The organism is Streptomyces sioyaensis (genome assembly GCF_004122735.1).
Taxonomy (GTDB): domain Bacteria; phylum Actinomycetota; class Actinomycetes; order Streptomycetales; family Streptomycetaceae; genus Streptomyces; species Streptomyces sioyaensis.
Window position 1 is genome coordinate 1 of the sequence record NZ_SDIF01000018.1, and the last position, 57,671, is coordinate 57,671.

General features: G+C 72.5%; 8 protein-coding genes (1 of these 8 running past the window's edge). 2 read left to right on the forward strand and 6 right to left on the reverse strand.

What is annotated here, in order from left to right; genetic code table 11:
• The 4 genes from EST54_RS35285 to EST54_RS34995 all read right to left on the reverse strand — a co-directional run.
• Positions 1-11,216: type I polyketide synthase (locus EST54_RS35285; protein ID WP_129246881.1), on the reverse strand; the 11,216-nt coding region annotated here is incomplete at its 3' end.
• Between the two features lie 58 nt (positions 11,217-11,274).
• Positions 11,275-23,211, reverse strand: coding sequence for a type I polyketide synthase (locus tag EST54_RS34990; protein WP_129246883.1), 11,937 nt, complete (start codon positions 23,209-23,211; stop codon positions 11,275-11,277).
• Between the two features lie 362 nt (positions 23,212-23,573).
• Positions 23,574-38,459: a type I polyketide synthase gene (locus EST54_RS09135; RefSeq protein ID WP_129246886.1), complete on the reverse strand. Its 14,886-nt coding sequence runs from the start codon at positions 38,457-38,459 to the stop codon at positions 23,574-23,576.
• A 46-nt stretch (positions 38,460-38,505) separates the two neighbouring features.
• On the reverse strand, positions 38,506-51,315 hold the full coding sequence (locus tag EST54_RS34995; RefSeq protein ID WP_129246888.1) for a type I polyketide synthase: 12,810 nt from the start codon (positions 51,313-51,315) through the stop codon (positions 38,506-38,508).
• Positions 51,316-51,733: 418 nt separating this feature from the next.
• Here EST54_RS34995 and EST54_RS09145 point away from each other — a divergent pair, with 418 nt between their 5' ends.
• The gene (locus tag EST54_RS09145; protein ID WP_129246890.1) at positions 51,734-53,146 is read left to right on the forward strand and encodes an NDP-hexose 2,3-dehydratase family protein; all 1,413 of its coding nucleotides are present in this window, start codon (positions 51,734-51,736) and stop codon (positions 53,144-53,146) included.
• A gap of 132 nt (positions 53,147-53,278) precedes the next feature.
• On the opposite strand, the gene EST54_RS09150 is transcribed toward EST54_RS09145, so the two are convergent.
• Together EST54_RS09150 and EST54_RS09155 are read right to left on the reverse strand one after the other, a co-directional pair.
• Complete coding sequence (locus tag EST54_RS09150; RefSeq protein ID WP_244942480.1) at positions 53,279-53,905, reverse strand: TetR/AcrR family transcriptional regulator; 627 nt, start codon at positions 53,903-53,905, stop codon at positions 53,279-53,281.
• A gap of 105 nt (positions 53,906-54,010) precedes the next feature.
• Positions 54,011-54,799, reverse strand: a complete 789-nt coding sequence (locus EST54_RS09155) for a FadR/GntR family transcriptional regulator (protein WP_129246894.1) — start codon at positions 54,797-54,799, stop codon at positions 54,011-54,013.
• Between the two features lie 1,040 nt (positions 54,800-55,839).
• On the opposite strand from EST54_RS09155, the gene EST54_RS09160 reads away from it, so the two are divergent.
• On the forward strand, positions 55,840-57,671 hold the 5' portion of the coding sequence (locus EST54_RS09160; protein WP_129246896.1) for an ATP-binding protein. Its footprint extends 988 nt past the window's final position; 1,832 of the gene's 2,820 nt are visible here — the first part of the coding sequence; the start codon lies at positions 55,840-55,842; its stop codon lies beyond the right edge, outside the window.

The window sequence follows — 57,671 nt, forward strand, 5'->3', positions numbered from 1 at the left end:
AACAACCCCCACAACTCCTCCGGCGACCCCACCCCACCAGGGAACCGACAACTCATCGCCACAATCGCCACCGGCTCATCCGGCGATATCGTCACTGCCGGAGCTACGGCTCCCGCATCGGCCGTGTCGTTGCCATCGGACAACTCGCCTTCCAGGTAGCGAGCCACCACCAGCGGAGACGGGTAGTCGAAGACCAGAGTGGCGGGCAGCGGCAGCCCCGTGGCTGCCTGCAGATGGTTGCGCAACTCCACGGCGGTGAGGGAGTCGACACCAAGGCCCCGGAAGTCGCGTGTGGGCTCGATCGCCTCGGGGCCGGGGTGTCCGAGGACCAGTGCCGCCTGGGTGCGTACGAGTTCCAGCAGCTCGGCTCGCCGCTCGTCCTGGGACAGCGGGGCAAGCCGGGACCGCAGAGCGTCGGCCGGTGTCAGCTCCACCGCCGAGGAGACCGCGGTACGACGCGCACTTCTCCCCAGCAGCCCGCGCATGAGCGGCGGAAGAACGCCCGCGGCATGCTGCTCTCGCAACATCGTGTGATTCAGCTGCACCGGGACAACCACGGGTACGGCGGTGTGTCGAGCGGCGTCGAACGCCTCCACACCGCGCTCCTCGGTGAAGGGCGTGATGCCGCCGCGTGCCATGCGCTGGAGGTCGGCTTCGCTCAGTTCGCCGGTCATTCCCGCGCCGGGCGCCCACGCACCCCACGCCAACGACCGTGCCGGCAGCCCCGACCCGCTACGCCGGCACACCAGGGCATCCACAAACGCGTTCGCCGCCGCATAGTTGGCCTGGCCCGCGCTGCCGAAGGTTCCCGCCACCGACGAGAACACCACGAACTCCGCCAGGTCCGCACCACGCGTCAGCTCGTCCAGATGCACCAGCGCATCCACCTTCGGCGCCAGCACCGCGTCCATGCGTGCGGGCGTCAGTGAGGACAGCATGCCGTCGTCGAGTACGCCGGCGGTGTGGACGACGGCGGTGAGGGGGTGATGCTTCGGTACGGAGTCCAGCAAACCGCTCAACGCCTCACGGTCGGCGATGTCGCAGGCAGCGACCTCGACCTCCGCGCCGAGAACACGCAGTTCATCACGCAACTCGTCCACACCAGGAGCCGCCGGGCCCCGACGGCTGGCCAACAGCAGGTGCCGAACCCCGTGCTCGGCCACCAGATGCCGGGCCACCAACGCACCCAGACCACCCGTACCCCCCGTGACCAGGACCGTCCCCTCCACATCCAGCGGAACCGGCATACTCAGCACGACCTTGCCCACATGCCGCGCCTGACTCAGATACCGGAAAGCCTCAGGCGCCCGCCGCACATCCCACGCCGTCACCGGCAACGGCTCCAGCACACCCCCCTCGAACAACTCCCGGACCTGCGCAAACATCTCCCCGATCCGGTCCTCGCCCGCCTCCATCAGATCGAACGCCTGATAGCGCACACCATCGTGCTCCGCCGCCACCCGCTCCGGCTCACGGATATCGGTCTTGCCCATCTCCAGGAAACGACCACCCCGCGGCAACAGCCGCAGCGAAGCATCCACGAACTCCCGCGCCAGCGAATCCAGCACCACATCCACACCCCGGCCGCCGGTCTCCGCCAGGAACGACCGCTCGAAGTCCAGATCACGCGACGAGGCAATATGCGCCTCGTCCAGACCCAGCCCCCGCAAGGTGTCCCACTTGCCGGGGCTCGCCGTCGCGAACACCTCCGCGCCCAGATGACGCGCCAACTGCACCGCAGCCATGCCCACACCACCGGCACCGGCATGCACCAGCACCGACTCACCCGCCCGCAACCCACCCAGCTCCACCAGCGCGTAATACGCCGTCAAAAACACCACCGGAACCGAGGCCGCCTGCGCGAAGGACCAGCCCTCGGGAACACGGATCACCATCCGCTCATCCGCCACCGCCACCGGACCGAAGGCGTACGGGAACAACCCCATCACCCGGTCACCCGGCATCAGGCCCACGACACCGGGGCCCGTCTCGGTCACGACGCCGGCGCCCTCCAGACCCAGCGCGCCCGCGTCACCGGGGTACGTGCCGAGGACGTTGAGCACATCGCGGAAGTTCACACCGGCAGACCGCACCGCGATGCGCACCTGTCCCGGCTCCAGCTCGTCCCGGACCTCGGGGCGCCGCACCAGGCGCAGGCTCTCCAGCGTGCCCTCGTCGGCGTTTTCGAGGCGCCATCCGTCCTGCGGCAGGCACGGCATCGACAGCTCGTCCCGCCGGATGTTCGTGCTCAGCCTCGGCAGGTAGGCCGTGCCTCCCCTCAGGGCGAGTTCGGGTTCACCCGAGGCCAGGGCGGTCGGCAGCGCTGCCAGCGAGGCGTCCGTGCCGTCGACATCCACGAGCACGAAGCGGTCGGGGTGCTCGACGCGTGCGGCACGGACGAGGCCCCAGACCGCGGCCTGAGCGGGGTCGGGCTGTTGCAGTTCCGCCGGAACGGCGTTCCGTGTCACCACCACAAGTCGGGTGGTGGAGCGGCGCTCGGCTTCCGTCCATTCCTGTAGGCAGGCCAGCGCCCGACTCGTGGCGGCCCGTGCGGCCGCGGGAGTTCCGTCAGGTTTTCCGATGAGGGCGTCGAGGCGCAGCGCGACGAACGGAGGCATCGCATCATCGTCCGGTGCGGAGCCGCGGTCATGGAGATCGCCGCGATCCCCGAGATCACCGAGATCCCGGAGATCCGCGAGATCGACGAGGTCGACCGGCTCCGCGGCGGTCTCGGGCACGCGAGTCCAGTCGACCCGGTACAGGGCATCGGAGTGGGTGCTGCCCTGCCAGGCGCGGCTGAACGTCTCAGCCGTCATCGGCTGCCGTGTGAGGGAAGCGATCTCCGCCACCGGCTGTCCTACGGCATCCGCCAGCTGGAGCGACAGCCCGCCGTCCGCACTCGCCGAGATACGTGCCCGCAGCACGGTGGCTCCCGAGGCGTACAGCTTCACGTCCTGCCAGGAGACCGGCAGTTGTCCGAGTACGGCAGTCTCGTCCGCTTCGAGTGCCAGGGCATGGAGGACGGTGTCCAGCAATGCGGGGTGCAGCCCGAATGACGAGGGCTCCGATGATTCGGGGAGCTCCACCGTGGCGAAGACGTCGGCGTCCCGCCGCCAGACGGCACGCAGCCCGCGGAAGGCGGGGCCGTAGGCGATCCCGGCGTCGGCGAAGGCCTCGTAGAGACCGTCCGTCGGGACGGACTGCGCTCCTTCCGGGGGCCAGACGGCGAAATCGAAGGTCTCGCGGTGAGCGGCCGCTCCGAGCAGGCCGGTGGCGTGCCGGACCCATGGTTCCTCCGCGACGCCGGTGCTCCCGACGCGGCAGGAGTGGAGGGTCAGTGCGCGGGTGCCGTGCAGGTCCGGCTCCTCGATGCGCATTTGCAGCTGGACGGATTCGTGGGCCGGGAGCACCAGGGGGGCTTCGATGGTCAGCGACTCGACGTGGTCGCAACCGGCCTGGTCGGCGGCGCGGAGCGCGAGTTCCAGGAAGGCCGTACCGGGAACGAGGAGGGAGCCGTCGACGACGTGGTCCGCGAGCCACGGGTGGTCCTGCGCGGAGAGCCGACCGGTGAAGACGACGGAGTGCGAGTCGGCGAGGGTCATGGTGGCCCCGAGCAAGGGGTGCTCGGCCGCCTGCAATCCCGCCGAACCGAGATTGGTGGCGTTGGTGTGGGCGAGCCCGAGCCAGTAACGCTGGTGCTGGAAGGCGTAGGTGGGCAGTTCGACCTGGCGCGCGCCGGTGCCGGCGAAGAGCGTGGCCCAGTCGACGGGGACGCCGCGGGCATAGGCGTGGCCGAGTGCGGTGAGCAGCCCGGTGGCCTCCGGACGGTCCTTGCGGAGGGCGGGGACGAGGAGCTGGTCCGCGCCTGCGTCACTGTCGAGGCACCCCTGCGCCATGGCGGTCAGGGTGCCGTCCGGCCCGATCTCCAGGAACCGGGTGACCTCGTGCTCCGCCAGCCACCGGATGCCATTGGCGAAGCGGACGGCTTCGCGGACGTGCCGCACCCAGTAATCGGGAGACGTCAGCTGATGCGACAGGGCGAGCTCGCCGGTCACGTTCGAGACCACCGGGATACGCGGTTCCTCGTACGCCACGCTTTCCGCGACGGCACGGAACTCGTCGAGCATCGGCTCCATCAGCGGCGAGTGGAAAGCGTGACTCACCGGGAGCCGCTTCACCTTCCGACCCTCGGACTCGAAACGCCCGGCGATGTCCGCCACCGCGGATTCCTCGCCGGAGATCACGACCGACTTCGGGCCGTTCACCGCGGCGACACTCACCCGCTGCTCCAGGCCCTCCAGCAGCGGCAGCACCTCGTCCTCGGCGGCCTGGAGAGCGACCATCGCCCCACCCGCCGGCAACGCCTGCATCAGCCGTCCGCGTGCCGCCACCAGCCGACACGCGTCCTCCAGCGACAGCACGCCCGCCACATGTGCAGCCGCCAACTCCCCGATGGAATGCCCCACCAGGAAATCCGGCCGGACGCCGAAGGACTCGACGAGCCGGAACAGCGCCACCTCCACCGCGAACAACGACGGCTGAGTGAAACCGGTCCGATTCAGCGCCTCGGCATCGTCGCCGAACACCACACCCCGCAGTGGCGTCGCCAACTCGCCGTCGAAGTGTGCGCACACCGCGTCAAACGCATCCGCGAAGACCGGGAAGGACTCGTACAACTCCCGGCCCATTCCGGGTCGTTGTGCCCCTTGGCCGGTGAACAGGAAGGCAAGGCTGCCTTCGGAGGTGGCCATGCCTTCGGCGATGTTGCCCTGCGGCTCGCCGCGGCCGAGGGCGTGCACGCTGGCGAGCAGCGTTTCCCGGTCCTCGCCGAGTACGACGGCTCGGTGTTCGAACGGCGATCGGGTGGTGGCGAGCGAGAGTCCGACATCCCGCAGGTCGAGGGCGGGGTGGGCGGTCAGATGCGCCGCCAGGCGCTCTGCCTGCGCCCTGAGCGCCGCCTCGGTGCGTCCGGACAGGACCCAGGGGACGAGGGCCGGTGCGGGCGTCCGGGTGGCTGCGCCCTGGGGCTCGTACTCGGGCTCGTCCTGGGATGCGTCCTGGGGTTCGTCCGTGGGGGGCTGTTCGAGGATGACGTGGGCGTTGGTGCCGCTCACGCCGAAGGACGAGACACCGGCCCGGCGGGGCCGGTCTCCTTCCGGCCATGGCATGTCTTCAGCCAGCAGCCGTACCTGCCCGGTCGACCAGTCCACGTGCGAGGACGGGTGCTCCGCGTACCGCGTCCGCGGCAGGACGCCGTGCCGGAGGGCCTCCACCATCTTGATGACACCGGCCACACCGGCTGCCACCTGCGTGTGGCCGATGTTCGACTTCACCGAACCCAGCCACAACGGCCGGTCCTCGTCGCGGTCCTGGCCGTAGGTGGCCAGCAGTGCCTGGGCCTCGATCGGATCGCCCAGGGTGGTGCCCGTGCCATGGCCCTCGACCGCATCGACGTCCGATGTCGTCAGGCCCGCGCCGGCCAGTGCCTGCCGGATGACCCGCTGCTGGGAGGGGCCGTTCGGGGCGGTGAGGCCGTTCGACGCACCGTCCTGGTTGACGGCGGAGCCGCGGACGACCGCGAGCACCTGATGGCCGTTGCGCCGGGCGTCCGAGAGGCGCTCCACGAGCACGACGCCGGCGCCCTCACCCCAGATGGTGCCGTCCGCGGCGTCGGCGAACGGCTTGCAGCGGGCGTCCGCGGCAAGGCCCCGCTGCCTGCTGAACTCGATGAACGCACCGGGCGTGGACATCACGGTGACGCCGCCGGCGAGGGCGAGGTCGCAGTCGCCCGAGCGCAGGGACTGTACCGCCAGGTGCAAGGCGACCAGCGACGACGAGCATGCCGTGTCCACGGTCACCGCGGGCCCCTCCAGGCCCAGGGCATACGCCACGCGGCCGGACACCACGGCGCCGGAGCTTCCGGTGAGCAGATGGCCCAGGAGGTCGTCGGGCATATCGACCGAACCCGACCCGTAGCCCTGGTAGCCGCAGCCCACGAAGAGTCCGCTGCGGCTGCCCCGCAGCGAGAGCGGGGCGATGCCGGCCCGTTCGACGGCTTCCCAGGAGATCTCCAGCAGCATCCTCTGCTGGGGGTCCATCGCCAGGGCCTCGCGGGGTGAGATCCCGAAGAAGCCGGGGTCGAAGTCGCCGGCGCTGCGGACGAATCCGCCCTCGCGCACGTAACTGGTGCCCGGGCAACCGGAGTCGGGGTCGTAGACGGCGTCGATGTTCCAGCCGCGGTCGTCGGGGAAGGGCGTGATGGCGTCGCCGCCGTCGGCGATCAGCTTCCAGAGGTCCTCCGGTGACCGTACGTCCCCCGGATAGCGGCAGGCCATGCCTACGATGGCGATCGGTTCCCCGTCATCCTGGACGGGCTGCGCGAGGGCTGCGGTGTGCTGCTCGCCGAGATCCCCCAGGAGTTCGGCGCGCAGATGACGTGCCAGTGCCGTCGGCGTCGGATAGTCGAAGACCAGCGTCGGGGACAGGGGCAGCGCGACGGCCGTGGAGAGGGTGTTGCGCAGTTCGACGGCGGTGAGGGAATCGGTGCCGAGTTCCTGGAAGGTGCGGGTGGTCTCGACGGCGTCGGGGCCCGGGTATCCCAGTACGGTGGCGGTGGTCCGGCGTACCAGGCGGAGCAGGTGTTGTTCCTGTTCGGCGGGGGTGCGCAGGGCGGCGAGGAGGGTGCGGACGTCGTCGGTTCCGGTGTCCTGGGCGGGGTTCTGGGCGGCGGCTTCGGGCAGTTTGCGGAAGAGCGCGTTGCGGCCCGCGGGGAACAGGTCCCAGTCGATGTCGGCGATGACGAGGTGTGTCTCGCCGTGGTCGAGTGCCTGGTGCAGCGCGACCAGGGCGGTCTCCGGCTCCATGGGCGGCAGGCCCGCGCGGCTGAGCTTGGCGCGCAGGGTGGGGTCGGCCGCCATGCCGTCGTGTGCCCACGGGCCCCAGGCGACGCTGGTCGCGGGCAGGCCCTGGGCCCGCCGGTGCTGGGCGAGGGCGTCCAGGCCGGCGTTGGCCGCCGCGTAGTTGGCCTGGCCGGCCGCGCCGAGGGTGCCCGCGATGGAGGAGAAGAGGACGAACGCGGTCAGGTCGTGGGCGCGGGTCAGTTCGTGGAGGTTGGCGGCGGCTTCGGTCTTGGGGCGCAGGACGGTGGCGAACCGCTGCGCGTCCATGGTGGCGAGGGTACCGTCGTCTAGTACGCCAGCGGTGTGGAAGACGCTGGTCAGGGGCTGGTCTTCGGGGAGGGAGGCGAGGAGTTGGGCCAGTGCGTCGCGGTCCGCGGGGTCGCAGGCGGCGAGGGTGGTACGGGTGCCGTGTGCCGCGAGTTCGTCGACGAGGTCCTGGGCGCCCGGGGCGTCGGGGCCCCGCCTGCTGATGAGCAGCAGGTGCGCGGCGCCTTCGCGGGCCAGTTGGCGGGCGAGGGCGGAGCCGATGGTGCCGGTGCCTCCGGTGATCAGCGTGGTGCCGGCCGGCGTCCAGGCGGACGAGCCGCGGGGCCGTTCCGGGCGGGGGGCCCGGACCAGTCGGCGGGCGAAGAGGCCGGAGGCGCGGAGCGCGAACTCGTTGCCGTTCTCGGTGTCGTGGCCGGGGGTGTGGAGCACCGCACAGAGTCGGTCCAGGGCGCGTTCGTCGAGCTGTTCGGGCAGGTCGACGAGGCCGGTCCAGTGGTCGGGGTGTTCGATGGCGGCGCTGCGGCCGAGGCCCCAGAGGGTGGCCTGCCCGGGGGCGCTGAGCGGGTCGGAGCGGCCGATGCTGACGGCGCCCCGGGTGGCGGTCCACAGCCGGACGGGGGCGTCGGTGCGGAGCAGTGCCTGGACGAGCGCGCCGGTCAGGGTGAGGGCGGCAGGGGTGTCGGGGTGGTGGGGGTGGCGGGCGCTGCCGAGGCCGAGGAGGGAGAGGACGTGCAGCTCGTCCGGGACATGAAGTTCGTCCGGGTCGCGGTCCCGGTCGGGGGTCTCCTCGATGCGTTGCGCGAGGTGGTCGGCTTCGGCGCGGATCTCCTCGATGCGTTGCGCGAGGTGGTCGGCGTCGGCGTCCGGCGGCAGGCTCAGGGTGGTGACGGTCGCGCCGTGCCCGGTCAGTGCGGTGGTGAGGGCGGCCGCGACGGGCCGGTGGTGTTCGCCGTCCGTGTCGGGGACGAGGAGCAGCCAGTGGGCCGGGGCGGTCGGGGCGGGCTGGGCGTCGACGGGCTCCCAGTGCTCCGCGTACCGCCAGGTCCCGGCGGTGGAGTGCTGTTGCCGGTCGCGGTGGAAGGCCGCGAGGGCGGGGACGACCGGTTCGAGGAGGGAGCGGTCGAGGCTGAGGCTGTCGGCGAGTTCGGGCACGTTCTGCTGCTCGACGGCGGTCCAGAACGCGGAGTCGGCCGGCCGGCTGCCGGGCGTGTCGTCGGCGGGTGCGGAGTGCAGCCAGTAGCGGGTGCGCTGGAAGGCGTACGTGGGGAGGTCGACGCGGCGCGCGCCGGGCAGCAGGGCGGCCCAGTCCAGGGGGACGCCGGAGACGTGGAGCCTGCTGAGCGCGGTGAGCAGGGCGACGGCCTCGGGGGTGTCCTTGCGGAGGAGCGGGGTCAGCAGTCTGTCGCCGTCGGGCAGGCAGGCCGCGGCCAGCGCGGTGAGGGTGCCGTCGGGACCGAGTTCGACGAGCCGGGTGACGTTGCGGTCGGCGAGGGCGCGGACGCCGTCGGCGAAGCGTACGGCCTGGCGGGCGTGGCGTACCCAGTAGTCGGGGCTGCACAGGTCGTCGGCGGTGGCGAGGCGGCCGGTGACATTGGAGATGACGGGTATCTGCGGCCGCTGGTAGGTGAGTTCGCCGGCGATGGCGCGGAGCTCGTCCAGCATCGGGTCCATGAGCGGCGAGTGGAAGGCGTGGCTGACCCGCAGTCGGGAGACCTTGCGTCCCAGGTCCCGGAAGTGGCCGACGAGGGTGTCGACGGTGGCTTCGTCGCCGGTGATGACGGTGGCGTCGGGGCCGTTGACCGCGGCGATGCTCACGCGGTCCGCGGTGTCCGCCAGCAGCGGCCGCACCTCGGATTCGGTCGCCTGGAGGGAGGCCATGGCGCCGCCGGGCGGGAGCGCCTGCATCAGCCGTCCGCGGGCCGCCACCAGGCGGCAGGCGTCCGGGAGGGACAGCACGCCGGCGGTGTGCGCGGCGGCGAGTTCGCCGATCGAGTGGCCCATGACGACGTCGGGCTTGATGCCCCAGGAGCTGAGCAGCCGGAAGAGGGCCACTTCGAAGGCGAAGAGCGCGGGCTGGGTGTGTCCGGTGCGGTCCAGCAGTGCCGCGTCGTCGCCGAAGACGGTGGATCGCAGCGGCTGTCCGAGCTCCGGGTCGAGGTGGGCGCAGGCGGCGTCGAAGGCGTCGGCGAAGACGGGGAACGTCTCGTACAGCTCGCGGCCCATGCCGAGACGCTGGGCGCCCTGGCCGGTGAACAGGAAGGCGGTCTTGCCGCGGAGCGGGGAGCCGCTGACGGCGCCCGCGGCGTCCGGGCCCTCCTCGGCGAGTGCGGTCAGCTTGCCGTGCAGATCGGCCGGGTCGGTGCCGAGCAGCACCGCACGGTGTTCGAAGGCCGACCGGGAGGTGGCGAGCGAGTAGGCCAGATCGTGCGGGTCCGCGTCGGGGTGGCGCTCCAGGTGTGCGCGCAGACGGCCGGCTTGTGCCCGCAGGGCGTCCACACTGCGGGCGGAGAGCACCCACGGGAGGTGCGGAAGTCGGGCCGGGGTGTGGTGCGGGGCGGCTTCGTCGGCCGTTTCCCCGGACAGGGCGGCGGTTTGCCCGGCCACCGCGGCCGTTTCCCCGTCCACCGCGGCCTGTTCCCCCGCGGCCGGGGGCTGTTCCGGGGCGTCCGGGGACGGGGTCCGGTCCTCCGGGGCCTGTTCCAGGATGGTGTGGGCGTTGGTGCCGCTGATGCTGAAGGAGGAGACCGCGGCGCGGCGCGGCCGGTCACCGTCCGGCCAGGTCACGGGCTCGGTCAGCAGCCGGACGCGGCCCGCCGACCAGTCCACGTGGGTGGAGGGCCGGGTGGTGTGCAAGCTCTGCGGCAGGATGCCGTGCCGCAGGGCGAGGACCATCTTGATCACGCCGGCCACACCGGCGGCCGCCTGGGTGTGCCCGAGGTTGGACTTCACCGAGCCCAGCCACAACGGCCGGTCGGCCGGGCGGTCCTGGCCATAGGTGGCGAGCAGTGCCTGCGCCTCGATCGGGTCGCCCAGCGTCGTACCGGTGCCATGGGCCTCGACGGCGTCCACGTCGGCGGCGGTCAGCCCGGCGCCGGTGAGCGCGGAGCGGATCACCCGTTGCTGTGCCGGGCCGTTGGGGGCGGTGAGGCCGTTGGAGGCGCCGTCCTGGTTGAGGGCGCTGCCGCGGAGCAGGGCGAGCACGGGGTGGCCGTTGCGGCGGGCGTCGGAGAGCCGTTCGACGAGGAGCATCCCGGCGCCCTCGCCCCAGCCGGTGCCGTCGGCGTCGTCGGAGAACGGCTTGCACCGGCCGTCGCGGGCGAGTCCGCCCTGCCGGTCGAACTCGACGAAGGCGGCAGGGGTGGACATGATCGCCACGCCGCCCGCGAGGGCGAGGTCGCATTCGCCCGCCCGCAGGGACTGTGCGGCGAGGTGCAGGGTGACCAGCGAGGAGGAGCAGGCGGTGTCGACGGTGACGGCGGGGCCTTCGAGGCCGAGAGCGTAGGCGACCCGGCCCGAGACGACGCTTCCCGTGGTACCGGTGAGGATGTGTCCCTCGACGCCCTCGGGGACGTTGCCGCGCAGCCCGGAGCCGTACTCCTGATTGCTGCAGCCCGCGAAGACGGCGGTCCGGCTGCCGCGCAGCGTCATCGGGTCGATGCCCGCCCGCTCCAGTGCCTCCCAGGACACTTCCAGGAGCAGGCGCTGCTGCGGGTCGGTGGCCAGCGCCTCGCGCGGGCTCATCCCGAAGAACTGCGGATCGAACTCGTCGGCGGTGTGCACGAAGCCGCCGCGGGTGGTCGTCACGTCGAGGGCGCCCAGGTCCCAGCCCCGGTCGGCGGGGAATTCGGACAGCGCGTCGACGCCCTCCGCGAGCAGCTGCCAGTAGTCCTCGGGGGTCTGCACTCCACCGGGGAAGCGGCAGCTCATGGCGACGATGGCGAGGGGTTCACCGGCGGCGTCGACCAGCTGCTGGTGCTGTTTGCGCAGCCGGTCGTTCTCCCGCAGCGAGGCCCGGAGGGCTTCGACGATCTGATCCGCGGACGTGGCCATTGGTCAGCTCTCCATCATTCCGGCTTCGTCGGGTGTGGCTTCGTCGGGACGGCGGTGCTCAACCGTCCGATGCGCCGAACGCGAGGCGCACAAGGTCGTCGACTTCCATGCTCTCGATGGCATCGGAGTCGGGGGCGGGATCGGCCTCGGGCTCCTGGTCCGGGCCGGGTGTCACCGGCCGCGCCAGCGCCAGCAGGTCGTCGAGCAGCCCGGCCGCCCGCAGGCGGGCGAGGGGAATGGCGGCCAGGGCGTCGCGTACCGCTGCTTCGTCCTCCGGCGCGGCGGCCGGCTCCGCGGGCTGCTCGGGGACGAGCTCCGCGCACAGGTGGTCGGTGAGGGCCAGCGGGGTGGGGTAGTCGAAGACGAGCGTGGCGGGCAGCAGGGCTCCGGTCGCGGTGCCGAGCCGGTTGCGCAGCTCCACCGCGGTCAGCGAGTCGAAGCCGAGGTCCTTGAACGACTGCTGGTCGCCGACCTCTGCCGCGGAGGCGTGGCCGAGTACGGCGGCGACCTGGGTGCACACCACGTCGAGCAGGGCATGGTGGGCCTCGTCGCGGGTCAGGGTGGCGAGCGTACGGGCCAGGGTCTCGGCGGAGCCCGGTCCGGCCGGTGCCGCCGGGCCCGCCGCCGTCCGGCGTGCCGCGGTCGGCAGCAGGCCGCTCAGCAGCGGCGGTACGGGCCCGCCCGAGCCCAGGGCGCGGGGGTCGACCAGCATCGGCAGCAGGGCTGCCTCGGGCCGGCCGAGCGCCGCGTCGTAGAGGGCGAGTCCGCGGTCGGCGGGCAGGGCGGGCAGACCCGCGCGTGCCATGCGCCGCAGATCGGCTTCGGTGAGCCCGCTGGTCATGCCCGTCGTGCGGGACCACGGCCCCCAGGCCAGCGAGGTGGCGGGCAGTCCGGCGGCCCGGCGCTCGGCGGCGAAGGTGTCGCAGAAGGCGTTGGCGGCGGCGTAGTTGGCCTGGCCGGGAGCGCCGAACACCCCGGCGGTCGAGGAGAAGACGACGAACGCCGCCAGGTCCTCGTCACGGGTGAGTTCGTGCAGGTGGGCCGTCGCATCGGCCTTGGGGCGCAGGACCGCGCCGAGCCGCTGCGGGGTGAGCGAGGTGACGACGGTGTCGTCGAGTACGCCGGCGGTGTGGACGACGGCGGTGAGCGGATGGTGCTTCGGTACGGAGTCCAGCAAACCGCTCAACGCCTCACGATCGGCGATGTCGCAGGCAGCGACCTCGACCTCCGCGCCGAGAACACGCAGTTCATCACGCAACTCGTCCACACCAGGAGCCGCCGGGCCCCGACGGCTGGCCAACAGCAGGTGCCGAACCCCGTGCTCGGCCACCAGATGCCGGGCCACCAACGCACCCAGACCACCCGTACCCCCCGTGACCAGGACCGTCCCCTCCACATCCAGCGGAACCGGCATACTCAGCACGACCTTGCCCACATGCCGCGCCTGACTCAGATACCGGAAAGCCTCAGGCGCCCGCCGCACATCCCACGCCGTCACCGGCAACGGCTCCAGCACACCCCCCTCGAACAACTCCCGGACCCGCGCAAACATCTCCCCGATCCGATCCTCGCCCGCCTCCATCAGATCGAACGCCTGATACCGCACACCCGCATGCTCCGCAGCCACCCGCTCCGGCTCACGGATATCGGTCTTGCCCATCTCCAGGAAACGACCACCCCGCGGCAACAGCCGCAGCGAAGCATCCACGAACTCCCGCGCCAGCGAATCCAGCACCACATCCACACCCCGGCCGCCGGTCTCCGCCAGGAACGACCGCTCGAAGTCCAGATCACGCGACGACGCAATATGCGCCTCGTCCAGACCCAACCCCCGCAACGTGCCCCACTTGCCGGGGCTCGCCGTCGCGAACACCTCCGCGCCCAGATGCCGCGCCAACTGCACCGCAGCCATCCCCACACCACCGGCACCCGCATGCACCAGCACCGACTCACCCGCCCGCAACCCACCCAGCTCCACCAGCGCGTAATACGCCGTCAAAAACACCACCGGAACCGAAGCCGCCTGCGCGAAGGACCAGCCCTCCGGAACACGGATCACCATCCGCTCGTCCGCCACCGCCACCGGACCGAAGGCGTACGGGAACAACCCCATCACCCGGTCACCCGGGGTGAATCCGATGACGTCGGGGCCGGTCTCCGTGATCACGCCCGCGCCTTCGAGGCCGAAGGCTCCGGCGTCGCCGGGGTACATGCCGAGGACGTTGAGCACATCGCGGAAGTTCACGCCGGCGGACCGCACCGCGATGCGGACTTCGCCCCGTGCCAGGGGGCGTGTGGCGTCGTCGTGGGGCATGAGGGTGAGGTGGTCGAGGGTGCCCTTGCCGGTCATGCCGAGGCGCCAGGAGGTGCCGTCGGTGGGTTCGGGCAGCGCGGTGCCGGCGTGGACGGGGGCGACCTTCGGCAGGTGCACGGTGCCGCCGCGGACCGCGAATTGGGGCTCGTCGGTGGCCAGTGCGGCGGGCAGCGCGGCGTACGAGGTGTCCTGGCCGTCGAGGTCGGCGAGGACGAACCGGCCGGGGTGTTCGGACTGTGCCGAGCGCACCAGGCCCCAGATCGGGGCGGCCGCAGAATCGTGGTGGGTGGTGCCGGGGGCGTCGACGGCTCCCCGGGTGACGAAGACTAGCCGGGCCGCGGCGGGTGGGTCCGCCAGCCAGCGCTGGACCAGTTCCAGGGCGCCGGTCGCGGCCTCGTGCGGGTCGGCGGCGGGGAGGGCCACGAGGACGGTGCCGGTGGTGTCGTGGAGGTCGGCCGGGTCGGTCAGGCGGGTCACGGGCAGGCCGGCGCCGTCCAGGTCGGCGGCGAGGTCCGCGCTGTGCAGGACGAGGAGGTGGGCCGGCTCCTCGGGGGGCGTCGTGGGGAGGGGTGCCACGGGCCAGTCGAGGTGGTAGAGGGGGCCGGCGGACCGGGCGGAGAGCGCGATCCGGTCGGCGGAGATCTCCCGCAGCGTCAACGCCTCGATGTCGGCGACGGGCCGGCCGTCGGCGTCGGCGAGGGCGAGCGCGACGGTGTCGGGTGCGGACAGGTCGAGGCGGACGCGCAGGTGCGTCGCCCCGGTGGCGTGGATCTGCACGCCGCGCCAGGAGAAGGGCAGGCGTCCGCTCCCGGTGTCCTCCGTCGGCAGGAAGGCGGTCGCGTGCAACGCCGCGTCGAGCAGCGCCGGGTGGAGCGCGAAGCGGTCCGCGTCCTGGTGTGCCGGCTGGGGCAGGGAGACCTCGGCGTGCACCTGGTCGCCGTGGCGCCAGGCGGCACGCAGGCCTTGGAAGAGCGGCCCGTAGTCGAACCCGCCCGCGCTCAGCTGCTCATAGATGTCCTCGACGGGGAGGGGCTCGGAGCCGGCGGGCGGCCATGCCGAGGGGGCGGGGGCCGTGGGCTCCGGAGGGGCGGCGGTGAGGGTGCCGGTGGCGTGCAGCGTCCAGGGCTCGCCGGCAGCCGGGTCGACGGGGCGGGCGTGGACGGTGAACGGCCGGTGGCCCTGCCCGTCGTCGGAGCCGAGGACCGCTTGCAGGTCCATCGCGTCCTGCTCGGGCATGACGAGCGGGCTGACCAGGGTCAGGTCCGCCACCCGGGGGCAGCCCGCCCGGTCGCCTGCCAGGACGGCGAGTTCGAGGAAGGCCGTACCGGGGACCACGACGGTGCCCGCCAGGGCGTGCTCGGCGAGCCACGGCTGGTCGGCTGTCGAGAGCCGGCCGGTGAACAGGTGGCTGCCGTCGGCGAGTTCGACGGCCGCGCTCAGCAGCGGATGGCCGGCCGGGCTGATTCCCGCGGTGGCGAGGGCGCGGGGAGTGGGCCAGTAGCGCTGCCGCTGGAAGGGGTAGGTGGGCAGGTCGGCGACGGTGGTGTGTCCCGGGTGGGCGTCGGCGACGGCGGTACGTGCCGGGTGGGCGTTGGCGACGGCGGACCAGTCGAGGTCCGCGCCGTGGACGTGGGCGCGGGCGAGGCCGTCGAGCAGCGAGCGGGACTCGGACGTCCGGTCGCGGAGCAGCGGGATGACGGCGGTGTCGGCAGCGTCGGGGGGCAGGCAACCGGCCGCCATGGCGGAGAGGGTGCCGTCGGGGCCGATTTCGACAAAGCGCTGGACGCCCTGTTCGGCGAGCCCGCGGAGGCCGTCGTGGAACCGGACGGCTCCCCGCACCTGACGCACCCAGTAGTCGGGGAGGTGCAGTTCGGTGGCGGCCTCTCCGGTCAGGTTGGACACGACGGGGAGGCGCGGCTCGTGGTAGGTGAGGGCCTCGGCGACCGTGCGGAAATCGTCGAGCATCGGGTCCATGTGCGGTGAGTGGAACGCATGGCTGACCCGGAGCTGCTTGGTCCGGCGGCCGTCGGCGGCCAGTTGGTCGGCGATCCGGGTCACGACGGCACGGTCGCCGGAGAGCACGACGGAGTCGGGGCCGTTGACGGCGGCGAGGGAGACCTGCTGGTCGAGCCCGTCGAGCAGCGGCCGCACCTCGGCCTCCGTCGCCTGGAGGGCGACCATGGCGCCGGACTCCGGGAGCGCCTGCATGAGTCGGCCGCGGGCGGCGACCAGGGCGCAGGCGTCGGCCAGGGAGAACACCCCGGCGAGGTGCGCGGCGGTCACCTCGCCGATGGAGTGGCCCAGCAGGTGGTCGGCGCGCAGGCCGGTGCTCTCGACGAGGCGGTGGAGGGCGGTCTCCATGGCGAACAGGGCGGGCTGGGTGTATTCCGTCCGGTGCAGCAGTCCGTCGGTGTCGTGGAACATGACGTCGCGCAGCGGCCGGTCGAGGTGGTCGGCGAAGTGTCCGCAGATCTCGTCGAGGGCGTGGGCGAACACCGGGAAGGTGCGGTGGAGTTCACGGCCCATGCCGGGGTGCTGGGCGCCCTGTCCGGTGAACAGGAAGGCGGTGCGTGCGCCGGGACGGGCCACGTCGAGGGCGGCTCCGGTGGCCGGCTTCTCGCCGGCGGCCAGCCCGCCCAGGGCGGACAGCAGGCCGGCCCGGTCGGTGCCGTGGGCGACCGCGCGGTGCTCGAAGGACGCCCGGGTGGTGGCCAGGGCGTGGCCGACGGCCGCGGCGGGCAGGTCGGGGTGGTCAGCGGCGTGCGTGTGCAGGGCCGTGGCCAGGGCGCGGAGTGCTTCGGGGCTGCGGGCGGACAGCGGCCAGACGAGCGGCAGCGGGACGGTGTCGGTGGGCTCTTGTGCGTCCGGTGCCGGTTGTGCGTCCGGTGCCGGCTGCGTGCCGTCCGCGGGTGCGGCGGGCGCGGCCGGTTCCGGGGTGGGCTGTTCGAGGATGAGGTGGGCGTTGGTGCCGCTGAAGCCGAAGGAGGAGACGGCGGCTCGGCGGGGGCGCCCGTGCTCGGGCCAGGTGGTGGGGGCGGCCAGCAGCTCCACGGCGCCCTCGGTCCAGTCCACATGGGACGAGGGGGCGTCGAGGTGCAGCGTCTGCGGCAGCAGGCCGTGGCGCAGGGCCTGCACCATCTTGATCACTCCGGCCACGCCGGCCGCGGCCTGGGTGTGCCCGATGTTCGACTTCACGGACCCGAGCCACAGGGGCTGGTCCCCGGTGCGCTCCTGGCCGTAGGTGGCGAGCAGTGCCTGGGCCTCGATCGGGTCGCCGAGTGTCGTGCCGGTGCCGTGGGCCTCGACGGCGTCGACGTCACCGGCGGTGAGGCGGGCGTCGGCGAGCGCGGCCCTGATCACCCGTTGCTGGGAGGGGCCGTTGGGTGCCGTGAGGCCGTTGCTCGCGCCGTCGGAGTTGATGGCGCTGCCGCGGACGACGGCCAGCACCGGGTGCCCGTTGCGCCGGGCGTCGGACAGCCGCTCGACCAGCAGCATGCCGGCGCCCTCGCCCCAGCCGGTGCCGTCGGCGCCGTCGGCGAAGGCCTTGCAGCGGCCGTCGGCGGACAGTCCGCGCTGGCGGCTGAACTCCAGGAACGCGGCGGGCGTGGACATCACGGTAACGCCGCCCGCCAGGGCGAGCGAGCACTCCCCCGACTGGAGGGCGCGGACCGCCCAGTGCAGGGCGACGAGGGAGGAGGAGCATGCCGTGTCGACGGTGACGGCCGGGCCTTCGAGGCCGAAGGAGTAGGCGATCCGTCCGGAGACCACGCTCGCCGCGTTGCCCGTTCCCAGGTATCCGCCGACGGACTCGGCGGCGTTGCCCAGGACGGTGGTGTAGTCCTGCCCGTTGGTGCCGGCGAAGACGCCGGTGCGGCTGCCGCGCAGGGACAGCGGGTCGATACCGGCCCGCTCGAACGCCTCCCAGCAGATCTCCAGCAGGATCCGCTGCTGCGGGTCCATGGCCAGGGCCTCGCGGGGCGATACGCCGAAGAATCCGGCGTCGAAGCGGTCGGCCTCGGTGAGGAAGCCGCCCTGGCGGGTGTACGTCGTGCCCTCGTGTTCCGGGTCGGGGTCGTACAGCGCCTCGGTGTCCCAGCCCCGGTCGTCGGGGAACTCGCCGATGGCGTCGCCGCCGGCGGCCAGGAACTCCCAGAAGGCGTCCGGGGTCCGGATGCCGCCGGGGAAGCGGCAGCTCATCGCGACGATGGCGACGGGCTCACCGGCGGTCGTGGCGTCGGCCCCGGAAGCCGTCAACTCCTGCCCGGTGCCGAGCAGTTCCGTCAGCAGGTAGCCGGCGACGGCCGAGGGTGTGGGGTGGTCGAAGACCAGCGTGGCCGGCAGCGGCAGTCCGGTGCGGCGGCCGAGCGCGTTGCGCAGTTCGAGGGAGGTCAGGGAGTCCAGGCCGAGGTCCCCGAAGGCCCGGTCGGCGTCGACCCGGCCCGCCGAGGTGTGGCCGAGGACGGCGGCGATCTCGGTGCGTACCAGGTCGAGGATCCGGGCGTGGCGCTCTTCCGGTGCCAGGGCAGTCAGGGCGTCGGCCGGGGCGGGCCCGGTGCCCGGTGCGGCCGCCGGGGCCGCGGTCCGCTTGGCGGGCCGGCCGGCGAGCCCCCGGAGCAGCGGGGCAACCGCCGGGCCGCTTCTGCGGATCGCGGCGACATCGAGCGGTACCGGGACCGGTACGGCCCGGTCCTGGGCCAGACAGCGGTCGAACAGGGCGAGCGCGGCCTCGGTGGGCAGCGCGCCGACGCCGCCGCGGTCCATTCGCCGCCGGTCCGCCTCGTCCAGGCGGGCGCTCATCTCGCTGCGCTCCGCCCACATTCCCCAGCCGAGCGCCATGGCCGGGCGGCCCTCGGCGCGGCGCCGGTGGGCGAGCGCTTCCAGGAAGGCGTTGCCGGCGGCGTAGTTGCCCTGGCCGGGGCCGCCGAAGGTGGCGGCGGCCGAGGAGAAGAGGACGAAGGCCGACAGGTCGAGGTCCCGGGTGAGCCGGTCGAGGTTGACCGCGGCGTCGGCCTTGGGCCGCAGGACGGTGGCGATCCGCTCGGGGGTGAGGGAGGAGATCACCCCGTCGTCGAGGACACCGGCGGCGTGCACGACGGCGCCCAGGGGGTGTGCCTCCGGGAGGGTGCTCAGCAGGTCGGCCAGGGCGGTGCGGTCGGCGACGTCGCAGGCGGCGATGGTCACCCGGGCGCCCAGCTCGCGCAGCTCCGCGGCCAGTTGTACGGCGCCGGGCGCGGTCGCACCGCGGCGGCCGACGAGCAGCAGATGCCGTACGCCGTGTCCGGTGACCAGGTGTCTGGTGACGGCGGCGCCCACGGTTCCGGTGGCTCCGGTCACCAGCACCGTGCGGAACGAATCGAAGCGCGCCCCGGCCTCGGGGTGGGTACCCCGGGAGTGCTGGGGCAGCCGGGTCAGGCGAGGAGCCAGGATGCGCCCGGCGCGGAGGGCGAGCTGGGTTTCCCCGGCTCCCGTGGCCGCGCCGACCGCCGCGGTGGACAGGGCGTCGGCGCCGCCCTCGTCGTCGGCATCGGCGTCCACGAGCAGGAAGCGGTCCGGGTTCTCCGACTGCGCCGAGCGCACCAGGCCCCACACCGCGGCGGCGGGCAGGTCGGTGACGGTCTCGTCCGGGCCGGTGGCGACGGCACCCCGGGTGAGGAGGACCAGTCGCGCGGGGGCGAGGGCCGGCCGGGCGAGCCAGTCCTGGAGCAGCGTCAGGGCGTGCCCCGCCGAGGTGTGGGCGGTCTCGGCCGGTTCGCCGGTGCCGCCGGTCCGCCAGGGCACGACGACAAGGTCGGGGACGTCGGCGCCCTGCTCCACTTCCGTGGCGAGCGCGTCCAGTGCGCGGTGGAACGCGGGCGCTTCCGGGTCGGTCCCGGGGTTTTCCGCGTCGGTCCCAGAGTTTGCCGCGTCGGTCCCGGGGCCTTCCGCGCCCAGGACGGCGATCCGGCAGGGCGGCTGCTGCGGGGTGGGCGGTGCCAGTGCGGTCCACTCGACGGTGAAGAGATCGTCGCGGCCGGAGGACGGCTGCGGCGGTGCGGCCTCGGTGGCGGGTGCGGGCACGGGGGTGACGGAGCCGAACGAGGCGACGGGCTCGCCGAGTTCGTCGGTGAGATGGATCTCCAGGCTGCCGTCGTCCGCGGGTGCGAGGCGGGCGCGCACCGATTCCGCGGCCACCGCGTGCAGCACGCACTCGCGCCACGACGCGGCGACGGCGCCGGGGTGTCCCGCCGCCGGGAGCGCCCCGAGCACCGCGTCGAGCAGCGCCGGGTGCAGGGCGAACCGGGCCGCGTCGCCGCGGTACGCCTCGGGCAGCGCGGCCTCGGCGAACACCGTGTCGCCCTGTCGCCATACGCCCACCAGCCCGTCGGGCGGGGGCTCCTCGCCTTCCTGCGGCGCGGGCAAGGCGTCCACGTCCACCGGCCGGGCGTCGGCGGGGGGCCAGCTCCGCAGGTCGTGGCCGGTGCCTGGGGGCGGCTGCGGGGTGAGGACGCCGTGGGCGTGCCGGGTCCACGGCGTCTCGTCGTCCTGCCGGTCGGCGGCGCGGGAGTGCACCGTGAGGGCCCGCGCTCCGTCCGGTTCCGCGGCGGCGCCGAGCACCACCTGGAACTCGACGGCGGACCGCTCGGACAGCACGAGGGGGGCGTCCACGCCGAGTTCGGCGACGTGCTCGCAGCCGGCCACCGCCCCGAGGTGCAGGGCGAGGTCGAGGTAGGCGCTCGTGGGGAGCTGGACGCGGCCGTCGACCGCCCGGTCGGCGAGCCAGGGGTGGGCGGACGGGGTGAGGCGTCCGGTGGAGACGACGGCGCTGCGGTCCGCCAGCGTGATGGCCGTGGGGAGCAGCGGGTGTTCGCCGGTGCGGTGCGCGCCGGCCGCCTCGGGGGCCAGCCAGTAGCGCTCGCGCTGGAAGGCGTAGGTGGGCAGGTCGACGCGGTCGGCGCCGGGGAAGAGGCGGTCCCAGTCGGGACTCGCGCCGCGGGTGTGCAGGGCGCTCAGCGCGGTGAGGACGCTGTGGGTCTCGGCCCGGTCCTTGCGCAGGGCGGGGACGAAGAGGTGGCCGGGGTGGCCGGGGTCCGCGTCGAGGCAGCCCTGGGCCAGGGCGGTGAGCGTGGCGTCGGGCCCGATTTCGAGGAAGCGGGTGACCCCGCGCTGGTCCAGTGCGCGGATGCCGTCCGCGAACCGTACGGCCTCCCGTACGTGCCGCACCCAGTATTCGGCGGTTCCCAGGTCGGTGGCCGGCTCCCCGGTCACATTGGAGATGACCGGGATACTTGGCTGATGGAACGTCAAATCCTCGGCGAGGGCGCGGAATTCGTCGAGCATGGGGGCCATCAGCGGGGAGTGGAAGGCATGGCTCACCCGGAGTCGCCTGGCCTTGCCGCCCTGCTGCTCGAAGCGGCGGACGAGCGGGGCGAGCACCTCCTCGTCGCCGGCCACGACGGTCGTCCCGGGCCCGTTGACGGCGGCGATGCTCAGCCGTTCGCCGGCGTCGGCCAGCAGCGGCAGCACCTCGGCCTCGGCGGCCCGGAAGGAGAACATCGCGCCCCCGGCCGGCAGCGCCTGCATCAGACGGCCGCGGGCGGCCACGAGCCGGCAGGCGTCCGGCAGCGAGAGCACGCCGGCGATGTGCGCGGCGGCCAGCTCCCCGATGGAGTGACCGAGCAGGAAGTCCGGCGTGAGACCCCAGGATTCGACGAGCCGGAAGAGCGCCACCTCGAAGGCGAACAGGGCAGGCTGGGTGAAGCCGGTCCGGTCCAGCGCCGCCGCGTCCTGGCCGAAGACGACGTCCGCGAGCGGCTGTGGCAGCTCCGGGTCGAGGTGGGCGCAGATCCCGTCGAAGGCCTCCGCGAAGGCGGGGAACGCCGCGTGGAGGTCGCGGCCCATCCCGAGTCGCTGAGCGCCCTGGCCGGCGAAGAGGAACGCGGTCTTGCCGCGGCCGGCCGTGCCCCGGACGGCCGCGCCGTCGTCGCCCCGCGCGAACCGGGCGAGGTGCTGGAGCAGCTCCGCACGGTCCTCGCCCAGCACCACCGCGCGTTCCTCGAAGGCGGTACGGGTGGTGGCCAACGAGGCACCGAGATCCACGGCACGGACGTCCGCGGGCAACTCGCCTGCGTGGGCGAGGAGTTGGGCCGCCTGGGCCCGGAGGGCCGGTTCGCTGCGGGCGGAGAGCACCCAGGGCACCACCGGGAGCGGCGCGGCGGGTCGCGGCGCTCGGGCGGAGTGCTCGGCGGACGGTGCGGGCTCCGCCTCGTCGGAGCCGGCGGCAGGTGCTTCAGTGCCGACTGCCGGGGCTTCGGTCCCGGCGGGCGGGGCCTGTTCGAGCACGGCGTGGGCGTTCGTCCCGCTCACCCCGAAGGCCGAGATCCCGGCGCGCCGCGGCCGGTCGGTGTCCGGCCAGTCCACGGCGTCTGTGAGCAGCCGGACCTCGCCCTCGCTCCAGTCGACGTGGGTGGAGGGCCGCTCGGCGTGCAGGGTGCGGGGCAGCACACCGTGCTGCATCGCCTGCACCATCTTGATGACTCCGGCGACACCGGCCGCGGCCTGGGTGTGCCCGATATTGGACTTGACCGTGCCGAGCCACAGCGGGCGGCCGGCGTCCCGTTCCTGGCCGTAGGTGGCGAGCAGCGCCTGGGCCTCGATGGGGTCACCGAGGGTGGTGCCGGTGCCGTGCGCCTCCACGGCGTCCACGTCGGACGCGGTGAGACCCGCGGCGGTGAGTGCCGCGCGGATGACCCGCTGCTGGGACGGCCCGTTGGGGGCGGTCAGCCCGCTGCTCGCCCCGTCCTGGTTGACGGCGGTGCCCCGGACGAGGCCGAGGACGCGATGGCCGTTGCGGCGGGCGTCGGAGAGCCGTTCGAGCAGCAGCATGCCGACGCCTTCGCCCCAGCCGGTGCCGTCGGAGTCGTCGGAGAACGCCTTGCAGCGGCCGTCGGCGGACAGCCCGCGCTGGCGGCTGAACTCCAGGAAGGTGACGGGGGTGGACATCACCGTCACCCCGCCGGCGAGGGCGAGCGAGCACTCCCCCTGGCGCAGCGCGTTGCAGGCCAGATGCAGGGAGACCAGGGACGAGGAGCAGGCGGTGTCGACGGTCACCGCCGGGCCTTCGAGGCCGAAGGTGTAGGCGACCCGGCCGGAGGCGATGCTGGCGGCGCTGCCGTTGCCCAGGTGTCCTTCGAGGCCGGCGGGCGGCTCGGTGAACCGCGAGCCGTAGTCGTTGTACATGACACCGACGAAGACGCCGGTGGGGCTGCCCTTGAGGGACTGCCGGCGCAGCCCGGCCCGTTCGAAGGCCTCCCAGGACGTTTCGAGGAGGAGGCGCTGCTGCGGGTCGGTCGCCAGCGCTTCGCGGGGCGACATGGCGAAGAAGTCCGGGTCGAAGTCGGCGGCGTCGTGGAGGAAGCCGCCTTCCCGGGTGTAGCAGGTGCCGGGGTGGGCCGGGTCCGGGTGGTAGAGGGAATCCACGTTCCAGCCGCGGTCCTCCGGGAAGGGCGTGATGCCGTCGGTGCCGTCGGCGACCAGCTGCCAGAGGTCCTCGGGCGAGCGCACATTGCCGGGGTAGCGGCAGCTCATGGCCACGATCGCGATGGGCTCGCGTTCGCGGGCCTCCATCTCGCGCAGCCGCTTGCCGGTGCGGTGGAGATCCGCCGTCACCCTCTTCAGATAGTCGCGGAGCTTTCCCTCGCTCACAGTTCAGCTCCCTTCCCCGGACCGCTCGGCGGACCGGCGGCCTGCCTCACAGCGGCGACCACGACGCTGGATTCCTCTACTCGCTGATCACATTCTGTGGGCGCCGGTCGGCCGAATTGAGCGCTGGCCGGGGACTCTAAGAGAACCCCTAGGAGCTTCCCGGCCCGCCTCGACGGGCTCTGTCGGGTGTCCGCCGCCGTCGGCCGGCGGTGCGCTACGGGGACGCGGCCCGCTGTCTGCGGTCCGCATGCGCGTGCTCCCGGACGGCACCGGCTCCGGCCGCCCGTCAGGAGGGCAGCCGGAGCCGGTGCAGGGGCGCTCAGCGGCGTACGGGCACTCAGCGTGTACGGCCGCTCAGCGCGTCATGATCCGCCGAGTTCGTTCTCGATGAAGTCGAACAGCTCGTCGTCCGACGCCTGGTCCAGCCGGTTCTCCAGTTCGGCGTCCGGGTCCCCGGGGAGGCTGTCGAGCCGGTCCATGAGGCCCTGGAGCCGGCTGCGCAGCGCTGCCCTGGCGGCGGTGTCGTCCATGAGCCGCTCGGCCTGTGCCTCCCACGCGTCGAGCGGACCGGACACGGCGCCGCCGTCGGCCGACTGCTGTTCCACCGCGGCTGCCAGCCTGCCGAGCAGGTGGTCGGCCAGTCCGCCCGGTTCCGGGTAGTCGAACAGCAGGGTCGCGGGCAGCCTGGTCCCGGTCACAGTGGTGAGGCGGTTGCGCAGCTCGACGGCGGTCAGCGAGTCGAAGCCCAACTCCAGGAAGCCGCGTTCGGGATCGATCGCGTCGGCCGAGGTGTGGCCCAGGACCAGCGCGGCCTGCCCCAGGACGGCATCGAGCACCGCCTGGCGCCGGTCCCGCTCCGGCAGCCCGGCGAGGCGGGTGCCGAGCTGTCCGGCTTCGGCGACGGCCGCGGGGGCCGGCCGGCCCGCCGGAGGCCGCGGCGCGGTCAGCGACCGCAGCAGCGGGGGCACCTCACCGGCCGCGCTCTGCAGCGCCGCCAGATCGAGCTTGGCGGGGACGAGGAACGCCTCCTTGGTGGCGAGCGCGGCATCGAACAGCGCGAGCGCCTGCTCCGACGGCATGGGGCGCACCCCGCCCCGGGCCATCCGGTGCAGGTCGGTCTCGTCCAGCTTGGTGGTCATCCCGCTGCGTTCGGCCCACAGTCCCCAGGCGAGGGAGACGGCCGGCCGGCCCGCTGCCCGGCGGGCGTGCGCGAACGCGTCGAGGAACGCGTTGGCCGCCGCGTAGTTGCCCTGCCCGACCCCGCCGAAGGTCCCGGCGAGCGAGGAGAACAGGACGAACGCCGTCAGGTCGAGGTCACGGGTCAGCTCGTCGAGGTGGAGTACGGCGTCCGCCTTGGCCCGCAGCACGGTGTCCATGCGGTCGGGCGTCAGGGAGCCGATCACCCCGTCGTCGAGGACGCCCGCGGTATGGACCACCGCGGTGAGCGGACGTTCGGCGGATACCGACGCCAGCAGCCGGGCGGTGTCGTCCCGGTCGGCGAGGTCGCAGGCGGCGATCTCGACCTCCGCGCCCAGTTCGCGCAGCTCCTTCTCCAGTTCGGGCATCCCGTCCGCGGTCCGCCCACGACGGCTGGCGAGCAGCAGGCCGCGCACGCCGTGGGCCGTCACCAGATGACGGGCGACGAGCCGGCCGAGCATGCCGCCGGCCCCGGTGATCAGCACCGTGCCGTCGGTGCCGAGGCCCCGGAAGGGCTCGGCGGCGCGGGCCCGTACCAGGCGCGGCACCCGGGCGGCGCCGTCGCGCAGCGCGATCTCGGGTTCGCCGGTCGCCAGGGCGGCCGGCAGCGCGGCCGCGGAGCGTGCCGTGCCGTCGTGGTCGAGCAGGCCGAAGCGGCCCGGGTTCTCGGCCTTGGCGGTGCGCAGGAGGCCCCAGGCGGCGGAGTGCGGCAGTCCGGAGACCGTCGCGCCGGCCCGTTCGGCCACGGCGTCACGGGTGCACAGGACCAGCCGCGAGGCGCTGAACCGCTCGTCGCTCAGCCAGGCCTGGGCCAGGTCCAGTGCGTGGTGCACGGCCCGGCGGGTGGCCTCGGCCGGGTCGCCGTCGGTCGGCGGGCAGCCGACGAGGACCGTTGCGGGCACCTCGGCCCCGGCGTCGACGGCCGCGGCCAGCGCGGACAGCTCCGCGTACCGGGCACCGTGCCCCTCGGGCACCTCCGGCACCCCGTCCGTGCCGAGGACCGCATACTGCTCGGCCGGCGGGCCACTCAGCGGCAGGTCCGCCCAGTCCATCCGGTACAGGTCGGCCGGCTTCGGTCCGGCGGCGGCCAGTTGTGCGGGGTCGACCGGCCGCAGGACGAGCGCCGGTATCGCGGCGAGCGGGGCGCCGGACGCGTCCGCCAGCTGCACGGCGTAGGTGTCGTCGGCCTGTCGGACGAGACGGACCCGCAGGGTGTCCGGGTGTGCGGCCGGTGCCGCGGTGACCGCCCGGAAGCTGAAGGGCAGCACGGCCCGTTCGGTGCCGGGGGCGGCCAGGGCGACGGTGTGCAGGGCGGCGTCCAGCAGCGCCGGATGCAGCACGAAGCCGGTGTCGCGGTACTGCTCGGGCAGGGTGACCTCGGCGAACACCTCGTCGCCCAGGCGCCAGGCGGCCTCCAGACCGCGGAAGGCCGGCCCGTAGGCGAAGCCGTTCGCGGCGGTGCGCTCGTACAGGTCGGAGACGTCGACCGGCTCGGCGCCGGGCGGGGGCCAGGCGGTGAGGTCGGTGGGCGTCCCGGTCTCGGGGGTCCCGGTCTCGGGCGGGCCGTCGGCGAGGGTGCCCTCGGCGTGCCGGGTCCAGGGCTGTCCCTCGTCGTCCGGGCGGGTGGCGGGGCGCGAGTGCACGGACAGCGGGCGACGGCCAGACTCGTCCGGGTCCCCGACGGTGAGCTGGAGCTGCACCGTGCCGTCCTCCGGGACCACCAGCGGGGCCTGCAGGGTGAGTTCCTCCAGGTGGCCGGCGCCGGTCCGGGCGCAGGCCTGGAGCGCCAGTTCCAGGAATCCGGTGCCGGGGAAGAGCAGCGTGCCGTCCAGGGCATGGTCGGCCAGCCACGGCTGGCGGCCCGCCGAGAGCAGCCCGGTGAACAGGGCACCGCCGGAACCGGCGAGCGGCACGGCCGCGCCGAGCAGCGGATGGCCCGCGGCCTGCAGCCCCACGGCGGAGACGTCCGTCAGGTCCGTGCCGGCCTCCAGCCAGTACCGCTGCCGCTGGAAGGGGTAGGTCGGCAGCGGCACCCGCCGGGCACCCGAGGGCGCGAGGCAGCGGTCCCAGTCCGGGCCGTGGCCCCGCAGGTGCAGGTGGGCGAGCGCGGTGGTGAGCGACTCGGCTTCGTCGGTGTCCCGGCGCAGCACCGCACCGAGGGAAATCCCGTCCGTGGTCAGGCACTCGTCCGCCATGGCGGTAAGCACCCCGGACCCGAGGTCGAGAAGTGTCCGCGCGCCCAGCTCTTCCAGCGTCCGGGCCCCCTCGTGGAACCGGACCGCCTGCCGTACGTGCCGCACCCAGTAGGCGGGGCTGCACAGCTCCTCGGCCGTGGCCGGGCGCCCGGTGACGTTCGACACGACGGGTGTGGTGGGCGGCTGGTAGTCCAACTCTGCTGCCACGGCGGCGAATTCGTCGAGCATCGCGTCCATGTGGGCGGAGTGGAAGGCATGGCTGACCCGCAGCCGCTTGGTGCGGTGGCCGGCGGCGGCCAGGTGACCTTCGAGCTCAGCGACGGCGTCCTCGTCGCCGCTGAGGACGACGGCGGCCGGCCCGTTGACCGCCGCGAGCGCGACCCGGTCCTCGTACGGTGCGAGCAGCGGCAGTACGTCCTCCTCGGCCGCCTGGACGGACACCATGGCGCCGCCGGCGGGCAGGGCCTGCATCAGCCGACCGCGGGCGGCGACCAGGGCGCAGGCGTCCGTCAGGGAGAACACCCCGGCGACATGCGCGGCGGCCAGTTCACCGATCGAGTGGCCGAGCAGCAGGTCCGGGTGCACGCCGTAGCTTTCGAGCAGCCGGAACAGGGCGACTTCGAGGGCGAAGAGACCGGCCTGGGTGTAGACGGTCCGGTCGAGCAGCTCCGCCTCGGGCGTGCCGGGCTCGGCGAACAGCACCTCGCGCAGGGGGCGGTCGAGGTGGCCGTCGAGGTGGGCGCAGACCGCGTCCAGGGCGTCGGCGAAGGCATCGTGGGTCGCGTAGAGGCTCCGTCCGGTCCCGGCGCGCTGCGATCCCTGCCCCGGGAAGAGGAAGGCCAGCTTTCCGCCGCGCGCGCGGTCCACGGCGACCCGCGGGTGCTCCCGGCCCTCGGCGAACGCCAGGAGGACCTCGGTCAGTTCATCGGTGTTCCGGCCGAGGAGGGCGGCCCGGTCCTCGAACGCGGTGCGCGAGGTGGCCAGGGACAGCGCGACATCGGCGGGCGCGAGTTCGGGGTGGCGGGCCAGGTGTTCGGCCAGCCGCCGGCCCTGGGCCCGCAGGGCCGTGGCGCCCCGCGCGGACAGCAGCCAGGGGACGACGGCCGCCGGGGCGTCGGGGGTCTCCGGCAGGCTGCCCTGCGGTGTGGCGCCGGGCTCGACGGCCACCGGCTCGGGCTCCTCCAGGATCACATGGGCGTTGGTCCCGCTGATGCCGAAGGCGGAGACGCCGGCCCGGCGCGGGCCGTCGCCCGGTGTCCACTCCTGCGGCTCGCTCAGCAGCCGTACGTTCCCCGCCGACCAGTCGATGTGCGGCGACGGCCGCGCGGCGTGGAGGGTGCGCGGCAGCACACCGTGCCGCATCGCCTGCACCATCTTGATGACTCCGGCGACACCGGCCGCGGCCTGCGTGTGGCCGATGTTGGACTTGATCGAGCCGAGCCACAAGGGGCGTTCCGCGGGCCGTTCCTGGCCGTAGGTGGCAAGGAGCGCCTGGGCCTCGATCGGGTCACCGAGCTGGGTGCCGGTCCCGTGCGCCTCGACGGCGTCGATGTCCCCGGCAGCCAGCCCGGCGTTGGCCAACGCCTGGCGGATGACCCGCTGTTGGGACGGCCCGTTGGGTGCCGTCAGGCCGTTGGAGGCACCGTCCTGGTTGACGGCCGTGCCCTTGACGACGGCCAGTACCGGGTGTCCGCGCCGACGGGCCTCGGACAGCCGCTCCAGCAGGACGACACCGACGCCCTCGGCCCACCCGGCGCCGTCGGCATCCGCCGAGAACGCCTTGCAGCGGCCGTCGGGAGCGAGCGCCCGTTGCCTGCTGAATTCGATGAACGTCTGCGGGGTGGAGATCACGGTCACACCCGCGGCCAGCGCCAGCGTGCATTCGCCGGACCGCAGGGCCTGGGTCGCCAGATGCAGGGCGACGAGCGACGACGAACATGCGGTGTCCACCGTGACGGCCGGCCCCTCCAGACCGAAGGTGTAGGCGATCCGGCCGGAGGCGACGCTGCTCGCGCTGCCCGTCGCCAAGTATCCCTCCATGCCCTCCGGGGCGGTGTGCGCACGGGAGCCGTAGTCGTTGTAGTTCGAACCGACGAAGACGCCGGCCGCCGTGCCGCGGAGCACCTCCGGGTCGATGCCGGCCCGTTCGATCGCTTCCCAGGAGGTCTCCAGGAGGAGCCGCTGCTGCGGGTCGATCGCGACGGCCTCACGCGGTGAGATCCCGAAGAACGCCGGGTCGAAGTGGTCGGCGTCGTAGAGGAACCCGCCGTCGCGGGCGTAGAAGGTGCCCGGCTTGTCGGGGTCCGGGTCGTAGAGCCGCTCGATGTCCCAGCCCCGGTTGGTGGGGAAACCCGAGACGGCGTCGGTGCCCCCGTCGAGCAGCCGCCACAGCTCCTCGGGCGAGTCGGCCTGCCCCGGGTAGCGGCAGCTCATCCCGACGATGACGACCGGATCGTCGTCGACCGGAACGGCAGGTGCGGCCGCCTCCGCGCGCTCCGGCACCGCGCCGAAGAGGCCGTCGTGCAGGAACGAGGTGAGCGCGGTCGCCGTCGGGTGGTCGAACACCAGGGTGACCGGCAGCCGCAGACCCGTCGCCTCGGCGAGCCGGTTGCGCAGCTCGACGGCGGTCAGCGAGTCATAGCCCAGGTCGCGGAACGCCCGGTCGGCGGGGATCGCGTCGGGCCGGTCGTAGCCGAGGACGGCGGCGGCCGCGGCCCGTACGTCGTCCAGCAGCGCGGCACGCCGCTCTGCCGGTGCGCGTTCCCGCAGCCGCGCGACGAGCGGCGCGGCGTCGCCGCGCGCCGCGGCCTCGTCCGCACCCGCCCCAGCCGACGCCTGGACCTCGGGCAGTTCACTCACCGCGGCGACCTGCCGGGCCGTGGCCTTGTGCCAGTCGACGTCCGCGACGACCAGGAACGTCTCGTCCTCGTCCAGGGCCGTTTGCAAGGCGGAGACGGCCAGGTCGGGATCCATCGGCGGCACTCCGTCGCGGCGCAGCCGCTCCGCCAGTTCCTCGCCCACCAGACCGCCGCCGCCCCAGGCTCCCCAGGCGATCGAGGTCGCGGGCAGTCCCTCGGCGCGGCGCTGCAGGGCGAGCGCGTCCAGGCAGGCGTTCGCCGCCGCATAGCTGCCCTGGCCGGGACCACCGAGCGTGCCCGCCATGGAGGAGAACAGGATGAACGCCGAGAGGTCCAGATGCCGGGTCGCCTCGTGAAGGGCGAACGCGGCGCCCGCCTTGGGCTCCCACACGGTCCCGGCGCGGTCCGCGGTGAGCTGGTCGATCACCCCGTCGTCGAGGACTCCCGCCGTATGCACCACCGCCGTCAGCGGCTGCTCCTGCGGCAGGCTCGCGACGAGTGCCGCCACCGCCTCCCGGTCACCGACATCACAGGCCCGCACGGTCGCCCGCGCGCCGAGCCCGGCCAGCTCCTCGACGAGTTCGGCGGCACCCGGCGCCTCGGGGCCCCGGCGGCTGACGAGTACGAGATGCTCCGCACCGTTGCGGGCGAGCCAGCGGGCGAGATGCCCGCCCAACGCGCCCGTACCACCGGTGACCAGGACGGTGCCGCGCGGCCGCCAGCCCTCACCGGCCGGCCGGTCACCCGGGAGCGACCGCACCATCCGGCGGGTGAAGACACCGGAACCGCGCAGCGCCACCTGGTCCTCGCCGCGGGTCCGCGCCAGCAGGGCGACCAGCCGGCGCCCGGCCCGCTCGTCCACCTCACCCGGCAGATCGACGAGCCCGCCCCACCGCTGCGGATATTCGAAGGCGGCGATACGGCCCAGCCCCCACGCCATCGCCTGCGTCGGGTGAGCAACGGCATCGGCGCGGTTGACCGACACCGCACCCCGGGTCGCACACCACAGCGGAGCGTCGATCCCGGCATCACCGAGCGCCTGGAGCAGCGACGTCATCAGGACCAGCCCGGCCGGCAGGCTCTGGGGGGCGGTCCACGGCTGCTCGTCCAGGGCCACCAGGGACAGCACCCCGGCAATCGCCCCGGCCGCCGTCCCCGCCTCGTCCCGCAGGCGGCCCGCGAGCCGTTCCCGGTCGGCGTCCTCCGTGCCGACGATCAGGGTCCGGATGTCCACGTCGCCCGACCGGAGCGCGCCGACGACACCCTCGACCACCGGGGCGTCCTGGTGGCCCTCCGGTACGACCACCAACCACGTACCGTCCAAGCCGGTGCGCTCGGGCTCGGGTTGGGGCCGCCAGACGATCCGGTAGCGCCAGCCGTCGACCGTGCTGCGCCGCTGCCGCTGCTGGTGCCACAGCGAGAGCGCGGGCAGCACCTCGCGCAGCGCACCGTCGTCGGACAGCCCGAGCGTCTCGGCGAGCGTGTCCGCGTCCCCGCGCTCGATGGTCTCCCAGAATCCGGCATCGACGACTCCCGAAGCACCCGACCCGGCTGCGGGCTTGGGCGATTCGAGCCAGTAGCGGCGGTGCTGGAAGGCGTACGTGGGCAGGTCCACGAGCCGCGGACCTGCGGCGGCGAAGGCCGGGGACCAGTCCACCTCCACCCCGTGTACGTACAGCTCACCGAGGGAGGCGTAGAGCCGCGACAGACCACCGTCGTCACGACGCAACGTGCCCGACACCACGGCATCCGCGCCCGCCGCCTCGGCCGTCTCCTGCACCGGCATCGTCAGCACGGGATGTGGGCTGACCTCCACAAACACCCGATGATCCGCAGCCAGCAGCGCACGCACCGCAGGCTCCAACCGCACCGTCTGCCGCAGATTGGTGAACCAGTACCCGGCATCCATCTCCGCCGTGTCCAGCCACTCCCCCGTCACCGTCGAAAAGAACGGCACGGACGACGTCCGGGGGGCGACCGGCGCCAAGACCTCCAGCAACTCCTCGCGAATCGACTCCACATGAGCCGAGTGCGAGGCGTAATCCACCTCGATGCGACGCGCACGCACCTCGCGCTCCTTGCACCCGTCCATCAGCTCGTCGAGCGCATCCGCATCGCCGGAGACCACCACGGACGACGGGCCGTTGACCGCCGCCACCGAAATCCGACCGCCCCAGGGCTCGATCAGGTCCGATACGTCGGACGAGGGCAGGGCCACCGACACCATTCCGCCACGACCCGACAGCGCACGGATCGCCTTACTCCGCAGCGCCACCACCCGGGCGCCATCCTCCAAGCTCAGGGCACCTGCGACGCAGGCCGCGGCGATCTCCCCCTGACTGTGACCGACGACCACCGCGGGCTCCACACCATGGGCGCGCCACACCTCCGCCAGCGACACCATCACGGCCCACAACACCGGCTGCACCACATCCACCCGGTCCAGACCCGGCACGCCCTCATCCCCACGCAACACCCCAGTCAGCGACCAATCGACAAACGGCTCCAACGCCGCCTCACACTCCGCCAACCGACCCGCAAACACCGACGAGGAATCCAACAACTCCACCGCCATACCGACCCACTGCGACCCCTGACCCGGGAAGACGAACACCGTCCTGCCCGGGTCACCCACCGCAGTCGTGGGGCTCAACTGCCTCAGCTTTTCGGCCAGTTCATCAATCTCCGAGCCCACGACGACCGCCCGGTGCTCGAACGACGACCGCGAAGCCACCAACGACCAACCCACATCAGCCGGCGACCAGTCGGCGTCCGTCACCCGCGACGCCAACCGCTCCGCCTGCGCCACCAACGCGTCGGCGGAACGCCCGGACACCACCCACGGCACGAGCACGCCGCCCGAGGCCGAAGCCGAAGCCGACGGAACAGGCTCCCCTTCCTCAGCCATCGTCGCCTGCTCGGACTCCTCCGCCTGCTCGACGATCACATGCGCATTGGTCCCGCTCACGCCGAACGAGGAGATGCCGGCACGGCGCGGACGGTCCTCTACAGCCGTCCACGGCCGAGCCTCGGTCAGCAGCTCCACCGCGCCCGACGACCACTCCACATGCGGCGACGGTTCGTCGGCGTGGAGCGTCGCCGGCAGCTCGCCGTGGCGTAGCGCCTGCACCATCTTGATGATCCCGGCCATGCCGGAAGCGGCCTGGCTGTGTCCGATGTTCGACTTGACCGAGCCGAGCCACAGCGGCCGGTCCGCGGCACGCTCCTGCCCGTACGTGGCGAGCAGCGCCTGCGCCTCGATCGGATCGCCCAACGACGTGCCCGTACCGTGCGCCTCCACCGCATCCACCTCACCGGCCGACAGACCGGCATTGGCCAGCGCGGCCCGGATGACCCGCTGCTGGGAGAGGCCGTTGGGAGCGGTGAGGCCGTTGGACGCACCGTCCTGGTTGACCGCCGTCCCGCGGACGACCGCCAGCACCCGGTGGCCGTTGCGGCGGGCGTCCGAGAGGCGTTCCACCAGCAGTACGCCGACGCCCTCGGCCATGCCCATACCGTCGGCCGACGCCGAGAACGGCTTGCACCGCCCGTCCCGCGCCAGCCCCCGCTGCCGGCTGAAGCCCACGAGGCCGATCGGTTCGCTCATCACCGCTGCGGCTCCGGCGATCGCCAGGGAGCACTCCCCGGAGCGAAGTGCCTGCACTGCCAGATGCAGCGACACCAGTGAGGACGAACAGCCCGTGTCCAGCGTGACCGCGGGGCCTTCCAGTCCGAGCGTGTAGGAGATGCGGCCGGAGGCAATGCTCGTCACCGTTCCGGTGATGAGGTGCCCCTCCAGTCCTTCGGGGGCTTCGCCCGTGCCGTACCCCTGGTAGGCGGCTCCGAAGAAGACGCCGGTCGGGGTGCCGCGCAGGGTTCGGGGGTCGATGCCGCCGCGCTCGATCGCCTCCCAGGAGGTCTCCAGGAGGAGCCGCTGCTGCGGGTCCATGGCGAGGGCCTCGCGCGGCGAGATCCCGAAGAACTCGGGGTCGAAGTCACCGGCCGCGTCGAGGAATCCGCCCTCGCGGACGTAGCAGGTACCTGTGCGGTCCGGGTCCGGGTCGTAGAGCCCGTCGAGGTCCCAGCCTCGGTCGGCGGGGAACTCCGAGATCGCGTCCGTCCGTTCCCGCACCAGCTGCCACAGGTCCTCGGGCGACTGCACGCCTCCGGGGTAGCGGCAGGCCATGGACACGATCGCGATGGCGTCGTCCTCGGCCGGGGCGGCGGGGGCCACGGTTTCCGGGGCGGCGGCCGGTACGGACAGGGCGCCGCTCGCACCGACCAGGGTGGTCTCCAGATGCCCGGCGAGCGACTTCACGGTCGGATGGTCGAAGACCACGGTGGCGGGGAGCTTCAGTCCGGTGGCCGCGTTGAGCCGATTGCGCAGCTCCACCGCGGTGAGGGAGTCGAAGCCCAGCTCGCGGAAGGCGCGGCCGACCTCGACCTCCGAGGTGTCCGAGTACCCGAGTACGGCCGCGACCTGCTTGCGTACGAGGTCGGCGAGCTGCCGCTCACGTTCGGCCGGAGCCAGCCCGGCGAGCTGGGTGCGGAGCGACTCGGCGGTGCTTTCGGCGGCGTCCGTGTCGGCCTCGTCGGCCTCCAGTGCCCGCAGTACCTCGGGGACCTCGTGCAGCAGCGGGCGGCGGTGCGCGGCGGTGAAGACGGGGACGAAGCGTTCCCAGTCGATGTCGGCCACGGCGAGGAAGGTCTCATCGTGATCGAGCGCCTGCTGGAGTCCCAGTACGGCCAGGTGCGCAGGCATGAACGGAATGCCGCGCCAGCGCAGCTGTTCCTGGACCACATCGACGGCCATCCCGCCGCCTTCCGGGCTCCAGATACCCCAGGCGATCGAGGTACCCGTCAGGCCGCGGGCGCGCCGGTGTGCGGCGAGCGCGTCGACGTAGGAGTTCGACGCCGCGTACGCACCGTGGTCTCCACTGCCCCAGGTTCCGGCGACGGACGAGTACAGCACGAAGGCATCGAGTCCGTCGCGGTCGAAGAGTGCGTCGAGGTTGCGGGCACCGAGCAGCTTGGCGCGGGCCCCCTCGGCGAACTCCTGCAGCGTGGTGTCGGCGAGCGGCACGAGCAGGCCGACGCCGGCGGTGTGCACGACGGAGCGGATGGCCGGGCCGTCCGACTCGACCTGGGCGACCAGCTCGGCCAGCGCATCGGCGTCCGTCACATCGCAGGCGGCGATGGTGACGCGGGCGCCCAACTCGGCGAGTTCGTCCCGCAGTTCGGCCGCGCCCGGCGCGTCCGGGCCACGCCGGCTGGTCAGCACCAGATGCTCGGCGCCGCTACGGGCGAGCAGCCGGGCGGTGTGCGCACCGAGACCACCGGTACCGCCGGTGACCAGGGCAGCTCCGCTGGTACGCCAGGGGGTGGCCGGCTCGCCACCGTCCAGTGGGGCGCGGGTCAGCCGGCGAGTGAGGAGCGCGGAACCGCGGAGGGCAAGCTGGTCCTCCTCCCCACCCGCCGCGAGGACACCGGACAGCAGGGCCGCACCACGGTCGTCCAATGCGGCGGGCAGATCGACGAGTCCGCCCCACTGCTTGGGGTGCTCCAGGGCGAACACCCGGGCCAGGCCCCAGACGGCGGCCTGGAGCGGGTGCCGGACCGCGTCGTCGGAGGAACCGGTGGCGGCGGACTCGGTCGTGAGCAGCCACAGCGGGGCCTCGACGTCGACGTCGAGGAGCGCCTGCATCAGGGCCACGGACTGCACCAGTCCAACGGTGACTTCGGGGAACTCGGTCAGCGGCCGCTCGTCCAGGGCGAGGAAGGAAAGGACGCCGCTGGGGGCGCCGGTCGTCAGGGAGTGTCGCAGCTGGTCGGCCACGCCTCCGCGGTCGGTGGTCGAGTCCTCAAGAACGAGGAGTACGGTCTCGGCGCCGTTGTCCCCGATGCTCTGGAGAGTGGCGCGTACGAGGTCGTTGTCCAGGTAGTCGGCGGGGACCACGACGAGCCAGGGTCCCGCCAACTTGGCTTGTTCGGGCTCGGGTTGGGGCCGCCAGGCGATCCGGTAGCGCCAGCCGTCGACCGTGCTCCGCTGCTGCCGACCCTGCCGCCACGACGACAGCGCCGGCAACACCTCACGCAACGCCCCCGCATCCGCCAGCCCCAACGTCGCCGCCAGACCCTCCAGATCCTCCCGCTCCACCGTCTCCCAGAACCGCACATCCACCGGATCAACCACACCGGCCACCGACGACTGACCCGACTCCAGCCAGTAGCGGCGGTGCTGGAAGGCATACGTAGGCAGGTCCACGAGCCGCGGACCTGCGGCGGCGAAGGCCGGGGACCAGTCCACCTCCACCCCGTGTACGTACAGCTCACCGAGGGAGGCGTAGAGCCGCGACAGACCACCATCGTCACGACGCAACGTGCCGGTCACCACGGCATCCGCGCCCGCCGCCTCGGCCGTCTCCTGCACCGGCATCGTCAGCACGGGATGTGGGCTGACCTCCACAAACACCCGGTGATCCGCAGCCAGCAGCGCACGCACCGCAGGCTCCAACCGCACCGTCTGCCGCAGATTCGTAAACCAGTACCCGGCATCCATCTCCGCCGTGTCCAGCCACTCCCCCGTCACCGTCGAAAAGAACGGCACGGACGACGTCCGGGGAGCGACCGGCGCCAAAACCTCAAGCAACTCCTCGCGAATCGACTCCACATGAGCGGAATGCGAGGCGTAATCCACCTCGATGCGACGCGCACGGACCTCGCGCTCCTTGCACCCGCCCATCAGCTCATCCAGCGCATCCGCATCGCCCGAGACCACCACGGACGACGGGCCATTGACCGCCGCAACCGAAACCCGACCACCCCAGGGCTCGATCAGATCCGACACCTCGGACGAGGACAGCGCCACCGACACCATCCCACCACGACCCGACAGCGCACGGATCGCCTTGCTGCGCAGGGCAACCACCCGGGCGCCATCCTCCAAGCTCAACGCCCCGGCCACACACGCCGCGGCAATCTCCCCCTGGCTGTGGCCGACGACCGCCGCAGGCTCTACGCCATGGGCCCGCCACACCTCCGCCAGCGACACCATCACCGCCCACAACACCGGCTGCACCACATCCACCCGGTCCAGACCCGGCGCACCCTCAACCCCCCGCAACACCCCAGTCAGCGACCAATCGACAAACGGCTCCAACGCCGCCTCACACTCCGCCAACCGACCCGCAAACACCGGCGAAGAATCCAACAACTCCACCGCCATACCGACCCACTGCGACCCCTGACCCGGGAAGACGAACACCACATCGGCGTCCCCCTCCAGGGCGTCCGCGTCGCCCACCACCGCACCGGCGGGGGTCTCGCCCTCCGCCACGGCGCGCAGTCCGGCGACCAGTGCGTCCTGGTCGGTGCCCACCACCACGGCTCGATGCTCAAGTGCCGCGCGCGAGGCCACCAGCGCATGCCCGGTGTCCACCGGCGACCGGCCGGCGGTCTCCGCCCACGACGCCAGTCGCTCTGCCTGCGCACGCAAGGCCGTCGCGGAGCGTCCGGAAACCACCCAGGGCAGCGCGGCGGGCGCGGCCCGCTGTACGGGGGCGGCCGCTGCGAGCTGCTCGTCGGCGGATTCGTCGGCAGGTTCCTCGACCGGTGCCTGTTCGAGCAGGACATGGGCGTTGGTGCCGCTGCCGCCGAAGGACGACACACCGGCCCGCCTGGGCGCGTCGGTCTCGGGCCAGGCGGTCTCGTCGGTGAGCAGCCGGACGTTCCCCGTCGACCAGTCCACATGCGGTGAGGGCGCGTCGACGTGGAGCGTCGGGGGCAGTACGCCATGGCGTATCGCCTGCACCGTCTTCATCACTCCGGCGATGCCGGAGGCGGCCTGTGCATGTCCGATGTTCGACTTGAACGAGCCGAGCCACAGCGGCCGGTCCGCGTCGCGGTCCTTGCCGTACGTGGCGAGCAGCGCCTGGGCCTCGATGGGGTCGCCGAGCGTGGTGCCCGTACCGTGTGCCTCCACCGCGTCCACCTCACCGGCGGACAGACCGGCATTGGCCAGCGCGGCCCGGATGACCCGCTGCTGGGAGGGACCGTTCGGCGCGGTCAGACCGTTCGAGGCACCGTCCTGGTTGGTGGCGCTGCCGCGGATGACCGCGAGTACCGGATGGCCGTTGCGGCGGGCCTCCGACAGGCGCTCCAGCAGCAGGACGCCGACGCCTTCGCCCCATGCGGTGCCGTCGGCGGCCGCGGCGAACGGCTTGCACCGGCCGTCTCGCGCGAGCCCCCGCTGCCGGCTGAACTCCACGAAGTTCCGTGCCGAGGACATCACGGTCGCTCCGCACGCGAGCGCCATCTCGCACTCGCCGTGCCGCAGCGCCTGGACGGCCAGATGGAGGGCGACCAGCGAGGACGAGCACATGGTGTCGACGGTGACGGCCGGCCCCTCCAGCCCGAAGCTGTAGGCGAGCCGTCCGGAGAGCACGGCCGCCGAACCTCCGGTCAGCAGATGGCCCTCGACGCCCTCCGGGGCGGTGTTCCCGTCGGCGGCAGCGGCGTAGCCCTGGTTGCTGGACCCGACGAAGACGCCGGCTGCGCTGCCGCGTACCGATGTCGGGTCGATGCCCGCACGCTCGAAGGCCTCCCAGGAGGTCTCCAGGAGGAGCCGCTGCTGCGGGTCCATGGCCAGGGCCTCGCGCGGGGAGATCTCGAAGAAGCCGGCGTCGAACTCCGGGGCGTCGTAGAGGAAGCCGCCCTGGCGGACATAGCTGCTGCCCGCGCGGTCGGGGTCCGGGTCGTAGAGCTTGTCCACGTCCCAGCCGCGGTCGGTCGGCATGGGCCCGATGGCGTCGGTGCCCTCGGCCACCATCCGCCACAGCTCTTCGGGGGAGGCCACTCCTCCCGGAAGGCGGCAGGCCATCGCGACGATCGCAATGGGATCGTGCTCTCGCGACTCCACCTCCTGCAGCCTGCGGCGGGTCTGCCGCAGGTCCGTGGTGACCCGCTTGAGGTAGTCGCGGAGCTTGTCCTCGTTGTCCATGTAGCGTCAGCCCTTCAAGAAACCGGCGGTCGGTGTACGTTCCGGATCAGCCGATCCCGAGTTCCCTGTCGATCAGGTCGAACATGTCCTCATCGCTCGCTTCCGCGAGTTCGTCGTCGACGGTCTCCACCGGTGGCGGCGCCTGGCCTTCCCAGTGGGCGAGCAGGCCGCGCAGCCCTTCGGTGAGCGCCCGCCGGGTGTCGTCGTCGGTGGCCGCTTGCAGTGCGCTCGCGACCTGTTGCAGCTCGGGGAGCACGGGGGCTGCGCTCCCCGCGTCCGGTTCCGGGGGCAGGAGTGCGTCCCGCAGATACTCGGCGAGTGCGGTCGGTGTGGGGTGGTCGAAGACCAGAGTGGCCGGGAGTGTGAGGGCGGTGGCCGCGTTGAGCCGGTTGCGCAGCTCCACTCCGGTCAGTGAGTCGAAGCCCAGCTCGCGGAAGGCCCGCGCGGGCCTGACCGCATCGGTGGAGGAGTGCCCCAGTACGGCGGACGCCTGGGTGCGAACGAGGTCCAGGAGCATGCGCTTGCGCTTGGGCTCCGGGAGCGCGGCCAGCTTGCCCGGCAGGTCAGAGACCTTCTCGCCGGCCTGGCCGTCCGCCTGTTCCTCTTGGCCGGCGAGCAGTTGCCGTACGTCCGGCAACTCGTCCAGGAGAGGCCGAGGCCCGCTCACCGTGTAGGCGGGGAGGAAGCGGTCCCATCGGATGTCGGCGACGACGAGGGTGGTCTCCCCGTGGTCGACGGCTTCCCGTAGCGCCCGTACGGCCAGGCCGGGATCCATTGCGGGGACACCGCGGCGACGCAGCTGCTCGGCCACGGCCTCGTCGACCATGCCGCCGCCCGCCCAGGCACCCCAGGCGAGGGAGGTGGCCGGGCGGCCCTGTGCCCGGCGCCATTCGGCGAGTGCGTCAAGAGCGGCGTTGGCTGCCGCGTAGGGTCCCTGACCGCCGTTGCCCCACACGCCGGCGCCGGAGGAGAACAGCACGAAGGCGTCCAGCGGGTGATCGGCCAGCAGCTCGTCGAGGTGACAGGCGCCGGAGACCTTGGCGTGTACGGCGGCCATGGCGTCATCGAGGGAGGTCTCGTCGAGTCGGCGATCCTCGCCGACGACGCCCGCGGTGTGCACGACGGCGGTCAGCGGGGCCTCGTCGGTGAACGAGTCCAGCAGCTTGGCCACGGCGGCCCGGTCGGTCACATCGCAGGCGGCCACCGTGACGCGCGCACCGAGCGCGGTCAGCTCGGCGGACAACTCGGACGCGCCGGGGGCATCCGGGCCGCGCCTGCCGGCGAGTACCAGGTGCTCGGCACCGTCGGCCGCGAGCGCCCTCGCCACATGGGCGCCGAGGGCTCCGGTGCCGCCGGTGATGAGGACCGTGCCGCGCGGCTGCCACGGCTCGGCCGCCGCCGACGGGTCGAGGGGCGCACGCACCATGCGCCGGACATGGACGCCGGACGGGCGAATCGCGTACTCGTCCTGGCTGCCGCCGTCGCCGCTGAGCAGGGACAGGAAGCGGCGCAGCGCGGGCTCGTCCAGGGTCGCCGGCAGATCGATCAGGCCACCCCACCGCTCCCGGTGATCGAGACCGAAGACCCGGACCAGACCCCAGATGGCAGCCTGACCGGGGTGACGTATCGGGTCGGACACCCGGTGGGTTTCCGGTCCCCGCGCGGAGGCATCGGTGGAGACGGCCCCCTGGGTGACCGCCCACAGCCGGGCTTTGACCTCCGTATCGGCAAGTGCCTGGGTGAGCGCCAGGGTGCTGAGCAGACTGCCGGGCACTCCCCGGTGGCCGCCGGCATCCCGGTCGTCCAGCGCGAGCAGCGACAGCACGTGCAGCGGGTCATCGGCAGTACCGGCCAGCACCGCCAGCTGTGCGGCCAGTTCCGCACGGTCGGCGGTGGCCGATACGGGCATGATGCGGGCCCGATCGCCGAGACCGCGGGAGGCCGCCTGCACCAGGTCGTCCTCCACGTGGTCGGCAGGAACGACGATCAGCCAGCTGCCCGCCAACTCGCCGTTCTCCGGCTCGGGTTGGGGCCGCCACACGATCCGGTAGCGCCAGCCGTCGACCGTGCTGCGCTGCTGCCTGCCCTGCCGCCACGACGACAGCGCCGGCAACACCTCACGCAACGCCCCCGCATCCGCCAGCCCCAACGTCGCCGCCAGACCCTCCAGATCCTCCCGCTCCACCGTCTCCCAGAACCGCACATCCACCGGATCAACCACACCGGCCACCGACGACTGACCCGACTCCAACCAGTAGCGGCGGTGCTGGAAGGCATACGTAGGCAGGTCCACGAGCCGCGGACCAGCGGCAGCGAAGGCCGGGAACCAGTCCACCTCCACCCCGTGTACATACAGCTCACCGAGGGAGGCGTAGAGCCGCGACAGACCACCATCGTCACGACGCAAGGTGCCCGACACCACCGCGTCCGCCCCCGCCGCCTCGACGGTTTCCTGAAGCGGCACGGTGAGTACGGGATGCGGGCTGACCTCTACGAAGGTGCGGTGGCCGGCCGCGATGAGGGCTTCGATGGCGGGCGCGAACTCCACCGTCCGCCGCAGGTTGGTGAACCAGTACCCGGCATCCATCCCCGCCGTATCCAGCCACTCCCCCGTCACCGTGGAGAACAGCGGTACGGACGACTTCCGGGGCGCGACCGGCGCCAGGACCTCCCTCAGCGTCTCCTCGATCGACTCCACATGCGCCGAATGCGAGGCGTAATCCACCTCGATGCGACGCGCACGCACCTCGCGCTCCTTGCACCCGCCCATCAGCTCATCCAGCGCATCCGCATCGCCGGAAACCACCACGGACGACGGGCCATTGACCGCCGCAACCGAAACCCGACCGCTCCACGGCTTGATCAGATCCGAGACGTCGGACGAGGACAGCGCCACCGACACCATCCCACCACGACCCGACAGCGCACGGATCGCCTTGCTGCGCAGGGCAACCACCCGGGCGCCATCCTCCAAGCTCAACGCCCCGGCCACACACGCCGCGGCAATCTCCCCCTGGCTGTGGCCGACGACCGCCGCAGGCTCTACGCCATGGGCCCGCCACACCTCCGCCAGCGACACCATCACCGCCCACAACACCGGCTGCACCACATCCACCCGGTCCAAGCCCGGCGCACCCTCATCCCCACGCAACACAGGAGTCAGCGACCAGTCCGTGAACGGCTCCAACGCCGCCGCACACTCCGCCAACCGACCCGCAAACACCGGCGAGGAATCCAACAACTCCACCGCCATACCGACCCACTGCGACCCCTGACCCGGGAAGACGAATACCGTCTTGCCCGGATCGCCGATCGCAGCAGTCGTGGGGCTCAACTGCCTCAGCTTTTCGGCCAGTTCATCAATCTCCGAGCCTACGACGACCGCCCGGTGCTCGAACGACGACCGCGAAGCCACCAACGACCAACCCACGTCAGCCGGCGACCAGTCGGCGTCCGTCACCCGCGACGCCAACCGCTCCGCCTGCGCCACCAACGCATCGGCAGAACGCCCGGACACCACCCACGGCACCACCACACCCGCACCGGAAGCCGAAGACGACGAAGCAGACTCCCCTCCATCAGCCGACTTCGCCTGCTCGACGATCACATGCGCATTGGTCCCGCTGATGCCGAAGGACGAGATGCCGGCGCGGCGCGGACGGTCCTCTTCCGCCGTCCACGGCCGGGCCTCGGTCAGCAGCTCCACCGCGCCCGACGACCACTCCACATGCGGCGACGGCTCGTCCACATGCAGGGTCGCCGGCAACTCGGCGTGCCGCATGGCGAGCACCATCTTCATGACACCGGCCACGCCGGAAACGGTCTGGGTGTGCCCGATGTTCGACTTGACCGAGCCGAGCCACAGCGGCCGGTCCGCGGCACGCTCCTGCCCGTACGTGGCGAGCAGCGCCTGCGCCTCGATCGGATCGCCCAACGACGTGCCCGTACCGTGCGCCTCCACCGCGTCCACCTCACCGGCCGACAGTCGGGCATCGGCGAGCGCGGCCCGGATCACCCGCTGCTGGGAGGGACCGTTGGGTGCGGTGAGGCCGTTGGACGCACCGTCCTGGTTGATCGCCGTCCCGCGGACGACCGCCAGCACCGGGTGCCCGTTGCGGCGGGCGTCCGAGAGGCGTTCCACCAGCAGTACGCCGACGCCCTCGGAGAGGGCAAAGCCGTCGGCCGCCGCCGAGAACGGCTTGCACCGTCCGTCCCGCGCCAGCCCCCGCTGCCGGCTGAAGCCGAGGAACGGTCCGGGATCAGCCATGATCATCGCGGCTCCCGCGACGGCGAGCGAGCACTCCCCCGAGCGGAGTGCTCGCACCGCCATGTGCAAGGCGACCAGAGACGACGAGCACGCCGTGTCGACCGTGACGGCTGGACCTTCCAGGCCGAGCGTGTAGGCGACCCGGCCGGATGCGACGCTCGCGGCCGCTCCGGTCGCGAGATATCCCTCGATCTGCTCGGCGGCCGCCATGCGCAGGCGGTTCCCGTACTCCTGATCGGTGACGCCCATATAGACGCCGGTCCCGCTGCCGCGCAGGGATTTGGGGTCGATGCCCGCGCGCTCGAAGACCTCCCAGGAGGTCTCCAGGAGGAGCCGCTGCTGCGGGTCCATGGCGAGGGCCTCGCGCGGCGAGATCCCGAAGAACTCGGCGTCGAAGTCACCGGCGTCGCGCAGGAATCCGGACTCCCGGACGTAGCTCCGGCCCGGCTGATCGGCATCGGGGTCATAGATGCCGTCCAGGTCCCATCCGCGGTCGGTGGGGAAGGCCGACATCGCGTCGACGCCGTCCCGGACCAGCCGCCACAGGTCCTCGGGCGACTGCACGCCCCCCGGATAACGGCAGGCCATGGACACGATGGCGATCGGGTCGTCGTCCGCGGGGAGCGGCACGAGGGCGGGGGACGTGGCCGGCTTCGCGGCGGGTTCCTCCCCGCCGGTCAGTTGGGCCTCGACGTAGCCGGCGAGCGCTGCCGGGCTGGGATGGTCGAACACGACGGTCCTGGGCAGCCGCAGGCCAGTGGCCCGGCTCAGGCGGTTGCGCAGCTCGACGGCGGTAAGCGAGTCGAAGCCCAGCTCCTTGAAGGGGCGTTCGGAGTCCACGGGGGCCGTCTTGTCGTGACCGAGCACGGAGGCGACCTGTTCGCGGACGAGATCCAGCAGTGCTGCGGTGCGCTGCCGGACATCGAGTCCGGTCAGCTTCTCGGCGAGCGGCGACCGGGCAGAGCCGCGCTCGTTCCCGCTGCCGTCGGCTCCGGGTCCGTCTCCGTCCTCGTCCGCCACGAGTTGCGGGATCTCCGTGAGCAGGCGGCTGGGCCGTACCGAGGTGAAGACGCTGTTGAAGCGCCGCCAGTCCACGTCGGCGACCGCGATCGAGGTCTCGTCGTGGTCGAGCGCCTGCTGGAGCGCGGTGAGGGCGGTGTCCGGGTCGATGACGGGCACCCCGCGGCGCCGCAGCACCTCGTGGATCGAGTCGGCGATCATGCCGCCGCCCGCCCAGGGGCCCCAGGCGACCGACAGCACCGGCAGTCCGTCGGCCCGCCCGCGTTCGGCACGGGCGTCGAGGAGCGCGTTGGCGGCGGCGTACGCGCCGTGATCGGCCACTCCCCAGGTGCCGGAGATGGAGGAGAAGTAGACGACGGCGTCGAGTTGTGCGGGATCGAGTGCGGAGGACAGATGGTCGGCTCCGGCGACCTTGCCCGCGAGCGCCGCCGCGAGGTCTGCCGGCCCGGCCTCCGCCAGCGAGCCGAGGGCGCTGACACCGGCGGCGTGCACCACTGCCCGGACCGGGCCGTGGTCCTGCTCGATCTGCCGTACGAGGTCCGCCACCGCCTGCCGATCGGCGATGTCGCAGCCCGCCACGGTGACCTGGACACCCTGGTCACGGAGTTCGGAGCACAGTGCGGCCACGCCGGGGACATCGGCGCCACGACGGCCGGTGAGGACGAGGTGTTCCGCGCCGTTGGCGGCGAGCCAGCGGGCGATATGGGCACCGAGCGCTCCGGTGCCACCGGTGACGAGGACGGTGCCGCGGGGGCGCCAGGAGCGCCGCGGGGGCTTCCCGGCGGCCGGTGCGGGGACCAGCCGCCGCCCGAACACGGCCCCACGGACGGCGAGTTGATCCTCGTCGCCCCCGGCTGCCAGGATCCGCGCCAGCAGCGCGACTGCCTGATCGTCTGCCGTCGTCTGACCGTGTGCGGCCACCTGACCGCCGGCCTGGCCGGGCAGGTCGATGAGCCCGCCCCAGCGCTCCGGATGCTCCAGCGCGGCGACCCGGCCGAGACCCCAGATCCCGGCCTGGTCGGGGTTCGTCGGCGCATCGTCCTCGCCGGCGGGTCCACCCGGGGAGGCACTCGTGGAGGCACAGGTGGCAGCCTCAGCAGTGGTACCGACCGCGACCGCGCCTCGGGTGACGCACCACAGCGGGGCCTCGATCCCGGCGTCGCCGAGGGCCTGGAGCAGTGCGAGGGTGAGCGAAAGACCGCTGGGAACGCAGGGGTGGGTACGGCCCGGCCGTTCGTCCAGGGCGAGCAGCGACAGCACACCGGCAAAGGGACCGGGCCCGGCACGCAGCAGATCCGCGAGCCCGGCACTGTCGTCCACGTTCACCGTCAGCGAGTGGGTGCGTGCGCCGGCTTCTGCCAACGCCTCGCGGGCGCCGTGCACCAGCGCGTCGTTCTCGTACCCGGCCGGAACCACCACGAGCCAGTCGCCGTCGAGTTGCCGGGCAGCCGGCTCCGAGAGGGGCCGCCACACGACGCGATAGCGCCAGCCGTCCGCGGTTCCCCTCTGCCGCCGATTCCGGTGCCACGACGACAGCGCAGGCAGCACATCGTCCAGTGCCTCGGCGCGGGGCAGCCCGAGAGTGCCCGCCAGCGTCGCCGCGTCCTGGTCCCCGACGGCCGTCCAGAACGCCTCTTCCTCCGGGGAGGCGGCCACGGCCGGGGCATCCGGCTCCAGCCAGAACCGCTGCCGCTGGAATGCGTACGTCGGCAGCTCCACCCGGTGCGGGCGGCGGTCGGCGAACGCGGGAGACCAGTCGACGTCCACGCCGTGCGCGTACAGCACACCGAGTGAGGTGTAGAGCCGGTCGAGGCCTCCGTCGTCCCGGCGAAGGGTGCCGGTCACCACCGCGTCCGCGCCCTCGTCCTCGACGGTTTCCTGAAGCGGGACGGTGAGTACGGGATGCGGGCTGACCTCCACGAAGGTACGGTGGCCGGCCGCGATGAGGGCTTCGATGGCGGGCGCGAACTCCACCGTCCGCCGCAGGTTGGTGAACCAGTACCCGGCATCCATCTCCGCCGTGTCCAGCCACTCCCCCCTCACCGTCGAGAACATCGGCACGGACGACTTCCGGGGCGCAACCGGCGCCAAAACCTCCAGCAACTCCTCGCGAATCGACTCCACATGAGCCGAGTGCGAGGCGTAATCCACCTCAATGCGACGCGCGCGCACCTCGCGCTCACGACACCCAGTCATCAACTCGTCGAGCGCATCCGCATCGCCGGAGACCACCACGGACGACGGGCCGTTGACCGCCGCCACCGAAACCCGACCGCCCCACGGCTTGATCAGGTCCGACACCTCGGAGGAGGACAGCGCCACCGACACCATCCCGCCACGACCCGACAGCGCACGGATCGCCTTACTCCGCAGGGCGACCACCCGGGCGCCATCCTCCAGACTCAACGCCCCGGCCACACACGCCGCGGCAATCTCCCCCTGGCTGTGACCGACGACCACCGCGGGCTCCACACCATGGGCGCGCCACACCTCGGCCAGCGACACCATCACGGCCCACAACACCGGCTGCACCACATCCACCCGGTCCAAGCCCGGCGCACCCTCATCCCCCCGCAACACCCCAGTCAGCGACCAATCGACAAACGGCTCCAACGCCGCCTCACACTCCGCCAACCGACCCGCAAACACCGGCGAAGAATCCAGCAACTCCACCGCCATACCGACCCACTGCGACCCCTGCCCCGGGAAGACGAAGACGGCTCCTGCCCCGGGGGAAGTGGGTACGACGCCGGTGACGGTGTGGGGGCCGGGGTCGCCCTCGGCCACGGCGTGCAGCTCCGCGAGCAGTGCGGCGCGGTCGGCGCCGATGAGCGCCGCTCGGTGTTCCAGTGCCGCGCGAGTGGTGAGCAAGGAGTGCGCGACGTCGTAGGGCGCGGCGTCGGGGAGGGAGACGAGATGGGCGGCGAGTGCGGCTGCCTGTGCGCGCAGTGCTTCGGGGGTCCGGCCGTGCACGACCCATGGCACGACGGGCTGGTCCGCGCTTCCGGTGCTGCCGCCGTCCGCTGTTTCCGCGCCGTCCTGGCCTTCGTCGAACTGACCCTGGTCGCCGTCCTGGCCCTGGTCGAACTGCTCCTGGTCGCCGTCCTGGCCCTCGTCGTCGGCCCGTTCGTCCGGGAGCGTTGCCGGCGGCTGTTCCACGATCACATGCGCATTGGTGCCGCTGATGCCGAACGACGAGACGCCGGCCCGGCGCACCTGCCCGTTCTCCTCCCACGGCTGGGCCGCGGTGAGCAGCCGAACCGTGTCCGCCGACCAGTCCACGTGCGGGGACGGTGCGTCGAGGTGCAGGGTTTCCGGGAGGACGCCGTGTCGCAGGGCGAGCACCATCTTGATGACCCCGGCGACACCGGCGGCGGCCTGGGTGTGCCCGATGTTGGACTTGAGCGAGCCGAGCCACAGCGGCCGGTCCGCGTCGCGGTCGCTGCCGTACGTGGCGAGCAGCGCCTGCGCTTCGATGGGGTCGCCGAGCGCCGTGCCGGTGCCGTGCGCCTCGACCGCGTCGACCTCGGAGGGCCGCAGCCCGGCAGCGGCCAGCGCGGCCCGGATCACGCGTTCCTGCGAGGGGCCGTTGGGGGCGCTGAGGCCGTTCGAGGCGCCGTCCTGGTTGGTGGCGCTGCCGCGCAGCACGGCAAGCACGGGGTGGCCGTGGCGGCGGGCCTCCGAGAGGCGTTCCAGCAGCAGGATCCCGGCGCCCTCGCCCCATGCGGTGCCGTCGGCGGCCGCGGCGAACGGCTTGCACCGGCCGTCGGGCGCGAGCCCCCGCTGCCGGCTGAACTCCACGAACATGCCGGGCCGCGACATCACCGTCGCCCCGCCGGCGAGCGCGAGTGTGCACTCTCCCGCGCGCAGGGCCTGCGCCGCGAGGTGCAGCGCCACCAGGGAGGAGGAGCACGCCGTGTCCACGGTGATGGCCGGTCCTTCGAGACCTAGCGTGTAGGCGATCCGCCCGGAGGCCACGCTCGTGGTCGTTCCGGTCAGGACATGGCCCTCGACCTGGTGGCCCGCCTGGTGCAGCCGGGGGCCGTACTCCTGCGCCATGGCACCGACGAACACGCCCGTGAGGCTGCCGCGGACGCCCGTCGGGTCGATGCCTGCGCGTTCCAGCGCCTCCCAGGAGGTCTCCAGCAGAAGCCGCTGCTGCGGGTCCATCGCCAGGGCCTCGCGCGGCGAAATCCCGAAGAACCCGGCGTCGAACGAGGCGGCGTCGAGGAACCCGCCCTCGCGTACGTAGCTGGTGCCCGAGTGTTCGGGGTCGGGGTCGTACAGCCCGTCGGTGGGCCAGCCCCGGTCGGTGGGGAACGGTGACACAGCGTCCACCCGGTCCCGCAGAAGCTGCCAGAGGTCGTCGGGCGACTGCACGCCACCGGGGTAGCGGCAGGCCATCGCGACGATGGCGATCGGCTCGTCGGGGTCGGTGGCCGGGCCGTGCACCGGCTCCAAGGTGTGGGGGGCGCCGAGGAGTTCGGCGTCGATATAGCCGGCCAGCCGGGTGGGTGAGGGATGGTTGTACAGCGCCGTGGACGGCAGCCGTACCGTGAGGGCGCGGTTCAGCCGGTTCCGCAGCTCCACGGCGGTGACCGAGTCGAAGCCGAGATCCTTGAATGTCCGGCCCATGTTGAGCGCGGAGGGTTCCCGGTGGCCGAGCACGGCGGCTGCGTGGTCCCGTACGACGTCGAGTGTCGGTCGGTTCGTCCCGGGGCTGTCGGTCGTGGGGTCGACGGGCCGGCCCGGCTCGTCGGTGGCGGTCCGGCGGGGGCGCTCGGCGGAGTGCTCCACCCAGTGCCGCTCACGCTGGAAGGCGTAGGTGGGCAGGTCCACGAGCCGGGGACGGTGGGCAGCGAAGGCCGGGGACCAGTCGACGTCCACGCCCTGCGCATACAGCTCGCCGAGTGAGGCGTAGAAGCGGGCGAGGCCGCCCTCACCGCGGCGCAGGGTGCCCACGACCGCCCCCTCGGCGCCCGCGGCCTCGACCGTCTCCTGTACCGGCATGGTCAGGACGGGGTGCGGGCTGACCTCGACGAATGTGTGGTGGCCGGCCGCGGTGAGGGCTTCGATGGCGGGCGCGAACTCCACGGTCCGGCGCAGGTTGGTGAACCAGTACCCGGCATCCATTTCCGTCGTATCCAGCCAGTCGCCCGTCGTCGTCGAGAACAGCGGCACGGACGACTTCCGGGGCACGACCGGCGCCAGGACCTCCCTCAGCGTCTCCTCGATCGACTCCACATGCGCCGAATGCGAGGCGTAATCCACCTCGATCCGGCGCGCACGGACTTCACGCTCCCGGCACTCCTCCACCAGCCGGCCCAGAACATCGTCATCACCGGAGACCACCACCGACGACGGACCATTGACCGCCGCAACCGAAACCCGTCCATCCCACGGCTCGATCAACTCCTCCACGTCAGGCCGGGGCAGCGCCACCGACACCATTCCGCCCCGGCCGGACAGCGCACGGATCGCCTTACTGCGCAGCGCCACCACCCGGGCGCCATCCTCCAAGCTCAACGCCCCGGCCACACACGCCGCGGCAATCTCCCCCTGGCTGTGGCCGACGACCGCCGCAGGCTCCACGCCATGGGCCCGCCAAACCTCCGCCAGCGACACCATCACCGCCCACAACACCGGCTGCACCACATCCACCCGGTCCAAGCCCGGCGCACCCTCATCCCCCCGCAACACCGCAGTCAGCGACCAGTCCGTGAACGGCTCCAACGCCGCCGCACACTCCGCCAACCGACCCGCAAACACCGGCGAGGAATCCAGCAACTCCACCGCCATACCGACCCACTGCGACCCCTGACCCGGGAAGACGAACACCGTTCCGCCGGAGTGGTCGGTCGCTTCGCCGAGTGTGACGGCGGCATCGGGACGTCCCTCCGCCACCGCCCGCAATCCGGCGGTCAGTTCGCCGGGTTCCGCGCCCACGACGACGGCCCGGTGCTCGAACGACGACCGTGACGCCACCAACGACCAGCCCACGTCAGCCGCCGACAGCCCCCTCCCGGCCACCCGCGACGCCAGCCGCTCCGCCTGCGCCGCCAGGGCTTCGGCAGTACGCGCGGACACCACCCATGGCACCACCCCACCGACACCCGTAGCCGACGACTGAGCCGAAGTGGAAGTGGAAGACGACGAAGCAGACTCGCCTCCATCAGCTCCATCAGCTCCGTCCGCCGACTCGCCTCCGTCAGCCGACTCCGCGCCATCAGCCGACTCCGGCTGTTCGGACTCCTCGGTGCGCCCCACGATCAGATGCGCATTCGTGCCGCCCATTCCGAACGACGAGACGCCGGCGACGAGTTGCCGCCCCTCCTGCGCCGTCCATGCGCCGGACTCGGTCTGCACCCGCAGGTTCAGGGCGTCGAGCGGGATGTCGGGGTGGGGGGTCGCGAAGTTCAGGCTCGGTACGAGGTGGCCGTGCTCCACGCACAGCACCACCTTCAGCAGTCCCGCGATGCCGGCGGCGCCTTCCAGGTGGCCGATGTTCGTCTTGATCGAGCCCACCGGCAGCGGGGTGCTCCGTCGTGGGTCGGTGCCGAGAGCGGCGCCGAGCGAGGCGGCCTCGATGGGGTCGCCGACCTTGGTGCCGGTGCCGTGCAGCTCCACATAGCCGATGTCGCCGGGGTGGATGCCGGCGCGTGCGCAGGCCAGGCGCAGCACCTCTTCCTGCGCGGCGGCATCCGGGGTCGTGAGGCCGGGCCCGCCGCCGTCGTTGTTGACCGCCCCGCCGCGGATCACGCAATGCACGTGGTCGCCGTCCGCCAGTGCCTTGGAGAGGGGCTTGAGGACGACGAGGCCGCCTCCTTCGCCGCGTACGAATCCGTCCGCACGGGCGTCGAAGGTGTGGCAGCGGCCGCTCGGGCTGAGTGCCCCGAAGCGAGCCATGGCGATGGTGCTCTCGGGGGCGAGGTTGAGGTGTACCCCGCCGGCCAGGGCGGTGTCGCAGTCTCCGCGGCGCAGGCTGTCGCACGCGGTCTGGACCGCGACCAGTGAGGAGGACTGGGCGGTGTCCAGGGTCATGCTGGGGCCGCGCAGACCGAGGTGGTAGGAGAGGCGGTTGGCGATCAGGCCACGGTTGAGGCCGGTCGGAGTGTGGTGGTCGAGAGCCTCGGGGCCCTGCTGGTGGACGAGGACGGCGTAGTCCTCGACGGTGGCGCCGATGTACACCCCGGTCCGGTGGCCGTGGAGCCGTTCCGGACGGATGCGGGCGCTTTCCAGGGCTTCCCAGCCGAGTTCGAGGGCGAGCCGCTGCTGGGGGTCCATCGACTGCGCCTCGCGTGGTGAGACGCCGAAGAATGCGGCGTCGAAGGCGGCGACATCGTCGAGGAAGCCGCCCCGGGCCGGCTCGGACACCCCTGACTGCGCGAGGAGTTCGGCGGACCACCGGTCGGCCGGCGCCTCGGTGACCGCGCTCCTGCCGTCGCGGAGGAGTTCCCAGAGGGCATCGGGGTCGGCTGCCCCGGGCAGGCGGCAGGAAAGGCCGATGACCGCGATCGGCTCGCCGTGCGGCGAGGGAATCGTGGAGCCCGCGGTTTCCGACCCGTTCATCAATCGCACTCCCTACGCGAAGCGACACACTCACGGCTGGAGTTCACCGTTCCACAGCGGCGGGCTCCCAAAGGCGGGCCGAAGGCCACCTCTAGGGGAACTCCTAGGGGCGGCGGAGGGCCGTTCCGTACCGCCCTGAGCAGGGCTTCCGCGGGGGTACGCGACCTGTGCCGGAGGCTGTGCCGCGGCCTCCGCCGCGGCCTTCGGCCACGCGACTTCCCGGCACTCGCTCTCCGGCACCCGATCTCCGGATACGCGGGTGCACCGGCCGCCGCCCGGCGTCAGCGGACGAGCCGCGGAGACGACGAGCCGCAGAGACTAGGTGAATGCCAGGACTCCCCGGTGCAGGCTGCGGGAGGAGAGGTCGGCGGCCGTCGGTGCCGTACACACATCAGCGTGGAGGGGCGCAGTAATGCAGATGGACAGCGCAGTGGAGCCTTTGCACTCACCCGGCTCCGCAGTGTCTTCCCGGCGGGCGGTGGCACTGTCGTCCCGGCTGGCCGCCTCCGCGCTGGCCACCGAGGGCGGGGTGATGAGCAATGAGGCGTTCCACGCGTGGTTCGAGGAGCGGCAGCGCACCCATGCGCTCCAGGTCAGCCGGATACCCTTCGGGGAACTGCGGGGCTGGGGCTTTGCTCCCGGCACCGGCAACCTGCGGCATGACAGCGGGCGCTTCTTCTCCATCGAGGGCATCCGGGTCCGCTCCGACTACGGGCCGGTCCGCGAATGGTGCCAGCCGATCATCCACCAGCCGGAGATCGGTGTGCTGGGCATCGCGGTCCGGGAGATCGACGGGGTGCTGCACTGTCTGATGCAGGCCAAGCCGGAGCCGGGGAACGCCAACGGGGTACAGCTGTCCCCCACGGTGCAAGCCACCAAGAGCAACTACACGCGGGTGCACGGCGGTTCGTCCGTGCCGTACATGGACTGCTTCGTCGATCCCGATCCGCGGCGGGTGCTGGCCGATGTGCTCCAGTCCGAGCAGGGTTCGTGGTTCTTCCGGAAGCGCAACCGCAACATGGTGGTCGAGGTGGGCCCGGAGGTCGAGGCGGGCGAGGACTTCTGCTGGGTCACCCTGGGCCAGCTCGGTGCGCTGCTGCGCCGGCCCGATCTGGTGAACATGGATGCCCGTACGGTGCTGTCCTGCATCCCCGACTGGCGGGCGGGTTCGTCGACGGCGAATGCCGGCCTGCACTCCGATACGGAGCTCCGCAGCTGGGTCACGACGCGACGGGCCCGGCACGAGATCACCACCGAGCCGCTGCCGCTGGGCGAGGCCGAGGGCTGGCGCCGCTCGCCGGATGCGATCTCGCATGAGAGCGGGCTCTTCTTCAGCATCGTCGCCGTCGATGTCAGTTCGCACCGGCGTGAGGTTCCCGCCTGGTCGCAGCCGCTGCTCGCACCGCACGGGTTGGGGATGGCAGCGCTGCTGGTGAAGCGGATCGGCGGCGTGCCGCATGCGCTGCTGAGCGCCCGGGTCGAGCCGGGTTTCCTCGATGTGGTGGAGCTGGGGCCGACCGTGCAGTGCACTCCGGAGAGCTATGCCCATCTTCCCGCGGGGGACCGCCCCCGGTATCTCGACGCCGTGCTGGACGCGGACCGCCGTCCGGAGCGGACGCTCTTCGATGCCGTGCTGTCGGAGGAGGGCGGCCGCTTCCTTGACGCCCGCAGCCGCTATCTGATCGTCGAAGTGGACGAGGACTTCCCGACCGAGGCGCCCGAGGACTTCCGGTGGGTGACGCTCTGTCAGATCAATGAGCTGCTGAAGCACAGCCACTATCTGAATGTGCAGGCCAGGACCCTGGTCGCGGCGATGCGGACGCTGCCGTAGCCGGACCGCCGGACCGGAAGGGTGCGGCACCGGCACTCCGGGAGTGCCGGTGCCCGGCGCGGTCCCTGCCCTCTTGAGGACGGCATGGGCTTGCTGCGTGCGCCGGGACGGTGCGGGGCGGCCCGGCGTCGTTCAGGAGGCGGACCGGGTGGCGCGGTCGAAGATGTCGGCGAGCTTGCTGCCGTAGCTTTCGAGGTCGACGCCGGGGGTGAGCTTGTGGTGCCGCAAGGTGTTGTCGATGGCCCCGCGGATGGCCACGGCCATCACCCGCGGTTCGACGTCCGCGAACTCCCCGGCGGCCAGCCCCTTGTCGAGACAGTCCACGAGGGCGTCGATGGATGCGGTGGCCTGGTTGATGGCGCCGACCGGGACGTTGTCCCGGTCACGGGTGCCGATGACGATCTCGGCCAGGGCGAGGGTGTGCCCGGGGTACTTCGCCATGAAGTCGAGATTGGACTCGATATAGGCGCGGAGCTTCGCCCGGTAGGTCGGCGCGTGCTGTATGCGGGGCCCGACGAACTCCTCGGCGGCCCGCAGGACCGTGGCCACCACCTCGTCGAAGAGCTCTGCCTTGCCGGCGAAGTAGTACGAGATCATGCCCGTGCTGCTCAGGCCGGCCCGCTGGGCGATCTTGCTGAACGAGGTGTTGGGGTAGCCGTGCTCCGCCACCGTGTCGATGGCCGCCCGCACGATCTGGGCGCGCCTGGCTTCCTCGGTGAAGGTCCGGCCGCCTTGCTCACTCACCCGCTTCGCACTCACGAGCAAAAAGTAGCATAAGCAAGCAAGACCCGGCTGTCAGCGCTCAGCGAGCAGTGCTCAGCCCCCAGCAGTCAACGCGCACAGTCAAGGTTCAACACTCAACGTTCAGCGGTCTGCCGGTTGCGGGAGCCCCGAAGTCGCCGCACACCGGCAGCTCGGGGTGGCGGTGCGGGCATCGGCGGCGGAAACACTGCGATCCGGCCGGACGATGGCGCTCAGTGCCGACTCGACATGTTCGAGGTGCGCGGTCATGGCCCGCACGGCGCCCTCTTCGGAGCGCTCGACGATCGCCGCGACGATGGCGTGGTGCTCCCGGTTCGACTGCTCGCGGCGGTCCCTGGCCAGCATGTCGAGAAAGGTGGACTGCCGGGCCAGGGCGTCCCGGATCTCCTCAATCACCTTGCGGAACACGGGGTTTCCGGCCGCCTGGGCGATGGAGATGTGGAACAGGGTGTCCAGAGCGACCCAGGCCGTGGTGTCGGTCTGCCGCTCCATCCGTACGAGCAGCCGGTCGAGGAGATCCAGGTCGTCCTGGGTGCGCCGGGTGGCGGCGTAGGCGGCGACCGGGATCTCCACGTGCCGGCGGACCTCGACGAGGTCGCGGGAGGAGTACGCACCGAAGATGGGGTCCTCCGTGGCTCCCGGCGAGGCGACGTACGTCCCCTTGCCGGCGCGGGAGGCCGTCAGCCCCAAGGCCTGCATGGCGCGGAGGGCTTCGCGGACGACGGAGCGGCTCACTTCGAAGCGCTGGCCCAGCTCCGCCTCCGAGGGGAGCTTGTCCCCGACCACGTAGTCGCCCCGCTCGATGGCGCCACGCAGGTCGCTCAGCACGGCCTCCATCGCATTGACGCGCCGAGTCGGGACCCGTGCTGTCCTGCTGTCCAGGTCGACCATGCGTCGCATCTTGTGGTCGCGCCGCGAAACGCGTCAACGAGCACGGCGGACTTCTGCGTTTTTCCCTAGAAGAGCGGCCGAACGCGATCGACCGGAGGTCATGGGTACCGGCCAGGACCTGCATCAACACAAGAAGGGACGTTTGGCGGTGCAGAGCGGGCCGTTAGTCCGGTTGACACCTCTCACCTGGAGTTCGACGATGCGTGGTGAACTTGTCAGACAGCCGGACAGGCACGACTGAGAGGTTCGGTTCCGGCTGCCCGTTCACCACCCCTCGGCGCGGTAGCCGGACCGGCACACCCCCGGCCCGGCCACAAGCCGCGGCCACCGCCGGCGGAGGAGAAGCCTCAGATTCTCCTCAAGAGCCTCACAGCGCACCCGAGATGAGTGCGTAACATTGGTCACACCGTTACGACCCGGCAGTCTCCCCGACGGAATTCTGCTTTGCCCGCACCGTGCGATCCACGGTGCCGGCGCTGCTCGGAGCCCGAAGCCGCACCGAGCCCGGACCGTCCGCGAAAACTTTCATGAGGGACGCCGTTCGCAGTCAAATTCCTTTCCCCGGAGAGGCTACCGCCGAGTATTTCCGCCCGGCCCTTCCGGGATGCGCCCGGGCCTGCCTCCGATTGTTGCCGCAGCGCACCGTTCCCGGCCCCTGAGAAGGGTTCTCAGAATGATGTGGCAACCTTGAACGCAGCGCATGACGAAATACCCGTGAACCGCACTGCCGTTGGAAGGTGAACGCCGCCAGGAAGCACAGCAGAAACCAGCTCACCGCAATCCACGCCGGGCGCTCGGCGTGAGCGGCAAAAAACCCCAGCAGGCTGCCTCGACCGCACTGCCCAGCCGGATTTTTGCGCTTCCTGCCCCTCCTCCAGCGCCACCTACGGCGGCATGTCCGTAGCCCTACGCACCCTGTGCGCCGACGGCGCGCGGTCGGGAGATCCCCGGTACCGCTCCCCGCTTGCCCACACCGCGTGCGACACCCTCGGCACACGCCGCCGCGACAACAGCTCGCGGTCTGAAGGGATCTGAACCTGATGTTGCTGGACCGCGATACTGAACTGGACCTCACGGCCGCCGCCCTGAGAAGCGGGCGGGGTGCTCTGGTCCTGGTCAGCGGTCCGTTGGGGGTGGGCAAATCAGCGCTCCTCGACGGCATCAGCGCACTCGGCGCGGCGCAGGGAGCCCAGCACCTGCGGGTGAGCGCGGCCCCGATGGAGCGGGACTTCTCCCTGGGAGCCGCTCGCCAGCTTCTGGAACCGGCGCTGCGGGACGCTTCGCCCGAGACGCGGGAGCGATGGACCTCGGGCGCCGCGGGCCCGGCGCGCTGCGCGCTCGACGCCGGCCTGCCCGGCGGCGTCGGACCGTCCGAGACCGTCCTGGGCGGCCTCACCGTACTCCTTGCGAACATGGCCAGCGACCAGCCCGTTCTCATGCTCGTCGACGAGCTGCAATGGGCGGACCCGGCAACCCTCGCGTGGCTGCGACACCTGAGCGGGCGGCTGGCCGACCTGCCGGTCGTGCTGGTGTGTGCGGTCCGCGAGGGCGAGACCCTCACCGGACATCCGGCGGTCCAGGAGATCGTCGGACAGGCCACGCACACCCTGCGCCCCGGAAACCTGGCGCTGCAGGACACCCACGAGCTGATCCGGCGGTATTACGGGGAAGCGCCGGACGAGGCGTTCGCGGCGGCCTGCCACCGGGCCACCGGCGGCAATCCCCTGTTCCTGAGCTGCCTGCTGGCGGATGCGGCGCCCCAGGGCCTCCGGCCCACCGCGGACAACGCCGAGGCGGTGGCCGCGCTCCGGCCGGCCTCGCTGCAACACCGGCTGATGCGCCGCCTGGACGCGCGATCGAAGCAGGTCAGGAGGGTTGCCCGGGCAGTGGCCGTGCTCGGCGACGCCACGCACCCCCAGCTGCTGACCAGGCTGGCCGAGGTGGACTCCGCCGGGCTGGATCATGCCCTGCGACAGCTGACGGATCTCGGCCTGACGACCGGCATGCGGCTCCCCCGGTTCGTCCACGCCCTCGTGCAGTCGGCGGTGGCGGAGGGCATCCCCCTGGAGGAGCGGACCGTCATGCATGCGCTGGCCGCCGAGTCACTGCACCGGGCCGGCCTGCCGCCCGAGCAGGTGGCGAGGCATCTGATGACCCTGACGACACCGACCTACACCTGGGCCACCGAGGTGCTGCGCGCGGCTGCCTTCGCCGCGCAGCGCAGGGGCGCGCCCGAGGTCGCCGCGGGCTATCTGCGACGGGCCCTGATGGATAGTTCACCGGACAACTACCGGGCGGAGTTGCTGATCGACCTGGCCACGGCGGAACGCAGCTTCGCCCCGTACGCCTCCGTGCGGCACATCGCCCAGGCCGTTTTGCTGTGCGACGGACCCATTCAGCGCGCGCAGGCCGTGGTGCGGCTGGCCCCCAGCGCGTTCGCCTCGACGCTGCTGCCCGTCCACGAGCTGCTGCGCGAGGCGGCGGACGCGCTGGGGCCCGGCGAGCGGCTGCAAGGATCGGACCGGGAGCTGGCACTGCGCCTGGAGGCCCGTGTCCGGCAGTCGACGCTGCCGGAGCCGGAGCAACTGGCCGACTCCGTGGCCCGTCTCGTCGGTCTGGGCCCCGAGCCGAGGACCGAGACCGTGGCCGAGCGGGAGCTGCTCGCCCCGCTGCTGGGTGCCGCGACGTTCTCCAACGCGCTGCCCGCCCATGAGGTGGCACGGGTGGCGAACCGCGTCCTCCAGCACGAGCCGACCGTGCCCGCGCATGTGCACACCACGATGCCGCTGGTGGTGGCCAGCCTCGTGGCCGCGGACTCCGTCGACGAGCTGGATTCCTGGCTCGGTGCGGTCCAGGAGAACGCGGCGGGTCG

Bases quoted from the DNA above. Each gene is read 5' to 3' on its own strand.
- EST54_RS34995 (WP_129246888.1), bottom strand. From the start codon at position 51,315: ATGAACGGGTCGGAAACCGCGGGCTCCACGATTCCCTCGCCGCACGGC.
- EST54_RS09155 (WP_129246894.1), bottom strand. From the start codon at position 54,799: ATGGTCGACCTGGACAGCAGGACAGCACGGGTCCCGACTCGGCGCGTC.
- EST54_RS09135 (WP_129246886.1), bottom strand. From the start codon at position 38,459: ATGGACAACGAGGACAAGCTCCGCGACTACCTCAAGCGGGTCACCACG.
- EST54_RS09145 (WP_129246890.1), top strand. From the start codon at position 51,734: ATGGACAGCGCAGTGGAGCCTTTGCACTCACCCGGCTCCGCAGTGTCT.